Source organism: uncultured Fenollaria sp. (genome assembly GCF_934202865.1).
In the GTDB taxonomy this organism is placed as follows: Bacteria; Bacillota; Clostridia; order Tissierellales; family Peptoniphilaceae; genus Fenollaria.
The window spans coordinates 1-47303 of the sequence record NZ_CAKPYL010000005.1 but is presented as its reverse complement, the minus strand read 5'-3'; the positions used below and the strand labels follow the sequence as shown (position 1 = coordinate 47303).

The following is a 47303-nucleotide window of genomic DNA, read 5'->3' as shown; positions in this document are numbered from 1 at the left end:
CTATTGCTTCATTGATACTTGCTGTTGCAAAAATAGCATTATACCGTCTACTATATGTTGCCGCATCATGCTTGGACAAAATAGCTTCTACAATCTTCCTTTTGCTTATCTTTGTATCTGCTTTTGCTGCAATGTGAGTATCATCTGGCTTAAAATAATCAATGTGAAAACGTAAAACGTTGCCATCATCAATCGCATTTGTGATGGTGTAAGAATGAAGTTCTTTTTCAAAGACGTCTTTTGTTGTTTTATAAGAACCAATTGTCCCATCAACTTGTTTATAATTTGAATTTTCTTCAAAAATTGGTGTGCCGGTAAAACCAAACAATTGTGCTTTGGGGAAGAAAGTCTTTATTGCTTCATGATTATCTCCAAATTGTGAACGATGGCATTCATCAAAAATAATCGCCATACGCTTATCTTGAAGCTTTAGTAGCCTTTCTTTAAAAGTTAATTCGCCTTTTTTTCTTTTTTCTTGATTACGCTTACTATCGTCATCAAGTGCAAGTCCAAGTTTTTGAATGGTAGTAACTATCACTTTATCCTTATAATCATCAGATGTGAGACGCTTAACTAAACTTTCTGTATTTGTATTTTTCTTCCACACATCCTTCTTGAAACTTATTAAATTCTATACGAGTCTGTCTATCCAAATCTTTTCTATCCACAACAAACAAGCACTTTTCAATATCTGGATTATCTTTTAAAAGTGTTGATGTCTTAAATGACGTAAGAGTTTTGCCACTACCTGTAGTATGCCAAATATATCCATTGCCTCGATTTTGCTCAATACAATCCACAATGGCTTTCACAGCATAAATCTGATATGGTCGCATAATCAATAATTTTTGCTCACTCACTACCAAAACCATATATTTACTGATAAGTTCTCCAATAGTACACTTAGACAAAAAACAATTCGCAAATTCATATAGATTGGTTATTTTATTATTGTTTTTATCTGCAAATTCATAAATAGGCAAGAATCTCTCATCTGCATTAAATGAAAAATGCTCCTTGCGATTATTGGCAAAATAATAGGTATTAGTTTCATTACTAACAATAAAAAGCTGAATAAAACAAAGTAGAGAATTTGTATATCCATTTCCCGGATCATTTTTATAATTCACTATTTGTTCCATCGCTTTTTTAGGTGTGATTTGTAAAGTCTTTAATTCAATCTGAACTACCGGGATACCATTAATAAGCAAAATAACATCATAATGATGGTTACTATTTTCTGTATTAATACGCAGCTGATTAACTACTTCAAATTCATTTTTGCACCAGTTTTTGAGATTCACAAGAGTATATTGCAAAGGCGTATCATCATCTCTTTTAAAAGTATTTATTTCTCTGAGCTTTTTTGCATTCTCAAAAACATCTGAATTTATTATGCTATCACGTAATCTTATAAATTCAGAATCACTTAATTTTACACGGTTCAATCTTTCAAAATGCTTTCTGAAATTTTCTTCTAATGAAAATTTATCTCTAATATCTTCACGATAAACATATTTTAAATCTGTCAATTTTTTGATAAATTCATTCTCTATTTGTCTTTCATTCTTCATATTTATCATCCCTTTTCCAACTTAATTCATCGCTTCCAATAGCGAAATCAAAGCCTGGTCTAAATCTTTTTTTTTGCAAAGATCAATCAAGGCATATCTTGCTATCTGGTTAGGTTTAGATTTATTATTCTCCCAACGATTTACCGAACTAAATCCAACATGTAATTCTCTGGCTAGTCCTTCTTGCGATAATTTTAACTCTGAACGAATGGTCTTAATTATTTCAGAAAGTTCCATATCAATCTTCTCCTTAAAAATTTTTATACTACATTTATATGTCATATATTATATCATAAGCTATAGCGTTTGGAAATATCATTCAATATGATTCCACTTTATAAATCAATTTCTTTTGGATTTTTTCTATTATTTCTTGCAGTCTCTTTTGTTGTAACCTTATCCCTAGCCTTTTCTCTATTGAGGGTTTTAATAATTGATTCTTTTTCCTTTTTAACTTTATCACTACCAAGATACTCATTCATATTATTTTCAGATGCTCAAATTCATCATATTGTGGTGCTAATGAATTATATTTCTTGATTATCTCCTCCTGTTTAGCTTGTAATTCTTTAGAATGCTCATTTAATTTCCTGAAAAGATTTTTACTTAATTTTGTCTTTAACTCTCCTACTACAACATGTCTCAAATATGGAAATTGCTTAAGAAAAATATCTATTTCTTCATAAGACTTCTGATAAGCTTCTACATCTTTTCGATTCATCATCATATAAATTTTATCGTAGGGATTTTTACGATATCCTTCATAATGTTTTCTTTTGCTCATACAGATTTGAATTTGCTTTACCACTTCATTTATCCTTTTTTGCTCCCATGACAGCCTATCAAACTCTCGCTTCAACTCATTCTTTTTGATTGATATTCGATTAATACCACGCTCCAATTCTTTCATTGAATTAAATCCTTTGTTCCTGATTTCAACAAGCGAAGAAGCTGTCGTTTTAAGATTGTGTCTTGTTGCCCACTGCTCATAGCCTTTGCTTGACCTTGCTTTTTCGCTGTTCTTAATATCAATGATATTCCCAATTTCTTTGTCTTTATTTCGGATTCTATTTTTGGTTTTTTCTTCAGTATAATTCGCTCCAATGGTCTTCGCTCTGCTAATCTCTGCTGCACTACATGTAAATAAGAATTATTTGAAAGAACCTGATTATCCATATACCGAACATGATTTAATGCGATTTTTGTTTAAGCTTGATGACAGTATTGAAGTAAAAATACGTCCTGTTATTCTAAATGATGAAGATCCCGAATACACTACCACAGGCATCTATTTCGGTAGTGAAGCTATTTTGAAAATACGAAACATGCTTGAAGATTGGCAGAAAATGAAGCAGAAATATGAAAATAACGAAATCACTAAAGAAGCATTGCAGAATTGGAAAGCCAACTACCCTGACAGTCTAAAAAAAGATTACATTCCTTTTGAAGAAAGCAATGTAAAATTCTATAGAAGCGGTATCGGAACAAAAGTTCCACCGGATATAAAATAAGCACAGAAAAAGCACATAGCTGAAAGATTTTTAGGTCTTAAAGTTATGGGCTTTAACAATATCTATATTATTTTTGTGCAGATAATCAATTCAATAGATAATTACATATTTTCGCAACAGCAATCCCGTTTATAACAAAATTACATATAAAATGTGCTGTCATTGTAACATATACGTTTTTGGTTTTAATGTAGGAAATGCTCAACGGCAGAGCCCATATCATGCATAAGAAAATTCCCCAAATTGTAAATGTATGCTCTAAAGCATATGCAAACATGCTAAACAATGTTGTAAAAATTAAAATTTCCCCATTCTTAAAAGATGTAAGGTTTTTTCTATAAAACACTTCCTCTACGATTGGTGGCAATATTATTGTAGAACCTGCAAATAGAATAAGTTTTAACCAATTATCCGCTTTTAAATTAATCATTCCCGTACTAAGATATGGGAACATATTTTCTAAGATATTTGTAAATACGAAAGAAAGACAAAAGAATAATATCGTCAACATCACATGCTTCCAAAAAGCATTTCCTCCCTTAATGGCATTCAACCATTCTTGAATAGAAAAATCTTTTCTTAACCAAAAATAAATTGCTAATACTACATAAAACAGAAAATTGATGTATATATAATATCCCTGAAATAGCAAGCACGCTAATACAAACAGTACCTCAGCAATAATTGGAAAGATATTTAATTTGATATATTTATTGTCCATACGCTCGTCCCAATTCACCATTCACTATTTCCACAAAAGCCTCCCACCAAAATGATGTAAGGCTATCTAAACTATTGACCTAAATTCAACAACTCCCTTTCAGACCTGCTTTTGCCCCTTTTTAGTATCAAAACAGTATCATTCAGGAGTTTTTTGCTACTGCAAATCGCTAAAACCAACTGTTTTCAATGGTTTTACAACAGAAACATATTTGTTACTCTATTCCCACTCGATTGTTCCTGGTGGCTTCGACGTAATATCATACACCACTCTATTAATTCCTTTTACTTCATTAATTATTCTATTCGAGATCTTCGCAAGTATATCCATATCTATTGGATAAAACTCTGCTGTCATGCCGTCGGTACTTGTTACGGCTCTTAGGGCACACACATAATCGTATGTTCTTTCGTCGCCCATAACGCCAACTGTTTTAATGTCTGGTAGCGCAGCAAAGGCTTGCCAAATCTTTCTATATAAACCATTTTTCTTTAGCTCGTCTATATAGATGGCGTCTGCTTCACGAAGTATTTCTAGTTTTTGCTCTGTGATCTCGCCTATGACTCTGATGGCAAGGCCTGGTCCTGGGAACGGATGTCTATAGATAAGGTCTTCATCTAATCCTAATTCAAGTCCTATGGCTCTTACTTCGTCTTTGAATAGCTCTCTTAGTGGCTCTATCAGTCCTTCGAAGCCTATATCGTCTGGTAAGCCGCCTACATTGTGGTGACTCTTTATAACTGCTGAGCCGTTTGTACCTGATTCAACTACGTCTGGATATATAGTTCCTTGAACAAGGTACTCGATTTTGCCAAGCTTCTTTGCTTCTTCTTCAAAGACTCTGATGAATTCTTCGCCTATAATCTTTCTCTTCTTTTCTGGCTCTGACACGCCATTAAGCTTATCCATGTATCTCTTTTGAGCGTTAACTCTGATGAAGTTCATCTTGAATCTATTCTTAAATATCTCTTCGACTTGATCGCCTTCATCTTTTCTAAGTAGACCGTGGTCAACGAAGATGCAAGTTAGATTGTCGCCTATTGCCTTATGCATAAGAGCTGCAGCAACTGATGAGTCGACGCCGCCTGATAGTGCTAGTAAGGCCTTTTTATCGCCAACTTTTTCTCTAATCTCTTTAACTTTGTTTTCAATGAAATTTTCGCTCGTCCAATCGCCCTTAAGACCTGTAATGTCATAAAGGAAGTTTCTAATCATCTTGTCGCCGTCGATTGAGTGCTTTACTTCTGGGTGGAATTGCACTGCGTAAATCTTTTTTTCTTCATTTTCCATCGCTGCGATAGGGCAATTGTCTGTCGATGCGATGCACTTAAAACCTTCTGGCAATTTGGATATGTAGTCAGTGTGACTCATCCAAACTTGGCCGCTCGGAGAGCCCTTAAATAGCTTTGACTCTTCGTAGTGGCAGATGGTCTTGCCATATTCCCTATTCTTCTCAGAGCCTTTCTTTACCTCACCGCCCAATAGATGTGCTGTTAATTGAGCCCCATAACAAATACCTAGTATAGGTATGCCTAGCTCAAAGATCTCCTTCGATATCGATGGTGAATCATCAAGGTAGGCTGAGTTTGGTCCGCCTGTAAAGATTATTGCCTTAGGGTCTTTTGCTTTTATTTCTTCTATGCTTTTAGTATAAGGAATTATTTCCGAGTAAATATTATTTTCTCTTACACGTCTCGCGATCAATTGCTTATACTGTCCGCCGAAATCTATTACTAAGACTAAATCGTGTTTCATTTAATCACCTCTTGTAATAATTATATCACAAGTTTATTTTTAATGCTATAAATTTCACAGACTTTATCAAAATACTTACAATTTTGTTAAAATCGTTATGCCTCTATACTAAAGTGGTATAATATAGACAAAGGAGATGATATTATGTTTAAAAAGATGAACATGATTGCAATGGCACTCGCCATCGTTATGGTTTTGTGCGCATTGCCAGTAAATTCATTAGCAGAAACAAAAAATCTAAACAAGGTAGACGACAAAACAATGGAAAAATTAGTTTTAAAAGCAAAAGAAGTATTTAATATCAAAGATGTTTATGACAATTTTGAAGTGAATAGTTCTAGTGACGATGGCTACGGCACTATATACAATTTATCATGGACTAAAAAGGACGGCTCAAGTGATGTAAACGTGAGCATATCAAAGGACATGCACATCACTAACTACAATACTTATGATAACAAAAAGTATGAAACACTTAAGCCAAAGTACTCGTATGAAGCTTTGAAAAAATATGCCACTGAGATGATTAAAAGAATCGACCCTATCAATAGCAAGAGCCTTAAGCTAAACGAAAAAACTTATCAAAACATTAGTGGCGACAACGCATATACTTTTAACTTTGATAGATATGTAAACGATAGACGCGTTATTGGTGACGGCGCTTCCATTACCATAAGCTATGTTGATAAGAGCGTGCAAAGCTACTCACTAAACTATAGCCATGGCTTTGACTTTTCAAAAACAGCTGAGTTTGATGCACTTAAGAGCAATTTAACTATGGATGAGGCTATAAATATTTGCAAGGACAATGAATATCTAAAGCCTATGATTAAATTTGTAATCAATGATAAGAAGGAGCCAAGGCTTACATTTAAGACTATATATAGCAACGAGCTAAATGCAAATTACTATGTTAATTCGACTACAAAGAAATATGAGCGCTACGACTACCCTGTCTTTTTAAATAATTATATGACTAAGGACGCCGCTGCTGAAGGGGCTATGGATGGTCTTAGCGAGTACGAAGTTAAGGGCATTGACAAGATTAAGGGCATCAAGTCTAAGGACGAAGCTGTCAAAAAAGCAAAGACTTATGTTAAGGACGCTAGCAATACTAAGGTGACTTTATCCAGTCTAAATCAAGACTACATCTCTAAGGACTACGTCTACCACATCAATTTAGAGAGTGGCAAAGATAAGAAAAAGACTTACTATAATATCTCATTTGATGCGAAGGATTTAACACTATTAAAATTTAGCAGCTACAATAATTTTGACAATGGCGATAGTGAGAAAAAAGATCTAAGCTCTGATGAATTAAAAAAGATTGCTATTGACTATATCAAGAAGAATGCTTCAGACATTGATGAAAAGGATTTAAAATTCATAAGTGCTGAAAATAATTCTATATACTTTGTAAGAGTGATGGATGGCTACTATGTTCCAGAAAACTCCATTAGCCTAGGCGTTTCAAGGGATACAAAAGAAGTAAATGACTACTCAAGAGCTTGGTACAGAAAGCCTATGAGCTATGAAAAGGCAAAGATATCAGCAGACGAAGCTTATAATCTAGTTAAAAAAGAAATTCAATACGAAGAAGCTTATCAATATATTAGAGATAAATCTGATCCAGCTAAGTCAAAAGTCGTTTTAAGCTATATGCCAAAGAATACTAGGATCGAGATTGACGCTATAACAGGAAAACTTACAAATAATGCAGATGAGTTTAGAAATTACTCCGACATTGATAAATCAAAATACAAAGACAAGGTGACTCTACTAAAGCAAATGGGCTACTCATATCTTGAAGACGAGATAATGCCAAATAAAAACTTAAAGCAAAAAGACTTTATGACTTTTATTTATAGATATGGCTCAAGAAATAATGATATAGATGAGACTATAGATAACGCTTATCAAAGAGCTATAAGAGATGGCGTCATCAAAGAAAATGAAGTGAATAAAGATAAAGAAATCACAAATATTGATTTAGCAAAATACATTGTAAGGCTAAAAGGCATGGAAGAGCTTGTTGGCAAGGACATATTTAAGCCAGTCAACACTAAGGCAAAACTTACAAAGGAAGAAAATTCTTATCTTGCCATAGCCAAGGCTCTTGGATATGTTAATGGTAAGGCCATTGACAAGAACGCTAAGATCAATAGAGATGAGTTCATAAATATAATTTATAATTACATTTTTAAGTAAAGATGCAAAAAGAAAATGCTTACAGCGATTGCTGTAAGCATTTTTTATATATAAGCTATTAGTCTTCAAGTAGATAAGCTAGTGCTAGCTTAAATGTTGCGTCAACTGCTTCCTTATGTGTTCTTTCAAAGCTGTGTGATGCGTCAACACCTGGTCCTATAAGTGCGGCTCTAACGTTCCAGCCAGCTCTTAAAACAGCTGACGCGTCTGAACCGTAGTATGGGTAGATGTCTATAGCGTATGGTATATCATTCTTTCTAGCAAGTTTGATTAATTTTTCGCTCATCATCTTGTCATATGGTCCTGAAGAGTCCTTTACACAAACAGTGCATTTGAATTCTGATGATGTTTGTCCAGTGCCTGGCGCTGCCATATCAACAGAGATGAATTCAACTGTCTTTTCAGGTAGACCAGCTGTTGATCCGTGACCAAGCTCTTCATAGTTTGAGATGAAGAAGTTTGTTGTGTGTTTTGGCTTAATATTATTTTCTTTTAAATATTTTACTAGTCCAACAAGAACAGCAACGCATGCCTTGTCATCAAGGTGTCTTGATTTAATAAAGCCTGATGGTGTAACCCATGTGCCTGGATATAGATAAACGTAGTCACCAACATTGATACCAAGCTTTTCAACATCTTCTCTTGATGAAACTTTTTCGTCAATTCTTATTTCCATTGAGTCTTCGTCTCTCTTTGTCTCGTCAGCCTTTGCGCCATAAACGTGAGTTGAAGAAACATTTGTAAGTATAGTTCCTGTGTATTCGCCGTCATCAATAGTTGAGATAACGCATTCGCATCCTTCAATAACGTTCCATGGGTAGCCGCCTAATTTAGTAAGTTTAAGTCTGCCATTACCAGTGATGTCCTTAACCATGCAGCCAAGTGTATCAACGTGAGCTGATAAAGTCACTTGCTCTTCGTCATCTTCGCCTTCTACTGTTACATAGAAGCCGTTCTTTGCATTTTTATGAGCCTTTAAGCCGTACTTAGCGAATTCTTCTTCAACTAAGTTAAGTGCCTTAATAGTATCTCCTGTTGGTGATGGTGTCTTTAGTAGCTTCACCATAAATTCTACCATGTAGTCTAAATCGTGTTTTACGTCCATTTTTATTCCTCCCTTAATAAATAATCTATTGCTAATTTGTATGAATCAAAGCCAAAGCCTGAAATAACGCCATCACAAGCTGCTGCTGTGACAGAATTTTTTCTAAATTCGTCGCGTGCAAATATATTTGTTAAGTGCACTTCGACTTTTTTTATCTTAATGGCCTTTAGCGCGTCGTATATGGCGTAGCTGTAGTGCGAGTAAGCAGCCGGATTGATGATAAGGCCACTATAATCTCCGTCAATTAACTCTTGAAGCTTGTCAATGATGGCTCCTTCACTATTTGACTGAAACTCATCTAAGCCAATGCCTTTGCCATTCGCATAAGACTTTAATTCATCCACTAAATTATTATAAGATAAATCGCCATAAATTTCAAGCTCTCTCTTGCCAAGTATATTGATATTCGGTCCGTTGACCACAAGTATCTTCTTCATTTAATCACTCCTTGTACCTTTAAACGCCTTTTGAGCTCCTTGCACATCAAAAAAACTGATTTGTCCGCCTTCATCGTCATGTCCGCGTACTTTTCGAATAGCGGCGCCCTCTCTTCGTAAAGCTTTCTCATTGGGTCGCCCTCAGCTCTTAGTAAGGGCCTCCTCGATGTATCGAGATTTGTCTTCAAAAACTCAAGCGGCCTCTTTAGATAAATGACGTAGCCATTGCTTTTTAGATGCGCCATATTTTCTTCGCGCATAACCGTTCCGCCGCCAGTCGCTATAATCCTTTTATCGAGTCTACTTACTCTTTCGCAAACCTTTGTCTCTCTGCGCCTAAACTCTTCTTCGCCATATTTTTGAAAAATTTCATTTATGCTCATGCCTGCCTCTTTCTCGATCAGCCTATCCGTGTCAATGGCCTTGTAGCCGATCTTGCGGGCGAGCTCGTAGGCGATAGTCGTCTTGCCGCTGTTTGGCATGCCTATGATAATGATGTTCATGCGCTCACCAGCATATCGTAGATAGCAAGAGCCGAGTAGCACTTCATAATTGTATAGACGCGTGGAACGACTGAGGCGTCATGCCTACCACTTATCTTTATCTCAGCGTTTTCCATAGTCTTCATGTTTATGGTCTTGAACTCACGAGCGATTGAGGCGATAGGCTTAAACACAGCACTTAGCACTATGTCAGCGCCATTTGATATGCCGCCAATGATGCCGCCATTATTATTTTCTAAAAATTTTACTTTGCCACTATCTACCCTCAACTCGTCAGCTACTTCACTTCCTAAGCTTTGAGCAAAGCCATATCCATGACCAAAGGAAACTGATTTTACAGATGGAATCAAATACATGTATCTTGCCAGCTCCCCATCAAGCGGGGCAAATGGCGGATCGCCAAGACCTGCCTTGACGCCCTTTATAATTAATTCGACCTCTGCTCCGACGCTATCGTTTTCATTTTTTATTTCATCTAAATACTTTTCGATCTCGTCGTCTCTGTACTTATACATATGATATTTCTTCGATAAAAATTCTTCGCCGCCCTCTTCGTCAAGCATAGCGCCTAAGCGTTTTAGATGCGTTTCAAAAGTGATTCCTTCCTTTTCTAGCTCTTTTAATATTATCGCAGCCGCCGCACAAACTGGCGCTGTTAAACGAGCTGATAATATACCTGAGCCGCGATAGTCATTAAAGCCCTTGTACTTAATAAAGGCTGGGTAATCAGCCTGCGACGGCCTTGCTAAATCTTTTCTAGCTTCATAAGAAGAGCTATCTACGTCAGCATTTTTCATAAGTATAGTAAGCGCGGCTCCTGTAGTGAAGCCATTAAAGACGCCAGAGATGATTTCGTAATCATCCTTCTCTCTTCTAGCGCTCGAGGCAGCCGTACTTGGTCTTCTTTCTGCGAGAATTTTATCAATGTAGTCTCTATTGACCTCTATGCCGCTAGCTAAACCATCAAGCGTCGCTGTCATAAATTTTCCGTGCGATTCACCTGAAAGAGTCAGCCTTATTCTATTTCCAATTGTCGATGACATTGACCTCGCCCCCTAAACTTATATAATCTTCAAAAAACTTCGGATATGACTTATTCACGCACTCGTAGCCACTTAAGAAGATGTCTTGATCAAGCCTTGTCGCAAGTATCGCAATCATCATGGCTATCCTATGGTCATTATACGCGTCAAACTTGTTCGTGTACATGATGATGTCCTCAAGCGGATTCACGATGAGTTTATCGTCAATAAATGTAATTTTGGCGCCAATCTTTTTTAGCTCATTGATTATGGCCTGAACCCTATTTGACTCCTTATACATCAGTCTCTTTACCGAAGTGAAAGTAGTTTTATGCTTTCTAAATAGTGCAGCCATCGCAAGTATCGGCACTGCGTCTGGGCTATTCTTCATATCGATGATGAGGTCCTGAGTTTGATCGTAGCTTAATAAAGTATCTTTAACCATCTTATCAGCTTGTATACTCGTATCAAGCATGTCCATAATGTCAATATCTGAGCCTAAGTAGTTTGCTGCATAATAATTAGCTGCGTTTGAGTAATCTCTTTCAATAATATATTCGCCAGCGGATTTAAATTCTTGTCCGCCTTTTATCTTAAATTCATTTTCACTCGCATCGATCTCGACGCCAAAGTCATTAAGGCAGTTAATTGTCATGTCTATGTATGAGCGCGAGGATAAATCGCAGTCAAGAACTATACGCGAGTCAAAGTTCATGCGCGCAAGCTTAAATAAGAGTGATGAAACGAATTGGCTCGAGATGTCTTCTGAGATTATGTATTCATCCTTAACTAGGTCTCCCTTTATGCTTATGGACTTGTTCTTGTCATTGATGCGGTACTTAATACCATTGTCATCAAAGATCTTAAAGGCGGGATCATTTGGCCTTTCAAATAGCTTATCGCCCATGTATATCTCGTGCAAATTGCCATCAAGTATATTAAATAATATGAAGCGAAGCGTTGTGCCAGAGGCTTCGATGCGCACTCTGTCTGGGCTTTTCTTATTTTCGCGCGGCTTAACAAGGACGTCGCCACTATCCAAAAGATCAAAATCAGCGAAGCTTATTAGGCTAAGCATGGTGTCTTTGATGTCTTCAGATAGATCAAAGCCTTTGATAATCGTGTTTTCGGCAGCAAAAGAACTTGCAAAGATATATCTGTGCAAGTAGCTTTTTGAGTGATTTACATAAACCGGCCCCATTAATTTAGAGTTTTTTATTCTTAATATGCTCATTATAAAGCTCTACTACCTTTCTCTCGTCCACCCTTTTGATGATGGCCCCTCTATTTGCAAGAAAAACAAAATTAATTTCGTCCGCCATCATCTTTTTATCACTCTTAAGTGATTCTATCTCATAATTTATTTCTTCACTTGGATAATATTTGTGAATTAATTCAAAACTTCTCTTGTAAGTGTCTTCGTCTGTTATATTTAAAATTTTGCCAAGCTCAAGGGCAATCTTCATGCCAATGGCAACGCATTTACCATGTGACAAAGTGTAGTGACTAGCTGCTTCAATCACGTGGCCAAATGTATGACCAAAGTTTAGTGCCATGCGAGCGCCTTTTTCATTTTTGTCTTCAGAGACGAAATGAACTTTCGTGGCAATGGATTTTTCTAAAACTTCTTCAATCGCCGCATCTTTTTTTATTAGATCATAAAGACCATTATCATATATAAGCGCATGCTTAATTACTTCAGCAAATCCTGATATATACTCATCTTTAGGAAGCGTTTCAAGCGCATCTATGGCAATAAAGACTTTGTATGGGTCATAAAAAGTACCCAAGATGTTTTTCTTATCGCAAAAATCGATGCCAGTCTTGGAGCCAATGGCTGCGTCTGTCATAGCAAGTAGGCTTGTTGCGATATTTACGTGCTTTATGCCGCGAAATAGAATCGACGCCGCAAAGCCGCCTATGTCCGTTACTACGCCGCCACCCACATTGATTATAAGTGAGTGCCTATCGAGCTTGTCGGCTGCGTACTCAAGAAGATTTTCCAAAACGCTTAGGCTCTTTGCCTCTTCACCTGCGTCTATCACGTATAGAAAAGCGTCATATTTCTTAAGTATCTCATCGATGAAAGCCCTTTGCTCTCTATAGAGATTTCTATCAGTTAATACAAGGTAGTTCGTAAAATTTTCTTCTAAATCTATTTCACTCGCCTTGTGAATGATTTTTATCTCGTAAGCAAGTCCATCTCTATTCATAAGTCTTGTCCATCGCCTTAAGTATCTTCTTTAAATCGACTAACAAGTCATCAAACTCATCATATGATATGGCTTGTTCCCCATCTGATAGAGCCTCTGTCTTCTTGTCATTTACTTCGACCATAATGCCATCAGCACCAACAGCCGCACTCGCTAGGCTTAGTGGCTTTACTAAGTAATCAAGGCCGCCTGCGTGTGATGGATCAACTATGATTGGTAGATTTGTATACTTCTTAATAATCGGTACACTCGAGATGTCTAGTGTGTTTCTCGTAGCTGTCTCAAAAGTCCTGATACCTCTTTCGCATAAGATGACATCTTCGTTGCCACCCTTTAAAATATATTCAGCCGCTGCAATAAATTCTTTTATCTTATTCGCAAAACCTCTTTTTAATAGTACAGGCTTATTAATCTTGCCAAGCTCTGTTAATAGCGAAAAATTTTGCATATTTCTTGCGCCAACTTGAATTATGTCAACTGCGTCCATAAAATAATCAAGCTCACGCAAATCCATTAGCTCGGAGACAAATTTCACGTCGTAGGCCTTTTTTATCTCTTTGAAATAGTCAAGTGCCTCACGTCCTAAGCCTTGGAAGCTATATGGCGACGTCCTTGGCTTGAAAGCGCCTGCTCTTATAAACTTTATACCGCGAGATGATAAAAATTTTACCTCATCAAGAAGGGACTCGTATGATTCGCACGCGCAAGGACCAGCGATAATAGCAAAGCCCTCGCCAATTTTTTTGCCGCCTATATTTATAATTGTCTTTTCTTTATATTTCTTTGATGATTTTTCTTGTTCAAAGTTCATTTCTATCAGCTCCAGTCCATATTTTAAACGCTTCTTCCGCTTGGCCCATAAACATGCCCCAGCCATTCATAGTGATGAGACCCGCTTCTTTAGCAAGCGCCAAGAATTTTGTCTCTTCGGGGTTATATGTTAGGTCATAAGCAAAACCTGCTCTACTCATCTCAAAGTCTTCCTTTGATAATGGGCTCTCATCAAGCCTACCTGCCATGCCAAGACCAGTCGCGTTTATGATGACATCTTGATCCATGCCGTAGCCATAAGGATATATCTCGATATCGTCTTCGAAGTTCTTTAGCTTGTAATGCGCTTCGACCTCGTCACGCGTGTAAACAGTTATCTGAAAGATATTTAGCTTAGTAAGAGCATAAATAATGCTGCGAGCCGCTCCGCCAGTACCTAAAACAGCGTAGGAGTATCTCTCATACTTTGGTATTAGGCTCGCGATGTCCTTCATAAAGCCGATGTAATCAGTATTGTGTAGGCTCATCTTGCCACTCGCAAGGCTTGCTGTATTGGCTGCTCCTAAAATTTTCACCGCTTCACTCACTTCATCCGCGTATTTTAAAATTTCCTCCTTAAGTGGCGTTGTTATGTTAAAGCCAAGCACTTCGCCAGTCTTTGCTTCATTTACAAAGCTTTCAAGGCCGTCTTTATTCACTTCTCTTTTTTCGTAAATAAGATCAAGCCCACTGCTATTGATAAAGTCCGCCATCACTTCTGGTGACTTTGACTGCTCAATCGGGCTACCTATCACGAATAATTTATTTCTCATAAGTCTTTACCCTTCTAGTCCTTATATAATAATCGATAATCATGTTCGAAAGCTTCTCGCTGTCGTGTCTGGCGTAGTCGCCGTCATCCAAGCAGTCGCCTTCAATGTAATCAATACCTTCTTCTTCTAAAAATTTCTTGTCGTCATAAGTCAAAAATATTTGTTCTTGATACTCTTCTTGATATTTTTTCTTAAGGTCCTCGCTTAAGACCTTATTATTTATGATGATTAAATCAAAAATTTTGTCTGAGTGCTCGAAAATTGCTTCAACGTGATCTTTTACAGACATCTCATCGGTCTCGCCGTGCTGCGTCATTACGTTTTGCACGTAAATCCTCTTCGCTGGTGAAGAAAGGATTGCTTCCGTCACGCCCTCAACAAGCAGATTTGGTATGATTGATGTATATAAGCTGCCTGGGCCTATAAGTATGATGTCCGCCTTGTTTATAGCTGTGATTACACCATCAAGCGGCTCAACGTCCTTCGGACACAATTCAACCCTCTTTATCTTTTTATTGTCTTTAATCGCCTCAGCTGGCAATATGCTCTCGCCAAAGGCCTTGCTCTTGTCATCGTAAGTCGCCTCAATATTGACATCGTTTACGGTGATTGGCATAACAGTTCCCTTGACCCTTAGTATGCTCGATGCCATCTTGACAGCTTCTTCAAAGGAGCCGTATATCTCATTCATCGCGAGCAAAAATAGATTACCGAAGGATTGGCCCTTCAATTCGCCCTTCTCAAAGCGATGTGATAAAAGTGTATTCATCTCAGGCTCAATATCCGACAGCGCTAGAAGACAGTTACGCACATCGCCTGGCGGCAGCATGCCGAAGCTCCTTCTTAAAACTCCGCTTCCCCCGCCATCGTCAGCCATGGTCACTATCGCCGTTATATCTGATGAGTAATTTTTAATACCCTTAAGCAACGTAGATAAACCCGTTCCTCCGCCTATTGCAAGTATCTTAGGGTTTAGGCTCCTGTACTTATTATACATTGCGAGCCTCTTTATACATATCTCTATTTTTCAAAACAGTTAAATTCTTCTTTTCTTTTAAATATTCATATAGCCTTTCAGCCATGTAAACGCTTCTGTGTCTACCGCCTGTGCAGCCCATACCTATAGTCAATTGATTTTTGCCTTCCTTTATATAATTTGGTAGTAAAAAGTCAAGCATATCAACTAATTTTTGGAAAAATTCTTCAGTCGCATCATATTTCTCTAAAAATTCTTTTATCTCTGCGTCAAGTCCTGACAATGGCCTTAGATCATCAAGATAATATGGATTAGGCAAGAAGCGCACATCAAAGACAAGGTCTGCCTCTTCTAAAATGCCGTACTTAAAGCCAAAGCTTTCCACGACTATGGTAAGTTTCTTTCTCGTAATAGTGTTTGAAAGTATCTCGTATAGCTTATCCTTTAGGTCGCTGCTCTTCATTGAGCTTGTATCTATGATGTAGTCGGATTTGTCCTTAAGCTCTTTAAGTATCTCTCTTTCCTTTTGTATGCCATCTTTAAGTGAGCCGTCTTTGCTGAGTGGATGCGGCCTTCTTCTTTCATTGAAACGCTTTATGAGCTCGCTGTCTCTTGCGTCTAAAAATATCAGCTTAAAATCTAAATTCTTTTCTTCAAGCCCATCTATCACAGTGAGCATGTCATTGAAAAACTCCTTGCCCCTTATGTCCATACCAAAGGCTACCTTGTTAATATTTTCGTTCTCACTGTCAATTAGCTCAAAGAATTTTGGCAATAAAACAGGAGGCATATTGTCAATGCAGTAAAATCCGTTATCTTCCATGAAATTCAATAAAGAACTCTTTCCGGCACCACTCATGCCTGTTACTACATATATGTCCATAATATCCTCCTACTCTATATAAATATTCTTGATTCTATTGATATCAATTTGAGCTTCGTCAGCTCTTCTTAATGCTTCTTTTACATCGCCCACGCGCTCTAATTTATGCGCGTCTGATCCAACGTATAAGTCTACGTCAATGTCCTTGATCTTGATTAAGTCCTTAACTGACAGATTCTTATGCGATGAATTTATTTCTAGTGCCACGCCATGTTTCTCACATGCTTTGGCAAGTCTAACAATGTTTACGTCTATCTTGTCGCCCGGATGAGTAATTATCTTTATCGGGTAATTCTCTATCGCCTTGATATATGAGTCAGTAACCCTCTCAATCACTCTTTCGTGCCATTTTTTGAATGGCTTTGATATTTGCGGCAGTATCGATAGTTTCATCTGTTCCTTGAAGTTCTTCGTCTTTATGCCGTAATGAAAGCCCATAAGCACTATGTCTAGGTATTTCATTACGTCCTCGTCAAGATCCACGGTTCCGTCAAAGTCTAGCAAATTCGCTTCGACACCCATGAGTATCTTAAGTCCCTTGTCATTATACTCTTCGTTTAGCTTGTCAATCCTTTCTCTAAGAACTGGCAAATTGCTTCTCTTTATGCCGAACATGTAATGAGCTAGGCCGTGATCTGTGATTGCAAGCTCCTTAAGGCCCATAAGATACGCTTTTTTTGCACTCTCCTCAGGTGTTTGTGTGGCGTGCCTACCAAGGTTGCCTTTTGTTCCTGATGAGAATATCGTATGTGTATGGTAGTCGCCATATAATCTAATTTTATTCATTTATAATCCTTATCTCCTCTTCAAGACTTACAGCGAACTTTTCTAGGACTATGGCTTTGACTTTTTCAATAAGTGTGACTACGTCATCAAAACTTGCATTTCCTGTGTTAATTATAAAGCCTGAGTGCTTTTTACTAACCATGGCGCCGCCGACGGATAGTCCCTTTAGTCCAGCGTCTTCAATCAGTTTCGATGCGTAGTAGCCCTCTGGTCTCTTAAATACAGAGCCTGCTGATGGATACTCAAGTGGCTGCTTGTCCTTTCTTCTTTGGGTGTAATCTCTTTGCTCTTCTTCTATATCTTTCTTATCTTTTTTCTCTAATTTAAAGTAGGCGCCTAATATGATGTAGCCCTTCTCTTGAAAAATGCTTCTTCTGTGAGCAAAATTTGCTTCGCTCGCATTAATTTCGGCTATACTATCATCTTTAATATATCTTATCTTAGTCACAACGTCTTTAATCTCGCTGCCATAGGCACCGGCGTTCATATATACAGCTCCGCCAACTGTTCCAGGTATGCCTGATATGGCTTCGAGACCACCTAGACCTAGCTCAAGCGCCTTATTGGCAAGGCTCTTAAGTGAAGCGCCTGCCTCAGCATATAAAGTCACTTCATCTATTTGCTCGATATGAGCAAAGTTTTTATCAAGTACTATGACAGGTCTTTCAATGCCAGCATCGCTGATAAGAAGGTTACTGCCATTGCCAATGATAAGGTAGTCTTCCTTCATCTCGTCAAAGAGCTTCACTAGCTTTAGAATTTCTTCATCGCTCTTCGCTTCGACCAAGACGTGTGCTGGCCCACCTATCTTAAAAGTAGTGTACTTCGATAAGCTTTCGTCCTCTTTAATCGTTTCTATATTTAATCTTTTTATTTCTTCAATTATCTTCTCCATACATTCCTCCAATGTAATTATATCATAAATGAAGATTATTTTCTATATCTATGTACAAAAAAGAAGCCCCATAAGGGACTTCTCCGATAGTAAACAATTTTAGAATATCATCATTGCTACAGTTAATACAATTATTGAGAATATTACTGTGAATATAAGAGGTTTCTTAACCCATTTATACCAAGTACCTAATTCCATCTTAGAAATTTGTATTGCGCCCATAACAACGCCTGATGTTGGTGTTACATAGTTTACAACGCCCTCTGCAGCGCAGAATATTAATATCATAACTTCTGGTGAGTAACCAAGTCTAGCAGCTAGTCCACCCATAACTGGGATAGATAGTGTTGCAAGGCCTGATGTTGATGGGATGAAGAATGATAGTGCGATGTATACGATGTATGCAAATGGTACGAATAAGTAAACTGGTAGGCCTGCTAGAGCTGTTGCTGATCTATCTAGTATAAGTGCGTCGATGTGTGTTTGAGCCATAAGTACAGATGCTGCTCTTGCTACAACGATTACTAATACAACTGATAAGATGTCTTTTGCTCCGTCAACGAATGCGTTAACCAATTCCTTTTCAGATAATCTTCCGATCCAGCCTATAACTATAGACATAAGGAAGAATAATACTGAAATTTCTGGGAAGTACCATTCACCAAGTGCTGTGTCTGTCAAGAATGCTGACCAGCCTTCAAAAGCTGTTACGCCAAAATCTGGCCAAGGAATTAATGATATAATCATAACTATAAAAGTAATTGCGAATATAACTAGAATGAATTTATGTCTACCTGTGTAAACAAGTTCGTCTTCAGTCTTAGTTGTTTTAAATTCTTTGTCCATAACTTCTCTTTCTTGAAGAGATAATATTGTTGAGCCTTTGTCTTTGTGTACTTTGCTAGCGTATCTTAATACGAAGTACATAGCAGTACCTAGAGCAACTGCCCAAAGTATTGCGCCTAGTAGAATTACAGTACCTTTGTTACATTCAACGCCTGCACCGTTAAGTGCGTCCATAGCTACACCAGTAGCAAATGGGTTAACTGTTGAACCAAGTACGCCGGCACCTGCTCCAAGAAGAACAGTTGCTACAGCAACCATAGTATCAAAGCCTGCAGCTACCATCGCAGTAATGATTAGAGGATATAGGGCTACAGTTTCTTCTGCCATACCGTAAGTTGATCCACCTATTGAGAAAAGAATCATAAGTACAGCGATAAGAGCCATTTCTCTACCCTTCATGTTCTTAACTAGTCTGTGAATACCAGCTTCAAGAGCTCCTGTCTTGTTAACAACTGCTAGGAAACCACCGATAACCAATACGAAGATGGCGATATCTATAGCGTCAACAAAGCCGTTGTAGAAACTCATTGTGATGTCTGGAAGTCTAGCTCCTGCTACTTCAGTAACAGCTTCTTCAGCTCCCTTAGGAACTACAGGGGCAAATTGTGCTCCATTAAAAATCCATGATAAGATTGCAACAAATAGTATAATTAGAATAAGAATACTATAAGCACTTAATGAACGTTTCTTTTTTGTTTTTTCCATCATTTTACCTCCTTAATGATTGTTTACTATTGATACTATAATTATACTACAAACCTGCTACTTATGCAACACTTTTTTTGCCTATAGTGATAAATTTATCGTTATCTAATTCGCTTGTTCCTTTTCAAGCTAGCAGCTTCACTAAAAGTACTTAGTATATTATATTAATTATGCTAATGGGTATAAATAATTGTATGGAGGTATGAAAATGAAATTAAATAATATAAAAGCGGCCTTCTTTGATATGGACGGGACGATAGTGAGCTTCACTACTCATAAGATAAGTGAAAGAGATATCGCCGCTATGAATAAGCTAAGAGAAAAAGGGATTATGGTCTTCATCTCATCGGGCCGTGAAAAATCAAATATAATGAAGGTTCTTGACAATACTCTTGAGGTCGATGGCTTTGTCGGCATGAACGGCAACTTAAACGTTATAGGCGAAGAAATTGTTTCAGAGCACTTTATGGAGGAAGAGGACGTTCGCTTCATAGTAGACGCTGCGAATAGGCTTGGCTTTGCCTTATCACTCTTCACTCGCGAAGGCGTTATACTTAATAAAGTGGATGATAAGGTTCACGCGGTTCATGACCACGTCGAAGTGCCTATACCAAGGATTGCCTCACTAGATGAGCTTGATTTAAGTAAGATATATCAAATGAATTCATACACGACTAAGGACTTTGACGAAGAGCATCTAATACCATATATGAAAAACTCTGTCTTTAAGAGATGGAACGATGACTTTGCTGATATCAATAGCATAAAGACATCTAAGCTTGTCGGAATAAATGAAATAATCCATAAGCTTGGTATTGATATTAAAGACACTATAAGCTTTGGCGACAGCGAAAATGATTTAGAGATGATTAAGGGTACAGGTGCCTCAGTTGCTATGGCTAATGCCATGCCTATAATCAAAGAGGCAGCGACTTACATTACCAAGGATTGCGATGAGTCAGGAGCGGCTCACTTTATTGAAAATTACCTCTTATAACTTGATTTTTTCCATGCTTTGTGATAAAATTCAAGAAGAATTTAAAACAAAAGAGGTTTATATATGTCAAATAAAAAAACTGTTATAAAATCACTCGCGATGATATCCGTCTTCACGCTTATCAGCAAGATCATGGGCTTCTTCAGAGAGACAATGATCGCATCGAAGTACGGTGCCAATCTCGAGACTGATATGTATACTGCTGCGACTACCGCAGTTATCTTTTTGATAGGAGCACTTGGTAGTGGCTTAAACACTACGCTTGTGCCGATATTTTCAGAGGTAGAAGAGAAAGAAGGCAAAAGAGGTAAATTAAAATTCATGAACAAAATCATGAACATCATCGGCCTCATCGCCTTAATCCTTTGCGCTTTGTCATACATCTTTGCTCCGCAAATTACTAAGCTTATAGCGAAGGGCTTTACTGGCGAGACGCTTGCCTACACAGCCTACCTAATGAGAATAGGTGTGCCTATCATTTTGTTTTTGTCAATCACATACATTTTCTCGAGCTTTTTGCAATCAGAAAACGTTTTTGGCCCTTATGCCATCATGGGCATACCGTACAATCTAGTATTCATCATCTTCCTAATCTTCTTTGCGAGAAGAGGCAATATCGATCTATTGATGTTCGTTAGCGTTATAGCTGCGTCCATGCAATTTTTGATTCAGCTCCCTGCTGTTAAGCACAAAAGATACAGATATTCACCCGATCTTGACTTCAAAGACCCTTATGTAGCGAAGATGTTTAAGCTTATCGTACCTATACTTATAGGCTCGAGCGCATATCAAATCAACTTAGTTGTAGACAAAACACTAGCCTCAGAGCTAGTTAGTGGATCAATCTCGGTACTAAACTATTCGTCCAAGATATATCTTATGATTATATCTGTCTTTGTTATGGCACTAACAACTGTAATCTTCCCAAAACTATCGTCATCAATGATTAGAAACGAAAGTCAAGAGATCAGAAGCATAATCAGTGAAAGTGTCGATATCGTCGCACTTATCACGCTTCCAGCAACTTTTGCAATAGTTTTTTTAAGCTATCCGATAGTTGAGATACTTTTCCAAAGAAATATGTTTAACGAAACAGCCACACTGATGACCTCAGGTGCGCTAACATTCTACATCTTAGGACTTTTCTTTGCCTCATTAAGAATGATATTCGAAAAAGTGTTCTACTCGATGCAAAAGACTAAAGTACCGATGATCAATGGACTTATAGCTGTCGCAGTAAACATCGCCTTTGACATAATACTAGTTAAGTTTATGCAGCACAAAGGCCTTGCCCTAGCTACATCGATCTCATCATTAGTTTCAGCAATCACACTATATATCTCGCTTAAGAAAGTTTATCCAGATATTGAGATCAAAGACAATCTAATTTCACTTATAAAGATACTAGCAGCCTCCATCATCATGGCACTAGCAATGTATTTACTATTTACTCTCGGCGTAAAAGTTTTGGGAGAAAAGAAAATAATCAAATTTTTAATGATGGCTATATCAGGCGTCATCGCCTTAGTCATCTACGTAATATCACTTAAGGCGCTAAAGGTTCACGCTTTAGACGCTGTACTAAACTATAAAAGGAGGAATAATGAAAAATAAAGAACTAATAAAACGCTTTTTACCCTACTTTAAAAAATATAGAAAAATTCTCTTCATAGACTTGTTCTGCGCTGTATTAACTACAGTGTGTGAACTAGTCTTTCCTTTATTATTAAGAAGCATAACTAATACGGCTGCACAAGACATTTTACTTTTAACAAATGAGTACATTTTAAAAGTAGCTGGACTTTACTTCGCACTGCGCGTAGTTGAGATAGTTGCTCAATTCTACATGACTAAGGTCGGTCACATCATGGGCGCCTACATCGAAAAAGACATGCGTAGCGATGCCTTTGCCCATTTGCAGCACCTATCAGACAGTTACTACAACAATACTAAGGTCGGTCAAATCATGGCCAGAATCACTCATGACCTCTTCGACGTAACTGAGTTCGCTCACCATTGTCCTGAAGAGTTTTTAATTGCTATATTCAAGATAATTATTTCATTTGCAATTTTAATTAAGATCAATGTTTTATTAACAGTGCTAATGTTTATCATGATACCTATAATGATATATGCGTCAAGCTCATACAACCGCAAGATGCGCCGCGCCTTTAAGGAGCAAAGAGATCACATAGGCGACTTAAACTCAGGACTTGAGGACTCGCTACTTGGCTCAAAAGTAGTTAAGTCCTTTGCGAATGAAGATGTTGAAGTCGAAAAATTTGAAAAAGATAACGATAAATTCCTTGAGATTAAAAAGAAGAGATACACATATATGGCGGGCTTTGGCACTGTAAATAGAATCTTCGATGCCATCATGTATACTATGATAATTACTTTGGGCGGCTTTTTAATGCAGGCTGGGAAAATATCAGCTGGTGACATGATTGCCTATGTATTATTCGCAACAAGCCTACTCACAACTATAAAAAGAATAGTCGATTTCATGGAGAACTTCAATGCCGGCATGACTGGCATAGAGCGCTTCATCGAGATTATGGATACAGACGTCGATATCTTTGACAAAGAAGACGCCATCGAGCTAAAAGATGTCAAGGGCAAAATCGAGTTTAAGGACGTGAGCTTCACTTACCCTGACGACAAAAACAAAGTTCTTTCTAATGTCAATCTAGTGGTTAATGAGGGCGACTCCATCGCTATAGTTGGACCATCTGGCTCAGGTAAAACGACTCTAGTTAACTTAATACCTCGCTTCTACGATGTTACAAGCGGAGAGATTTTGATAGATGGCAGAAATATTAAAGACTTCACACTAAAGTCCTTAAGACAAAATATTGGCTCGGTTCAACAAGAAGTCTACCTATTTAGCGGCACTATACTTGATAATATCAAATATGGCAAGATCGATGCAAGCAAAGATGAAATCATCGAGGCAGCTAAACTTGCTGGCGCATATGACTTTATTATGGAACTGAAAGATGGCTTTAACACTTATGTTGGCGAGCGTGGCGTAAAGCTATCTGGCGGTCAAAAGCAAAGGATAGCCATAGCAAGAGTATTTTTAAAGAATCCAAAAGTGCTTATACTTGACGAGGCTACGTCGGCTCTTGATAACACTAGCGAAAGACTTATACAAGAGTCACTTGAAAAGCTTTCGGAGGGTAGAACGACACTTACTATTGCCCATAGGCTCTCAACTATTAAAAACGCAAAAACCATCATCGTTCTAACAGATGACGGCATAAAAGAAACTGGTACGCACGATGAGCTTATGTCGAAGAAAGGCCTTTACTACGAGCTTTATACAGGCTCGCTTCTTGATCTAAAATGATTTAATACATTTGTAACCTCTAATAAGCTAGCTTTATGATATAATAAAGGTAGAATCATAGTAAAGGAGGAAAACATATGAAGAAGAGAATGATAAGCGCCCTATTATTGATATGCATTTTGCTATCAAGCACAGCCATGGCAATGGGTATAGATAAATTAAAAGGTCACTGGGCTGAGAAAAAAATTGAAGATGAATTTATGAAGAAGTACTTTACAGAGCTTGCGAAAGATAATTATGCGAAGTTCGAGCCAAACGCTCCGCTAGAAGCAAAACAATTTGCAAGTGCACTGGAAAAACTATCTAACGAATATGGCGACTTCAAAGTAAGTATATATGGTGACTCCAACTATCTTACAAGAGAATCAATGCTTGACTACATCTTTGACGGTGTGAAGAACATAAAATTCGCTCGTAGCGAAGAAAAAAACATAGACTTCACTGACATTGAAAAGATGGACAAGATTAGAAAAGAAAAGTTAAAATACCTTGTAAATAAAGGCATAGTATATGGCAATGGCGATAAAAAATATGCGCCAGAAAAAAAGCTATCACAAGTAGAAGGAGTTTTAATCGTGCAAAGAATACACAAGATTTTTAAGGATAACGAAGGCGAAAAAACAGCCAAAAACCTATCCTTTGATGTACAAAACATCTCAGAGGGTTTAAGCAACAACGGCGAATCGATCTTCTATAAAAAAGAGGGCGATCAAATCCTAATCACATTCACAATGAAGTTCCCTAACCCAGGATACACAGTTGGCGTAGAAAAAGTACTACTTAAGGATAATAAGATAACGATCTATCCGCAAGTCGTAGCGCCAGGACCAACAACTATAACCCTACAAGTCATAGCATACAAAACAGTTACACTTGCACTAAACGCTGAAGAAACAGGCGACGGACCATTTGATATAAAAGTTATTGGTAATGAAAATAACAATATCGAGATTAACACAAAATAAATAAAATTTTGAGTTATAGCACTTCATCTTTAGTAGATGAGGTGCTTTTTCATGAGAATTTTTAAATTTAAGAAAATATTAAGTCTAATTTAAGAAAAAATTAAGATTTATATATTATAATAGTCTTAAGAAGGGATGATTATATGGATAATAATAAATCCAGAGCATACATAAATAAAAAGAGAAAGCTAAAAAGAAAAAGAAAGAGAAGAAAGACATTTTTCTTCACTTTAATAGTATTAATTATATCTTTCATATTAATTAAAAAAGCTAGACTTAGAAGCAATATAATTGAAAGCGCCAATGACACGCTTAACTATTACTTAGAAAAAACTGGCATAAGCAGTCCGTATAAAGATATTAAGATGGATACGAACGAAAACTATAACGGCGTTGGTCAAGAAAAGATAAGTGGCGAAGGCTATTTCACAAAGTTCACAACAGTGGATGAAAATAAAAAGACTTATACCGAGTATAAGCAAAATGTCGAGCCATGGAAGGACAATGAGTACTGGAGCGGCAATATGGAAGACTACGGCTGTGGCATCACCGCCATGTCCATAGTTTTGTCGGGCTACGGTCAAAGTCTTACGCCAGAAGATCTACGTGAGAAGTACTACCCTCGCCTCGACTACACAAAGCTTTCAAAGGAGCTAAAGAGTTACGGCGTCGACAATACGGACTTTTATTTCGACGCAAAATCTTTATCAAAGGAAAGTTTAACCAGTCATCTTAAAACGAATAGACCCATCATTGTATGTATATGGAATAAACCAGAGGAGAATCGCTTCACAAGTAAGTCGCACTACATGGTTCTACTTGCTGCGACAGATGACGGCAAAGTATACATCTCAAACCCTAACGGCGAAGAAGATAACTACAGAAGCTCGGGTTGGTACGATTTTGACGAGATAAGTCCATACTTAGCCAAAGTTATGTATATCACATCATACTAATAGAAAACACCTTATCATGCACGATAAGGTGTTTTTTGTATTTATTTACTTTTAATTAATTGATACGCCCTTCTCTCGTCACCATTTTTAAGATGAATGATGCCCGTATATACAAAGCCTAATTTATTAAGAAGAGTGCGCATAATATTGTTATCTTCGTGCGTATCGATGCGAATGTTGGCTGTATTAGCAAAAGCAAAATCTATTGCGTCCTTAAGTAAGTTTCTTCCCTTGCCAAGGCTAGCAATTCTATGAATGACAGCGTATGGCTCATCATTAAGCCACGCGCCTTGAATTTCTTTATAAGTCTCTTCACCAGAAAAGCTAAGCATAAAGACACCATATATCTCATCATCGCATGCTACATATAGCTCGCCTCTTGCTATATCATCTAAAAGTGTTTCTTCGTCAGGGTACTTGTCACTCCACTGGTGCATGTTTCCATCCGCACGCATCTTAGCCTTTGCCGCCTCATATATCGGCATGATGCTAATAATATCTTCTTTATTTGCTCTTCTAATCATTAGACCACCTCTATGCACAAAAAAAGCAGCCAAACGGCTGCTTTTCTAAGTTTATTTAAATTACTTTAATGTAACCTTTGCTCCAACTTCTTCAAGTTTCTTCTTCATTTCGTCAGCTTCTGCCTTTGGTGCAGCTTCTTTGATTGTCTTAGGAGCTCCGTCAACTAAGTCCTTAGCGTCCTTTAAGCCTAAGCCAGTGATTTCTCTAACTACTTTGATAACTTTGATCTTTTCAGCGCCAGCTTCTTCAAGAACTACATCGAAATCTGATTTTTCTTCTGCTGCTGGAGCTGCTCCGCCTGCTGCTGGAGCTGCTGCAACTGCTACTGGAGCTGCTGCTGATACTCCGAATTCTTCTTCTAGTGCTTTAACTAGTTCTGATAATTCTAGAACTGTAAGTGATTTTACTTCTTCAATTAAACTTGTAACTTTTTCTGACATTATAAATACCTCCAAAAAATTTTTTATTTATGCTTCTGCTGCTTTCTTTTCAGCAATTTGGTTAAGAGCTACAACTAAGCCCTTCATAGTTCCATTTAATACATTTGCAAAGCCTTGGATTGGTCCATTTAAGCCGCCAAGTACTTTTGCGATAAGAACTTCCTTCGATGGTAGTTCTGATAATTGTTTTAATTGATTTACATCAAATATGTCTTTATCAACTAAACCGATTTTGATTTCAAGTTTGTCATTTTCTTTAGCAAACTTATAAGCTACTTTTGCAGCTGAACTTGGATCGTCGTATGCAAATGCAACAGCATTTGTTCCTTCCAAGTACTCATCTAAGCCTTCAACGCCGAATTCGTGTAGAGCAAATCTAAGCATAGTGTTTTTGTAAACTTTATACTCAACATTGCTTTCTCTGCATTGCTTTCTTAAATCAGTAACATCTGCAACGTTTAATCCTTTATAGTCCATAAGAACTATGGATTCTGATTTTTCAAGTTTTTCTTTAATTTCTTGAACAACTTGTTTCTTTTGTTCTAAAACATGTTCTTTCACTATTTCACCTCCACTGGAAAAATAGGAACCTTAGCTAATTGCTAATCCCGTTTATAATCTATGTCAATAAAAAACCCTCTTATAGACATAAGGGGGTTGATACTGGCTTATCATATCCTCGGTAGGTAATTAAGCTTTACGCACCTACTGTCTACGGTTTATATATTCCTATTAAATTAACTCTGTTAACTAGTTTATTATATCAAAAGTTTTCTGAAAAGTCAATACTTTATTCAGTAATTTTTGAGCTATTTACTTTTACTCCAGGACCCATAGTCGAAGTAAGTGTAACAGATCTTAAATACTTTCCTTTTGCTGCAGCTGGTTTTGCTTTGATTATAGCTGACATGATAGCATTAAAGTTTTCTTGAAGCTTTTCTTGGCCAAATGATACTTTACCTATTGGGCAGTGAATGATGTTTGCTTTGTCCAAACGATATTCAACTTTACCTGCTTTAATATCTTTGATAGCCTTTTCTAGTTCAAATGTAACTGTTCCTGACTTAGGGTTTGGCATTAAGCCCTTAGGACCTAGAACCTTACCTAGTCTACCGATAAGTCCCATAGTATCTGGTGTAGCAACGATTACGTCGAAATCAAACCAGTTTTCTTTTTGGATCTTTTCAACCATGTCTTCTGCTCCAACATAGTCTGCGCCAGCTTGTTTAGCTTCTTCTTGTTTGTCTGCCTTAGCGATAACTAAAACTTTTTTAGTCTTACCTGTACCGTGTGGTAGAACTACTGCGCCTCTAACTTGTTGGTCAGCATATCTTGAGTCAACACCTAATCTGCAGTGTAGTTCAACAGTTTCGTCAAATTTTGCCTTAGCTGTCTTAATAACAACGCCTATGGCTTCATCTGATTCGAAGTATTCATTTTTATCGAATTCTTTTAAACTGTCTTGGTATTTTTTACCTCTTTTTGCCATTTTCTAACCTCCTTGTGGTAATAACGAATTTTCTCCCACCTAATAAGTAGAATTATTCTTCTACTTCGACGCCCATACTTCTTGCAGTTCCAGCAACCATGCTCATAGCTGCTTCTACACTTGCTGCATTTAAGTCTGGCATCTTCATTTCTGCGATCTCCTTAACTTGATCTTTTGTAAGCTTAGCTACTTTCTTCTTGTTTGGTTCGCCTGAACCGCTTTGAATGTTAAGAGCTTTCTTGATCAATACTGGAGCTGGTGGTGTCTTTGTGATAAAAGTAAATGATCTGTCTTGATATACAGTTAAAACAACTGGTATGATTAGACCTACTTTATCTTGAGTCTTAGCATTGAACTCCTTTGTAAATTGCATAATATTTACGCCGTGTGGTCCAAGTGCAGTTCCTACCGGTGGTGCAGGTGTAGCTTTTCCAGCCGGTATTTGAAGTTTGACAATTGCGCTAACTTTTTTTGCCATATTCGCACCTCCTCGATTTTTGTGCTTTACGCACTTTTATATATTATCTTTTATGATAATAGCTATTTTGTGATAGGGCTTACTTGATAGTATTCAAACTCTACAAGTGTGTCCCTACCAAACATATTAACAGAACACTTTATAGTGCCAGCGTCTTCATTAACTGTGTCAACTATCGCTTCGAAGCCCTTGAATGGTCCGTCTGTAACGGCTAGGTGATCTCCGTGCTTGTAGTTAACGTCCTTCTTAGTATCATCTATGATGGACTTAGTGTGAACGCCTAAGTTATAAAGCTCTTTCTCTGTCAATGGTATAGGCTTTGATTGTGGTCCAACAAAACCTGTTACTCCTCTGGTATTTCTAACTAGATACCATGATTTATCGTTGATAATCATCTTGACTAGCACGTAGCTGGGGAATATCTTTCTGGATTTGATTTTTTTGACGCCATCCTTTTTTTCTACGTATTCTTCTGTAGGCACTTCAACTTTAAAAATACCGTCAGCTGTGCCACGATTAACTATCATCTTTTCAATTGTAGCTTTTACCTTATTTTCATATCCTGAATACGTATGGATTACATACCATTTGGCATCGGCTTCTCTATCTGATAAATCGATAGAATTCGCCTTGTTTTCATTTAAATCTAAATCGCTCATTACTATTTAATAATTTGTTTAAATATAGCGCCAATTCCCAAGTCGATAAGGTATACTAATGCAGCTACAGCCACACTAATTCCAATTACAACTAATGTGTAATTAACTAAATCTTTCTTGCTAGGCCAAATAACTTTTCTCATTTCAGCTTTAACGCCTTTTAAGAAATTACTTGTTTTACCTTTCTTTTCTACTTCTGCCATGTTATCAACTCCTAAAAATTATTTTGTTTCTTTATGTGCTGTGTGCTTCTTGCAGAACTTACAGTACTTTTGAAGTTCAATTCTTTCAGTAGTGTTCTTCTTATTCTTCTTAGTTGTGTAATTTCTTTGATTGCATTCTGTGCAAGCTAATACGACCTTTTCTCTCATTTATAAACACCTCCTACTCATATAATACTCTAAAAAGTATTATACAACTACCTATATATATTATCGTAGTTTCGTCAATTTGTCAAGCTTTTTTTAAATTATTTTGATATAAAATTTATTTTCTTTCCTTATTATATATAATTCTTTTTAATTTGTTTTATTTTATAAATCTAAATCCTTTAATTTTTCTAGTTCTGCTTCATCGATGCCGGATATTTTCATGTTGTTAATCATATTGATTTTCTTAGAAATTCTTTTTTGTGTTCGCTTAGAATTTTCTATCTCTATAGCGAGCTCTCTTGAGCTAAGTCTCGAGGCGCCTCTTTGAAAAATTAGGCTTTGCTCGGCAAGGTCACTTGTAGCGACTCTTATCCTATAGCCATAAGTCATATTGGCCACTTCCCTCTCAATATATGAATCGGCTGTGATATTTTCTTTAGTAAAAACTATCTCAAGGCCCTTCACTATTTTCTTTTCGCCTTGATTGCCTTTGATCAAGTGACCATCGTAGACAAGTATGATGCGCTCTTTATTGTAGCGCATATACTCTTCCAAGATGTTCTCCAGCTCATCACGAGCGGCCTCTAGCGACTCTTCCTTTCTATCTCTCAAATGCTCCCATGAGTTGATGACGTTGTAGCCGTCAACGTAGAGTATTTGCCTAAGCCTTTTCTTTTTCATCCTTCTGTCTTAAAATTTCATACATGGCAATGGCTGCCGCATTTGATGCGTTTAATGAGTTTGTCTTGCCAAACATTGGTAGGCTGATTATAGCGTCGCAGTTCTTTTTAACAAGATCCGATAAACCTTTGCCTTCTGATCCAACCACTAAAGCTACCGGGCCTAATAGATTTGCCTTTGTGTATTTTTGGCCATCCATGTCAAGTCCGTATATCCATACGTTTCTTTCTTTAAGCTCTTTTATCGTTTGATTAAGGTTAGTAACGTTGACAACAATCATGTTATCAACCGCTCCTGCTGAAGCCTTATAAACTGTTTCGTTAACCATAGCGGATCTTCTCTTTGGTATGATAACCGCGTGAACGCCAGCGCACTCAGCTGTTCTGATGATTGCGCCTAGGTTATGAGTATCTTCAATGCCATCCAAAATTACAAAGAAGGGATCCTCGCCCTTTTCTTCGGCAAGCTTAAAGCCATCTTCAATAGTTTTATATTCAAAACCCGCTGTGAATGCGACAACGCCTTGATGTACCTCGCCCTTTGATAAGGAGTCAAGCTTTTCTCTCTCAACTCTTTGTACTATGATGCCGTGTTCATTCGCAAGGCTTAGAATTCTGCCGATTGAGCCCTTTAACTCGCCCTTTTGCACATATAATTTGTCGATGGCCCTGCCATTCTTCAAAAGTTCCATAACGGGATTTCTTCCGTATATATATTGTTCTTCCAATTTAATCCTCCAAACATAGTTTAACTAGATCCAGTAGTCTAGTGTATTCTTTCTTCAAAAATAGATATGCAATGAGAGCTTCAAAGCCTGTTGACACCTTATATGCACTGTTGTCTGTGTTCTTCGGCGCTTTATGTGACTTATGGTTTCTGGCTCTTTTAAAAACATAAAGTTCGTCCTCTGTTAGCTCATCCTTAATCTTCTCAAATGCATCTCTTTGCGCATAAGCACTTACATACTTTGTCGATAGCTTTTGCAGCTCGTGCGCCTTTAGCGGCTCTTTCGCGATGTAATATCTAACGAAGAGCTCGTAGACAGCATCGCCAATGTAGGCAAGCCTTATTGGACTCATCTCATTAATTTCAGCATCACTGTAGTCAATACCGAAAAGCTCGGTTATATCTAGATCCTTTCCCATCTTTGTCCGTCTTTGCTATCTATAATCTTTATGCCCATGGCAAGTAAATCGTCCCTAATCTTGTCAGCCTTTGCATAATCTTTATTTGCTCTTGCTTCATTTCTCTCGTCTATCATCTTTTTAATCTTTTCTTCGTCTTCGCCGAGTGATTCTTCTTCACCAGAGTTCATCACTGCTTCACTATCATCAAGGCCAAGAACTTTTAGTAAATCATTTAATTTATCTTCTATATATTTTGCGCTTTCATAATCATCGTCTTCAAGCTTATTAATTATCTTAACAATATTGAAAATGCATGTAAGTGCATCAGCTGTATTAAAATCGTCGCTCATAGCGGCTATAAAACCAGCTACTTCATTGTCAACGTCTTTGACGATCTCATCTGAAGCTTTTTTGCCTGTATCTTTAATCGCTTCAAGTCTCTTAAGAGCGTTGTGTATCCTCTTAACCGAGTTTTTTGCTCCGTCCATGCCTTCTTTAGTAAAGTTCATTGGCTTTCTATAATGAGTTGACAAGATAAAAAATCTTACCGTATCCTTATCATAATCGTCAAGCAAATCCTTAAGCAAAATGAAATTGCCTAGTGATTTACTCATCTTTTTGCCATCAACATTGACCATACCATTGTGTAGCCAATACTTTGCGAATGGCTTTCCTGTTAGAGCCTCACTTTGTTGAATTTCATTCTCATGGTGAGGAAACTCTAAATCGCTGCCGCCAGCGTGTATATCAAGCGTATCTCCTAAGATTGCCCTACTCATAGCAGAGCACTCAATGTGCCAGCCAGGTCTACCGTCGGACCATGGTGATGCCCAGTGTGGTTCATTTGGTTTCGCCTTCTTCCAAAGAGCAAAGTCCAGTGGGTTTTTCTTCTTTTCATTTATATCAACTCTTAAACCTGAGATAAGGTCGTCGATGTTCTTCTTAGAAAGTTTTCCGTAGTCCTTCGCCTTAGTAGTGTCAAAGTAAACATCGCCATCTGACTCGTATGCAGCACCCTTATCAACAAGCGCCTTAACAAAGTCTATGATCTCGTCCATATGTTCAGTCGCTCTTGGATTTATATTGTCATAGTCATAAATGCCAAGCCTGCCTGCAACATCTTTGAAGCGCTCAATATACTTTTCAGCCACTTCGTTTGAAGTGATACCGCTTTCGTTCGCTTTATTAATTATCTTATCGTCTACGTCAGTGAAGTTAAAAACGTACTTTACGTCGTAGCCCATGAATATCAAAAATCTTCTAACTGTATCAAATACAACTAAAGGTCTGGCATTGCCTACATGTATGTCATTATAAACAGTAGGACCACAACAATAAAAGTTCACCTTAGTATCGTTTATTGGTTTGAAATCTTCTACTAATCCACTTAGTGTGTTGTGTAATTTAATCATAATTGCCTCCTTATATAATAATATAGATATTTTATCATAAATATGGCTTTTAGTCAATGGATTTAAGCGTGTAAAGCGCCTTAATCTAAGTGCTTTAAATAAATTATTTTTATTTATGTGAAAATGTTTTTGCACATAAAAAGAGCTGTGAAATAAATCACAACTCTTGACACAATTTAAACTTTATTATTAATTTTTCTCTCTATACACTTTGCTTAATAAGTATCTCTCCTTGCCAATGGTCTTCTTGCCATACTCAATCGCGCCTGTCGGACACTTCGCGATGCATGATGCGCAGTGAGTGCACTCGCCGTTCCAAACTGGGTAGCCGTCCTTGTAAGTAATGTTATTTAAAACGCAATTCTTAGCACAAAGGCCGCACTTGATGCACTTATCTGTATAGTAAAATTTCTTGTCGCTCACTATGAACTTAAAGAAAACCTTATTAACAAGGCTCGACTGAACTTTTCCAGCAAAGCCGCTCTTCACTTCAGCAAATGCTTTTCTCTCTTTGATAATGGCCGCTGCCTCATCAATCTTTGCCTTTGCTTCATCAATTAACTTTCTATTGTGCTCGTCGGAGTCAAGATTGAATAGCATCAAATAATTTTCTGGCATCTTTATGCCATAAAGGCCTTTAAAATTTAGTCCAAGCTTTTTAGTATTTTCTCTAATGTATTTCTCTGCGTTTCCACATGAGTCGCCATAGTTTAAAATTACGTAGATCTCTTTCGATCCAGTAAAAGTGCAGCCCAATAAGTACTCCGACAAAAATCTTGGCACACGCCAGCTATATGTTGGCGCAACTAAGACGAATGGCTTTTCTGAGTGAAAGACGCCCTTCTTGCCGCTCTTTATGTAAGTGAATAAATCAAGCGCTTCATCAGCCAAATCCTCGGCTAGTTTCTTCGCTATGTATTCACTATTACCTGTTCCTGAAAAATAAAGTATCATATCTACTCCTTATCTTTATAAAACATTTTATTCTCTTACTAATAAGGCTAGGGATTCGGCGTGGCTTGTCTTAGGGAAGTTATCAAATACTTCCACTAGCTTTATCTTGTAGCCTGCCTCAATAAATTCTTTCAAGTCGTTTACATGCGTTTTTGGGTTACATGAGACGTAAATTATCTTTTCCGCCTTATAATCGATTAGCTTCTTTAAGGCTTTTGGATGAACTCCTTCACGCGGTGGGTCTATGACGATGGCGTCTGGTCTTTCCTCTACCTCGTCTATAACTTTTAAAACGTCTCCATTAATTGCTTCTACGTTAGCTATGCCATTTAACTCGCATGTTTGGCGTGCCTTTCTCGATGCTTCTTCGACTATTTCTATCGAATAAACTTTTTTTGCCTTCTTCGCAAGTATCTGTGCTATTGTCCCTGTGCCTGAGTATAAGTCAAATAGCACGTTCATTTGCTCTTCTGCTAGTAGCTCTTGAATGCGGCTATACATTCTCTCAGCTGCTCTTGAATTAGTTTGGAAGAATGAGAATGGTCCTATCTTGAACTTTAGTCCAAGAAGCTCTTCGTCTATATCTTCTTTGCCATAAACAAGAATTAATTCATCTGCTTGAACCACGTCTGATACGCCGTCATTTTTTGTATGGTAAATAGATTTTACTTCACCATCCAAATTTAGCTCAAGAAGTATTTTTACAAAGTCATCTTGTACTTCATAGTCTGATGTCGTTACTAAGTTGATAAGGATCTCTTTAGTGAAATAGGCTTTTCTGATAACTAGGTGCCTTAGAGCGCCCTCATGAAGCTTCTTATGGTAATAAGTGATGCCCTTTGCCTTAAAGTACTCAAGTACCGCTACTCTGATTTTTGTAAAATCGTCATCTACTATATTGCAATCGTCTGTCTCAACTACTTCGTAAAAGCGTTTCTTCTTGTGTAGGCCAAGGCTTAAGGTCCTTGCCTCATCGCCTCTATCGGAAAAAGTATACTCCATCTTATTTCTATAGCCTTCTATTTCTAGTGATGGATGAAAAAGCATTTCTCCATCAAAGACCTCACTATACAATTTTGCGAGCATATCCTTTTTTATCTTAGTCTCGTCCTCATAATGAAGTGTCTGATAAAGGCAGCCGCCGCAGTCCTTATAGTGAGCGCATGGAGTGCCGTTTTCAAGTGGACTATCTTCAAGTCTTTCTATTACGTCGCAATAATAAACGCCATGCTTCTTTCTCTTCGTCCTTATACGAAGCTTGCGTCCTATAATTTCGTTCTTCACTATATATTTTTTATCTTCATAAAAAGCAAAAGCAAGGTTTGGATACTCTTGCTCTTGCATAATTAAATCTAATTCTTCTCTTTTATTTCTCAAGTTCTTTCACCATAAAATCTATAAGTTTCTTTGCTGGGTCGTCCTTATAATTTTGCTCTAAGCTTCTAAGGATATTGCCCCTAACATCTTCGTTGTTCATAAAGGTATTAAGCGCTTCGACCTCGCGATAAATCTTTGATGAAGCAAGTATAAGCTGATGATTTGTTAAAAATTCAACGTTTCTTGCCTCTTGTCCTTGAATTGGATCGACAACTATCATCGGTAAGCCTTTTGCGATGCACTCACTCGTAGTAAGTCCGCCCGGCTTTGTAATAATGATGTCCGCTGCACTATAGTACTCTTCGATATTTGATACGAAGCCCACTATCTTTATAGGATGCTTTAAAGACATCTTCTCAATCTTCTTAAGAAGTGTCTTTCTCTTTCCTAAAAAGACTACTACTTGAAAATCGTTTGGCAGCTTATCTATCCTCTTAAGTGCCTTGTCGACTCTTACGTGACTCATCGAGCCGCTCATCAGTAAAACTGTTTCTTTGTTCTCATCAAGGCCAAGTTTCCTTCTCATCTCTTTTTTGTCAAGATGATCGAAAAATTTCTTGTGTATAGGAATGCCAAAGTGAAGAGCCTTTCTTAGTGGTATCTCTTTCCTTTGCATTTGTATCTCAAGATCTTCATGTGGCGTAACTAAGTAATCAAGCCCAATACTGTCCTCCCAGAATGGATGTACAGTAAAGTCAGTTATGATGCCTACTGTCAGTCCATTGTAAAAACCATCTTCAACGATATCGCTTAGAAGGTTACCTGCAAAAACATGTGTAGCTATGATGGCATCAGGCTGAAATTCGTCAATGAACTTCTTTATCTCTACAGAAAGCATCTTTTGCGCTATCTTACGCGGCTGAGCACCGCTTGAGTCCTGTATCTTTTTATCTGCTGAATCATAGCTTGCTCCATAAAGGCTTGGGAAATAGTTTATGCTCATATTGTAAAAACCATTGGCAAAGTCTTTAAGCCAATCACCATTGATCTGGCAAATATCTACGACATGGCTTTCTATGCCGCGGCTTTTAAGCTCATTATCTAAACTTCTTGCTACTGAGTTATGTCCCTCACCTGCAGTAGCTGTCAAAATAATAGTTTTCAAATCATTCTCCTTAATCTATATACCTAACATAATTCTTGCTACGGCAAAGTAAACAAGAAGTGATGTTGCGTCTACTATAGTGGTGATTAGTGGCGACGCCATGATGGCTGGGTCAAGTTTAATCTTCTTCGCGCCAATAGGAAGAAGTCCGCCAACTAATTTAGCTAGCATAACTGTAAACATAACTGAAATGGATACAGTGATGGCTATCTTTGGATCTTGGTCTGGATGAAGTAGTCTTATGCGTCCAAAGTTTACTAGTGATAAGGCTAAGCCCACTAGTATTGATACTTGAAACTCTTTCCAAAGTACTTTAAATGCGTCTTTTGGCTCTATCTCGCCAACTGCTAGTCCACGAATTACAAGTGTTGCACTTTGGCTACCTGCGTTTCCGCCAGTATCCATTAGCATAGGAATGAAGATTAATAGTGCCGGTATCGCTGCTATATAGTCTTCGAAGCGTTGTAGAATTGATCCAGTTAGTGTAGCTGATATCATTAAGAATAGTAGCCACGCTATCCTGTGTTTTGCTAGCGTAAAGGCTGGTGTGTCTAAGTACTCTTCTTCGGATGGACTTAAGGCAGCCATCTTTTGGAAGTCTTCTGTTGCTTCTTGTTCGATGATATCGATAACGTCGTCAACTGTGATGATACCGACGATTCTTTCTTCGTTATCAACAACGGGTACGGCAACGAAGTCATACTTTTGTATTACGCCTGCGACTACTTCTTGGTCTTCGTAGACATTGACATAAACAACATCTCTGTTCATTATGTCTCCGATAACTGTGTCGTCATCCGCAATTACTAAGTCTCTTAGTGATACTATTCCTTCTAGCTTTCTATTTGCGTCTATTACATAAATAGTATAGATTGTTTCTCTTTGTAGGCCGACTTTTTTAAGTCTTTCCATGGCCTCTTTAACTGTTAGTGTCTTCTTAACCGAGCAGTACTCGATGGTCATTATGCTTCCAGCTGAATCCTCTGGATAGTTTAGAAATTGGTTTATTAACTTTCTTTCACTCGGACTAGACTTTTCAAGTATCTTATCGACAATGTTAGCTGGCATCTCTTCAAGCATGTCAATCTTATCATCGAAGAAGATCTCTTTAAGGATGTACTCAACATCCGCATCAGTACTTGTCGCTATGATGTCTTGTTGCTGCTCGCTATCGAAGTATGTAAATACATCTACAGCTTGATCTTTAGGAAGGAGTCTGAAGATAACTGTTGCATCAGTTACCTCCAACTCGTCCAAAATTTCTGCTACATCGGCGGCATTCATATTAGATAGCTTTTGAATCAGGGCTTTCGGCTTCTTTCCTTTGTATAAGTCTAATATTTCAATTTTGTCTTCTTCGAGCTCTACTTCTCTTCTGTCGTTGTCCATGATGAATACCTCCTTTTATAGTATTTTTAAAAATTAATTATAGATTTGATCAGCTGTAAAGCCGTTTCCTAATCTAATGTAGAATCTTAATAGTTCTTCTAGTGCATATGCTGGAACTGGTCCAACTAGTTCTGATGACTTAACTGTAACGCCATAGCTTTCTGCTTCGCTCTTGATAGTTTCAAAAACTCTATGAATAGGTGTCATTTCATAATTAACTAAGTTCATAGATACTTGAGTGCATTTTTGATCTTCGATTGGTAGAGCAATAGCTCTTACAGCTGTGTATCCACCAGTCTTTGCTCTAACTGATCTCATAACAGCTTTAGCGATATCCATATCTTCAGTATTTAGATAAACGTTGAACGCGATCAATGGGAATCTAGTTCCTGTAACAGTTGCACCGCTCTTAGCGTTGAACTTTCTTTCGCCTTCGTCTGGAGTCCAGTTTTCAGCGTCTTGTAGTCTTTCTTCAAGGCTTTCATATTCGCCTTTTCTTAGCTTAACTAGTGATTTTCTATCTTCTCTAGTAGCTGAGTCTTCATAGTAAAATACTGGAACGCCCTTTGAGCCAACATATTTACCAAAAGCGTGAACTACTTCGTTCATTTCATCAGTTGTCATGTCCTTAACAGGCACCCAAGCTGCAACGTCAACAGCACCTTGTCTAGGGTGTGAGCCGTGTTGAGTAGTCATGTCGATTCTTTCAAATGCAACGTCAACAAGTCTCTTAGCTGCTTCTAGAGTGTCTTCAACACTTCCTTTGAATGTGAATACACTTCTGTTGTGGTCTGAGTCATAGTTAAGGTCAACCATAGTAACCTTGTTGTCCTTAAGAACTGCTGCCTTAATTTCTTCAATCGTGTCAATATTTCTACCTTCAGAAACATTGATTTCTGCCATAATAGTTTTCATATTTACCTCCTAATACAAAACATTTGCGTATACTTTTATCTCGCTATCAGTAAAAAATCTAAAGTCCGCACCATCTTCATTAAGTCTGTATGCGATCTTGACGTCTTCACCTAGCAAGCACTGCTTTTGATACTTTATCTTTAAATCTTTAATTCTCTTATCTGTTAATTTTGATACTTCTTCAACGTAGACCCCGTTGTTGACATGCTTGTAGCCGTCGATATAGTCCTTCTTAATCACAAAGTCAGTGATATTATCACTGCCATCGTAATAGGCGTCGCCAATATTTTCTTCATCGAAAAGCTTAGTTAAATCCTCTCCGAAATTATCTGCCCTAACTGGTCTTAAGGTCTTTTTATCAACGTAGATAACTTCAACAGTCCCCTTGAATAGCATCAAATCATTTGCTTTGACAATGAATTGTCTATAAGAAAAAAATCTATCTACCTTAGTAGGCGTTGTATATATAGAAATATTTTCATAATCGGCATCATAGAAAGCATCAGTAAAATGCATATTCCACCTATATATCATCCAAGCTACTTTATCGTCGCTGTAGCCATGCTTATATAGCTGCTCAAAACAAGAGTCTCCCAGCAAGAGAAATAGCTTTCTTATATCTTTCTCCATAAATGGAGCATCTTTTCTATATATTTCCATATTATCTCCTTATGTAAAGCCCTTATAAAAGGGCTCTTAATTACGCATTTAAAGCTGCCATCAAGTGTTCTAGGTCTAGGCCGTGTACTTGGCATGCTTCTTCAATTGATTCCATTTGGCTAGAAGGGCAACCAACGCATCCCATACCGTGTTCCATAAGGATGTATGCTGCCTCTGGCTTTTCTCTTAATAGATCACCTATTAACATATCTTTTGTTATTTCCATAATATCACCTCTCTTTGTATATACCCAAATTGGCTTAAATTATTTATTATTTATTTTCTAATTTATCAGCAACTTCATCTGCAATTTGACGAAGCACCATGTAATCATCTTTGCTTGGAGCACTCTTTGTTTCAACTGTAGTCTCGATTATATCCATAGCTGATGAGTCTCTAAACTCCTTTAGTGCCTTAAGCGCGCCGCCTGACCAGCTGTATGAGCCGAAGACAGCAACTACTCTGTTTTGTAATTTATTCATCTTAAGAACATTAACCAGGTCATTCATAAGTGGGAATAAGTCGTTATTGTATGTGCACGAGCCAAGTATAAGAGCTTTGTACTCCCAAATTTCGTTTAGGATGTAGGACTTGTGAGTCTTTGACACGTCGAACATCTTTATGTTCTTAACGCCTCTTTCAGCAAGTCTTCTTGCTATAGCCTCAGCCATCATCTCAGTGTTGCCATACATTGTTCCATAAACAATAACTGCACCGTCCTCAGTCTCTTGCTTAGACCATTTGTCGTAGCATTCGATAATCTTGTTTGGATTTTCTCTCCAAACTGGTCCATGAACAGGGCAAACCATGTTTATCTTAAGTCCTTCAAGCTTCTTAAGTGCAGCTTGAACTTGTTTTGAGAACTTTCCTACTATGTTAGAATAGTAGCGTCTTGTCTCAGATTTATACATATCCCAATTCATTTCGTCGTCAAAGATAGTTCCGTCAAGCGCACCAAAGCCACCGAATGCGTCCTGTGAGAATAGTATGCCAGACTTTTCTTCGTAGCTAACCATTGATTCTGGCCAATGCACCATAGGTGTCTTGACAAATTTAAGTGATACTTCGCCCAAGTCAAGAGTATCGAAGTCATCAACAAGGACCAAATTGTCCTTAACATCGTAGAAGTTTTCAAGAAGCTCAAATGTTTTCTTGTTGCCTACTAGTTTAACATTTGGATATAGATCAATAATCGTTTCAATCGCACCAGAGTGGTCTGGCTCCATGTGATGAATAACTAAGTAGTCAAGGTCTCTTCCCTCAAGCACTTCCTTTAGTTTTGTCACAAAGTCATCCACCTTTGTTATCTTTACTGTGTCAAGTAAGGCAGTCTTTGTTGACTTGATTACATAAGAGTTGTATGAAACGCCTCTTTCAAGTGGCCATTGATTTTCAAATAGTTGAGTTTGTCTGTCATTAACTCCGATGTAATACAAAAAATCATTTATCTTTACTGATAACGTGTTCATTAATATCACCCCAATTCATTATATAATAAAGGAAAGAATATTTCAAGCACTTTATAGTCAATATACTTGAAAAAACTATGGCTTCGTTATATAATATTGATATGAATTTTAAAAGAAATGTTGTGATTAAATGAATAAAGTATTAGGTATCATAGGTGGGCTTGGTCCAGCTGCTTCGGTTTACTTTCAAAATCTACTTGTCAATATGACTAAAGCCGATCAAGATCAAGAACACTTAGATTACATCGTAATGAGCAGAGCATCAACTCCAGATAGAACGCTTTTCCTAACTGGCAAAAGCGATAGGAGTCCTCTGCCTTACTTAATTGAAGACGCAAAGAAGCTTCAAGCTGCCGGCGCAAACGTCATTTGCATGGTGTGCAACACAAGTCATTACTTCTTCGATGAGGTCGCTTCGTCAGTTGACGCGCGCTTTGTTAATATGCTTGAAGAGTCAGTTAAGCTTGCCATAAGTAAGGGCAAAAAGTGCATCGGCCTTATGACTACAACTGGCACTATGAAGACCGAGCTCTATCCTAAGACATGTGAAGAGCATGGCATAGACTACGTTGTCTTAGATGATGCTTGGCAAGAAAAAATTATGGAAATAATCTATGGCGAGATAAAAGCCGGCAAAGAATGCGATATAGAACTCTTTCACTCCATCATCGATGAGTACAAAAGGCACGGCTGTGACTGCGTCCTTCTTGGCTGCACAGAGCTTTCAACCATATATATAGACAAGGGCTTCGACAAGGACTTCTTCATAGACTCATCGACCGCTCTTGCAAAAAAATGCCTTGAACTATGCGGAAAAGATATTAAAGAAGGATACTAATATGTTAGTAAAAGATATTATAAATGGACTTGAAATAAGTAATGAAACTACTGATATAGGCGGCGTAGAGATTGATGACATCGTCTACAATAGTAAGTACTCGCGCAAAGGCACTATCTTCGTTGCGCTTAGAGGCGCTCTTAGCGATGGCCACAAATACATTAAGGACGCTTATGATAAAGGTGTTCGCGTCTTTGTAGTGGAGGACGATAGCGCTGCCCACGTTTATGGCAATGCCGCTTTTATAAAAGTCACTGACACAAGAAAGGCACTTGCCATCATCTCAAGAAACTTTTTTAATAAGCCTGATGAAGATATTAAGATGATTGCAATCACTGGCACTAAGGGCAAAACTACTACAGCTAACATCATATACGAAGCGCTTAAAAAGATGGGCGCAAGGCCTGGCATCATCGGCACTAATGGTGTTTTTTACGCAGACAAAGAGGAAGCTGTTGATAATACTACGCCTGAGAGCTACGAAGTATACAGAATACTGAATAATATGCGTGAAGCGAAAATCACTCACTGCGTTTTAGAGGCTTCGTCCATTGGCCTTAAGATGAAAAGATTATTTGGCATCACTTTTGATATAGGCGTCTTTACAAATATTTCGCACGACCACATAGGCGGCATCGAGCACCCAGACTTTGATGATTATTTTAAGAGCAAGATGCTTTTAAAGGACGTTTCGAAAAAATTTATATATAATAAAGACGATGCTAAGCTAAAAGAAGCCATTCAAAATTCGATTAGCTTCTCTATTGATGAAGCTAGTGATTATAAAGCCGAAAATATAATCGTGTCTGACGATATATTTAAGATACAAAGTGATTTTGATATTAATGGCAAAAGATTTGAGGTAAAGAGCATATCCTACTACGATATATATAATTACCTAGCTGCCATCAGCGTGATGAAGGAGCTTGGATACGCGTGGGACGAAATCATTAGCGCGGTTAAAAATATATCTATACGCGGCCGCTTTGAAGAGATTAATGTCAATGATAGGCTCTACATTATTGACTACGCTCACAATTACATCTCTTTAAAGTCAATTCTTGAGACTGTGAATAAATTTAAGAAGAATAGAATTATAACTGTATTTGGCTCTGTCGGCGGAAGGAGCGAGAAAAGGCGTGAGGAGCTTGCTGAAGTAAGTGACGCGCTCGCTGACATAAGCATAGTTACTTCTGACAATCCAAACTTTGAAGAACCGATGAAAATCTGTAATGAAATCGCTTCCTTTATCAAAGGACATCACTATACTGAGCCTGATAGAGCTAAGGCGATTGACTTGAGTTACGAAATTTCTGAGATAGGCGACATCATTGTCGTAGCTGGTAAGGGTCACGAAACTTATCAGCTAATTAAGGGCGAAAAGGTCCACTACTCTGACAAGGAGTGCATTTTGAAAATAAAGGAGGCGCATGATGCATAAGTTTAAACGAAGCATAATCACCATACTTATAGCGCTGATGCTATGCACAAATCTAAGCTTTGCAAAGGATTTAGAAGTAAAAGATACGAGAGCATATATACTCTACAACGTTGAAACTGACTCCATCATAGCGAGCTCTGCGAATATTAATGAAAGCGTACCCATAGCCTCTGTATCAAAGCTTATGACTTTTTACATAGCTTTAAATAAACTAAAGAGCGGCGAAATTCATGAGAGTGACGAAATTGAGATAAAAAGTGAAGACTGCTACCCTACTGGAAACAGATTAGGTATCAAACCTGGTGAAAGATATACGCTTAAGAGAATGCTTGAGATAATGATGACAAACTCGTGTAATGACGTTACCGCAGCCATCGCAAGACACATAGCTGGAAGTGAAGCAGCTTTTGTAACTATGATGAATGAAAAGGCAAAGGAGCTTGGCTACAACGGCGCAGTATTTTATAATGCACATGGCCTACCTCGCCTGCCTGACCTTAAGCAAAACTCGATGTGCGCGAAGGACGTTTTAGATTTATCAAAGAGGATAATCAAAGAACATCCAAACTATATTGACTACACGATAACAGTAGCGATTGATTACCCTGAGAAGAATTATCACGAAGAAAACACTAATCCGATTTTTGGTCGCGAGGGCGTTACTGGACTTAAGACAGGAACAACAAGAGCCGCAGGCAACTGCTTTGTAGCGACTTTCCACACAAGTGGTGACGGCGTTAAAACCGAAGACAACGAATTTATCTTTGTAATGCTTGGAGCCAAAACTAAAGAGCTTCGCATAAAAAACTCTGCTTATGTATATGAATACGCCTTAGATAATTATTCGAAAAAGATACTTCTTTCGAAAAAGTCTAGTAAAATCGCTAAATATGGCCTTGATGATTACAAAGAAGAAATGCTCGAGATAGAACCAAAAGAGGACTTCGTTCGCTCACTTAACAATGGCATCAACACCGAAACAAAATTTATTATGGACGCAGACCTTGATTATAGTCACGTCAAAGAAGGCGACGTGATTGGCGAATATAAAGTCTACATCGATGGCGAAGAAGTCTTCAAAACAGATGCCATCGCTATGAACAGCTTAACAAAGAAGACCATCTTCGATAGAATATATGAGTTCTTTATGAATGTGTGGAGCTTTGAAAAACTAAGTACAGCTGAATAATATTTGTATAAAGATAGATTAAGGTAGCTAGCAAATTGCTGGCTACCTTTTTGTGCAAAACTATTTTTTATCTTTTAATTTTTCATTCATTAACTTTGCCACCTTTTTATATTTCATGTATTGCGCATACCATAATAAAAGTGCAATTCCAACAGGTACTATAAGCATCTTAAGTATCTCACCTAGTCCGTAGCCTTCTTGTATAAAGCCGAACTTAAGAAAAACTAGTATCATTATCCCTACCCCTGTGCACATATATATGATTGACTTAAGCGCTATGCTCATAGATTTAAGATCATATATAAGCGATGGTATGCCGTATCCAAGACCTATTAATAATGTTGCAATCATCGCCTTAGTAAAGCCATATGATCCAAGATTAAGCACCCCGCCTGAGCCTTGCTCTTTGCCTATAAGGCCAAAGACTGTAAAAAATAAGGATACTGATATAGCATATAACGTAGACTTAATTAATTTTTTAAATTTCATAATAACACCTCATATTCCTAAATAATTTTTCAAATCGGATATATAATTTCTCGTTACATAATCTTTCAATGAGTTTTCAAGAAAGACTGTTAAGCTTCCACTAAAACCAGCTTCAACTCGTTTTAGCTTGTCCGCATTGATGATGACCTGCTTTGATATACGTATAAAACTTTTTGGTAGCCTATCTTCAAAGCTCTTTAAGCTATCCTTAGATAAGTATCTATCACTTTCAAGATATATCGCTAGTCCCTCTGCCTCCACTCTTAAGAGATAAATCTCCTCTGGCTTAATTATGATTTTGCCATCATCCTTTTTTACGATGATGGGTTTACTGGCACTATCTAATAATGCTACTAGTCTCTTGACTTCGTCAGTGACTTTATCAGTTCGAATAAGTATCTCTGGCTCTTTGTATTCGTTTGAGAGCTCTATATTAACTTTCATACTATATCCTCCTTTCTTGTCTTAATTATACTATAGGTTTACTAATATAAATTTGTTTTTAACTTAAGATGCATTTAATCTCATATAAGAGGCAAAAGAAAAGCCCCGAATTGATTCAGAGCTTAGTCTATAAACTTTTAATAGTCAAAGTATAGTACTCCCTTCTAATTAATTACAATAAACTAATAACATATCACTACATACTTAATAAATAATAATTTAACTTTCTTTAATCAAAATTATATTAATACCCATGCCTATTAATGATCCTATAAAATTTAATATTATATCGTCCACATCGAAAAATCCAATTTTGAATAATAATTGTATGCACTCAATTGAAAATATTACAGATAAGCAAATTGCTAAAGTCTTAAATACATTTTTACTGTTCTTATTCGAAACAAAAAATCCTAAGGGTATAAAGACTAGAATGTTAGCAATAATGTTTTTAAAAGCATAAGGCTCTGTAATATTTCTTAGGTATGGAGATATGCTTCTAAATGGAATTAAGTTTATATTTCTTAAACCATCTTTTTCATTTTCAATTATGCTATTATGTAAGAATATGATTCTTTCAAAACTGCCATCGAATTTTAAAACGACAAAGAGAATCAAAAAAGCAATATAGATATAAAATAATATTTTTATTAATTTTTTATTTTTCATTTCTTAGGCTCCTAATATTTTAAAGGGGAAAGAAAATCTCTTCCCCCTTTAATCATATTCTTAAAAATTATTTATTTTCAAAGTTTTGTGTTACCTTTGCATCTTTTAAGTCTATCATACCATTGTCATACAAGTGGCATGCGCAGAAGTGTTCAGGTTTTAACTCCTTAAGTTCAGGTTCAACTTTGTGGCAGATGTCCATAGCATATCTACATCTGTTAACAAATTTACATCCTGGTGGAGTGTTGATTGGTGAAGGCACTTCTCCTTCAAGCTTGATTCTGTTCTTTGCTGATCCTGCATGTGGGTCTGGTACTGGTATAGCACTCATCAAAGCTTGTGTATATGGGTGAAGTGATGCTTCATAAATTTGTGAACTTTCTGCAAGTTCAACGATTGATCCAAGGTACATTACTGCGATTCTGTCAGAAATGTGCTTAACCATGGATAAGTCGTGTGAGATAAACATGTATGTTAAGCCAAGTTCGTCTTGAAGCTTGTTTAGTAGGTTAACGATTTGCGCTTGAATAGATACGTCTAGAGCTGAGATAGGTTCGTCGCAGACAATGAATGATGGTTCTACGGCAAGTGATCTTGCTATACCAACTCTTTGTCTTTGTCCACCTGAAAGCTCATGTGGGTATCTAAGAGCGTGCTCCTTGTTTAGACCTACCTTGTCAAGTAATTCATTTATCTTAGCTTGTCTTTCTTCATGACTATAGTTGAAGTGAACATCCATACCTTCAGCAATGATGTCACCAACTGTGATTCTTGGGTCAAGTGATGCATATGGGTCTTGGAAGATGTATTGAGCATTCTTCTTGAAGTCAATAGCTTCCTTACCTCTAAGTGAGTGAATATCTTTACCGTTAAATAAAGCTTCACCCTTAGTAGCTTTATACATACCAAGAACTGTTCTACCACAAGTTGTCTTGCCGCAACCAGATTCACCTACAACGCCGAATGTTTCCCCCTTGTAGATGTCAAAGCTAACATTATCAACAGCTTTAAGAGTTTTACCCTTGCCAACATTGAAGTGTTTACTTAAATTTTTAACTTCTATAAGTTTTTCAGTAAATTTAGCCATTAATATGCTCCTCCTCTCATTGCATCCCAGTCAATATCTCCAGCTAATTCATGTTCTAGCCAGCACCAGTTGTGGTGTGTTGGAGAAAGCTCAGTCTTAGGA

General features: G+C 37.5%; 52 protein-coding genes, 1 pseudogene and 1 other annotated feature. Of the genes and pseudogenes, 10 read left to right on the top strand and 43 right to left on the bottom strand.

What is annotated here, in order from left to right:
- The 4 genes and pseudogenes from Q0E71_RS01385 to Q0E71_RS01370 all read right to left on the bottom strand — a co-directional run.
- Positions 1-1574: pseudogene (locus Q0E71_RS01385) on the bottom strand (type I restriction endonuclease subunit R); the annotation flags it as partial.
- Positions 1575-1595: 21 nt separating this feature from the next.
- Positions 1596-1811: a DNA-binding transcriptional regulator gene (locus Q0E71_RS01380; protein ID WP_294795180.1), complete on the bottom strand. Its 216-nt coding sequence runs from the start codon at positions 1809-1811 to the stop codon at positions 1596-1598.
- Positions 1812-1909: 98 nt separating this feature from the next.
- On the bottom strand, positions 1910-2056 hold the full coding sequence (locus Q0E71_RS01375; RefSeq protein WP_294795177.1) for a hypothetical protein: 147 nt from the start codon (positions 2054-2056) through the stop codon (positions 1910-1912).
- Complete coding sequence (locus tag Q0E71_RS01370; RefSeq protein WP_294795175.1) at positions 2053-2484, bottom strand: hypothetical protein; 432 nt, start codon at positions 2482-2484, stop codon at positions 2053-2055. Before Q0E71_RS01370 ends, Q0E71_RS01375 begins: the two co-directional genes overlap by 4 nt.
- A 244-nt stretch (positions 2485-2728) precedes the next feature.
- Here Q0E71_RS01370 and Q0E71_RS01365 point away from each other — a divergent pair, with 244 nt between their 5' ends.
- Positions 2729-3085 (top strand): hypothetical protein, encoded by a 357-nt coding sequence (locus Q0E71_RS01365; RefSeq protein ID WP_294795172.1) that lies wholly within the window; start codon positions 2729-2731, stop codon positions 3083-3085.
- 85 nt (positions 3086-3170) lie between these two features.
- Here the strand turns inward: Q0E71_RS01365 and Q0E71_RS01360 are convergent, their stop codons facing one another.
- Both Q0E71_RS01360 and guaA read right to left on the bottom strand, forming a co-directional pair.
- Positions 3171-3806, bottom strand: a complete 636-nt coding sequence (locus Q0E71_RS01360; protein ID WP_294795170.1) for a CPBP family intramembrane glutamic endopeptidase — start codon at positions 3804-3806, stop codon at positions 3171-3173.
- A gap of 219 nt (positions 3807-4025) precedes the next feature.
- Positions 4026-5561 carry a glutamine-hydrolyzing GMP synthase gene (gene guaA, locus Q0E71_RS01355; RefSeq protein WP_294795169.1) on the bottom strand — a complete coding sequence of 512 codons (1536 nt, stop codon included), beginning with the start codon at positions 5559-5561 and terminating at the stop codon, positions 4026-4028.
- A gap of 144 nt (positions 5562-5705) precedes the next feature.
- Here guaA and Q0E71_RS01350 point away from each other — a divergent pair, with 144 nt between their 5' ends.
- Positions 5706-7769: a YcdB/YcdC domain-containing protein gene (locus tag Q0E71_RS01350; protein ID WP_294795166.1), complete on the top strand. Its 2064-nt coding sequence runs from the start codon at positions 5706-5708 to the stop codon at positions 7767-7769.
- A 58-nt stretch (positions 7770-7827) separates the two neighbouring features.
- Here Q0E71_RS01350 and Q0E71_RS01345 read toward each other — a convergent pair whose 3' ends face one another.
- The 13 genes from Q0E71_RS01345 to Q0E71_RS01285 form a co-directional block, all read right to left on the bottom strand.
- Complete coding sequence (locus Q0E71_RS01345) at positions 7828-8874, bottom strand: M42 family metallopeptidase (RefSeq protein WP_294795163.1); 1047 nt, start codon at positions 8872-8874, stop codon at positions 7828-7830.
- A gap of 2 nt (positions 8875-8876) precedes the next feature.
- Entirely contained in the window at positions 8877-9311 is a 435-nt protein-coding gene (gene aroQ, locus Q0E71_RS01340; protein ID WP_294795161.1) for a type II 3-dehydroquinate dehydratase, read from the bottom strand.
- The gene (locus Q0E71_RS01335) at positions 9308-9814 is read right to left on the bottom strand and encodes a shikimate kinase (protein WP_294795157.1); all 507 of its coding nucleotides are present in this window, start codon (positions 9812-9814) and stop codon (positions 9308-9310) included. Before Q0E71_RS01335 ends, aroQ begins: the two co-directional genes overlap by 4 nt.
- Entirely contained in the window at positions 9811-10857 is a 1047-nt protein-coding gene (gene aroC, locus Q0E71_RS01330; protein ID WP_294795155.1) for a chorismate synthase, read from the bottom strand. The genes Q0E71_RS01335 and aroC overlap by 4 nt, the downstream gene beginning before the upstream one ends.
- On the bottom strand, positions 10835-12070 hold the full coding sequence (locus tag Q0E71_RS01325; protein WP_294795152.1) for a 3-phosphoshikimate 1-carboxyvinyltransferase: 1236 nt from the start codon (positions 12068-12070) through the stop codon (positions 10835-10837). The genes aroC and Q0E71_RS01325 overlap by 23 nt, the downstream gene beginning before the upstream one ends.
- Positions 12042-13049, bottom strand: a complete 1008-nt coding sequence (locus Q0E71_RS01320) for a 3-dehydroquinate synthase family protein (RefSeq protein WP_294795149.1) — start codon at positions 13047-13049, stop codon at positions 12042-12044. Before Q0E71_RS01320 ends, Q0E71_RS01325 begins: the two co-directional genes overlap by 29 nt.
- A complete protein-coding gene (gene aroF / locus Q0E71_RS01315) occupies positions 13042-13860 on the bottom strand; it encodes a 3-deoxy-7-phosphoheptulonate synthase (protein ID WP_294795145.1) in 819 nt (272 codons plus the stop codon). Before aroF ends, Q0E71_RS01320 begins: the two co-directional genes overlap by 8 nt.
- Positions 13850-14632, bottom strand: a complete 783-nt coding sequence (locus Q0E71_RS01310) for a shikimate dehydrogenase (RefSeq protein WP_294795142.1) — start codon at positions 14630-14632, stop codon at positions 13850-13852. Before Q0E71_RS01310 ends, aroF begins: the two co-directional genes overlap by 11 nt.
- Positions 14622-15629: a gluconeogenesis factor YvcK family protein gene (gene yvcK, locus Q0E71_RS01305; protein WP_294795139.1), complete on the bottom strand. Its 1008-nt coding sequence runs from the start codon at positions 15627-15629 to the stop codon at positions 14622-14624. The genes Q0E71_RS01310 and yvcK overlap by 11 nt, the downstream gene beginning before the upstream one ends.
- Positions 15622-16491: an RNase adapter RapZ gene (rapZ, locus tag Q0E71_RS01300; protein ID WP_294795135.1), complete on the bottom strand. Its 870-nt coding sequence runs from the start codon at positions 16489-16491 to the stop codon at positions 15622-15624. Before rapZ ends, yvcK begins: the two co-directional genes overlap by 8 nt.
- A 9-nt stretch (positions 16492-16500) precedes the next feature.
- Positions 16501-17277: a PHP domain-containing protein gene (locus Q0E71_RS01295; RefSeq protein ID WP_294795133.1), complete on the bottom strand. Its 777-nt coding sequence runs from the start codon at positions 17275-17277 to the stop codon at positions 16501-16503.
- Complete coding sequence (gene murB, locus Q0E71_RS01290; protein ID WP_294795129.1) at positions 17270-18172, bottom strand: UDP-N-acetylmuramate dehydrogenase; 903 nt, start codon at positions 18170-18172, stop codon at positions 17270-17272. The genes Q0E71_RS01295 and murB overlap by 8 nt, the downstream gene beginning before the upstream one ends.
- Positions 18173-18271: 99 nt before the next feature.
- Positions 18272-19723, bottom strand: coding sequence for a YfcC family protein (locus Q0E71_RS01285; protein WP_294795127.1), 1452 nt, complete (start codon positions 19721-19723; stop codon positions 18272-18274).
- Between the two features lie 208 nt (positions 19724-19931).
- Between Q0E71_RS01285 and Q0E71_RS01280 the strand changes: the two genes are divergently transcribed.
- The 5 genes from Q0E71_RS01280 (at position 19932) to Q0E71_RS01260 (ending at position 25993) form a co-directional block, all read left to right on the top strand.
- On the top strand, positions 19932-20720 hold the full coding sequence (locus Q0E71_RS01280; RefSeq protein WP_294795126.1) for a Cof-type HAD-IIB family hydrolase: 789 nt from the start codon (positions 19932-19934) through the stop codon (positions 20718-20720).
- A 63-nt stretch (positions 20721-20783) separates the two neighbouring features.
- Entirely contained in the window at positions 20784-22334 is a 1551-nt protein-coding gene (murJ, locus tag Q0E71_RS01275) for a murein biosynthesis integral membrane protein MurJ (protein WP_294795124.1), read from the top strand.
- On the top strand, positions 22324-24072 hold the full coding sequence (locus tag Q0E71_RS01270; RefSeq protein ID WP_294795122.1) for an ABC transporter ATP-binding protein: 1749 nt from the start codon (positions 22324-22326) through the stop codon (positions 24070-24072). Before murJ ends, Q0E71_RS01270 begins: the two co-directional genes overlap by 11 nt.
- Positions 24073-24149: 77 nt before the next feature.
- Positions 24150-25037: an S-layer homology domain-containing protein gene (locus tag Q0E71_RS01265; protein ID WP_294795120.1), complete on the top strand. Its 888-nt coding sequence runs from the start codon at positions 24150-24152 to the stop codon at positions 25035-25037.
- A 143-nt stretch (positions 25038-25180) separates the two neighbouring features.
- On the top strand, positions 25181-25993 hold the full coding sequence (locus Q0E71_RS01260; protein WP_294795118.1) for a C39 family peptidase: 813 nt from the start codon (positions 25181-25183) through the stop codon (positions 25991-25993).
- A 41-nt stretch (positions 25994-26034) separates the two neighbouring features.
- Here Q0E71_RS01260 and Q0E71_RS01255 read toward each other — a convergent pair whose 3' ends face one another.
- The 20 genes from Q0E71_RS01255 to Q0E71_RS01160 all read right to left on the bottom strand — a co-directional run bounded on the left by Q0E71_RS01255 (position 26035) and on the right by Q0E71_RS01160 (position 41044).
- A complete protein-coding gene (locus tag Q0E71_RS01255; RefSeq protein WP_294795116.1) occupies positions 26035-26517 on the bottom strand; it encodes a GNAT family N-acetyltransferase in 483 nt (160 codons plus the stop codon).
- A 60-nt stretch (positions 26518-26577) separates the two neighbouring features.
- Entirely contained in the window at positions 26578-26961 is a 384-nt protein-coding gene (gene rplL, locus Q0E71_RS01250) for a 50S ribosomal protein L7/L12 (protein WP_294795184.1), read from the bottom strand.
- A 24-nt stretch (positions 26962-26985) separates the two neighbouring features.
- Complete coding sequence (gene rplJ, locus Q0E71_RS01245; protein ID WP_058260022.1) at positions 26986-27519, bottom strand: 50S ribosomal protein L10; 534 nt, start codon at positions 27517-27519, stop codon at positions 26986-26988.
- 59 nt (positions 27520-27578) lie between these two features.
- Positions 27579-27694: a sequence feature (ribosomal protein L10 leader region), on the bottom strand.
- A 54-nt stretch (positions 27695-27748) separates the two neighbouring features.
- Positions 27749-28447: a 50S ribosomal protein L1 gene (rplA, locus tag Q0E71_RS01240; protein WP_294795111.1), complete on the bottom strand. Its 699-nt coding sequence runs from the start codon at positions 28445-28447 to the stop codon at positions 27749-27751.
- A gap of 52 nt (positions 28448-28499) precedes the next feature.
- A complete protein-coding gene (gene rplK / locus Q0E71_RS01235; protein ID WP_019213924.1) occupies positions 28500-28925 on the bottom strand; it encodes a 50S ribosomal protein L11 in 426 nt (141 codons plus the stop codon).
- 62 nt (positions 28926-28987) lie between these two features.
- Entirely contained in the window at positions 28988-29584 is a 597-nt protein-coding gene (nusG, locus tag Q0E71_RS01230; RefSeq protein WP_242854189.1) for a transcription termination/antitermination protein NusG, read from the bottom strand.
- Positions 29585-29586: 2 nt separating this feature from the next.
- The gene (gene secE, locus Q0E71_RS01225; protein WP_294795104.1) at positions 29587-29787 is read right to left on the bottom strand and encodes a preprotein translocase subunit SecE; all 201 of its coding nucleotides are present in this window, start codon (positions 29785-29787) and stop codon (positions 29587-29589) included.
- Between the two features lie 18 nt (positions 29788-29805).
- The gene (gene rpmG / locus Q0E71_RS01220; RefSeq protein WP_019213927.1) at positions 29806-29955 is read right to left on the bottom strand and encodes a 50S ribosomal protein L33; all 150 of its coding nucleotides are present in this window, start codon (positions 29953-29955) and stop codon (positions 29806-29808) included.
- Positions 29956-30117: 162 nt separating this feature from the next.
- Positions 30118-30636 carry an NYN domain-containing protein gene (locus Q0E71_RS01215; protein WP_294795098.1) on the bottom strand — a complete coding sequence of 173 codons (519 nt, stop codon included), beginning with the start codon at positions 30634-30636 and terminating at the stop codon, positions 30118-30120.
- Complete coding sequence (gene rlmB / locus Q0E71_RS01210; RefSeq protein ID WP_294795095.1) at positions 30617-31363, bottom strand: 23S rRNA (guanosine(2251)-2'-O)-methyltransferase RlmB; 747 nt, start codon at positions 31361-31363, stop codon at positions 30617-30619. The genes Q0E71_RS01215 and rlmB overlap by 20 nt, the downstream gene beginning before the upstream one ends.
- A gap of 1 nt (position 31364) precedes the next feature.
- Positions 31365-31781, bottom strand: coding sequence for a Mini-ribonuclease 3 (locus tag Q0E71_RS01205; protein WP_294795092.1), 417 nt, complete (start codon positions 31779-31781; stop codon positions 31365-31367).
- Positions 31766-33175, bottom strand: coding sequence for a cysteine--tRNA ligase (cysS, locus tag Q0E71_RS01200; protein WP_294795090.1), 1410 nt, complete (start codon positions 33173-33175; stop codon positions 31766-31768). Before cysS ends, Q0E71_RS01205 begins: the two co-directional genes overlap by 16 nt.
- 189 nt (positions 33176-33364) lie before the next feature.
- Positions 33365-34129 carry an EFR1 family ferrodoxin gene (locus tag Q0E71_RS01195; protein ID WP_294795087.1) on the bottom strand — a complete coding sequence of 255 codons (765 nt, stop codon included), beginning with the start codon at positions 34127-34129 and terminating at the stop codon, positions 33365-33367.
- A gap of 27 nt (positions 34130-34156) precedes the next feature.
- A complete protein-coding gene (rlmD, locus tag Q0E71_RS01190) occupies positions 34157-35506 on the bottom strand; it encodes a 23S rRNA (uracil(1939)-C(5))-methyltransferase RlmD (protein WP_294795084.1) in 1350 nt (449 codons plus the stop codon).
- The gene (locus Q0E71_RS01185; RefSeq protein WP_294795081.1) at positions 35496-36611 is read right to left on the bottom strand and encodes a glycosyltransferase; all 1116 of its coding nucleotides are present in this window, start codon (positions 36609-36611) and stop codon (positions 35496-35498) included. Before Q0E71_RS01185 ends, rlmD begins: the two co-directional genes overlap by 11 nt.
- Positions 36612-36626: 15 nt before the next feature.
- A complete protein-coding gene (mgtE, locus tag Q0E71_RS01180) occupies positions 36627-38000 on the bottom strand; it encodes a magnesium transporter (protein WP_294795079.1) in 1374 nt (457 codons plus the stop codon).
- Positions 38001-38033: 33 nt separating this feature from the next.
- Positions 38034-38915, bottom strand: coding sequence for a glutamate formimidoyltransferase (ftcD, locus tag Q0E71_RS01175; RefSeq protein ID WP_294795076.1), 882 nt, complete (start codon positions 38913-38915; stop codon positions 38034-38036).
- 9 nt (positions 38916-38924) lie between these two features.
- Positions 38925-39575 (bottom strand): acyl-ACP thioesterase domain-containing protein, encoded by a 651-nt coding sequence (locus tag Q0E71_RS01170; protein WP_294795071.1) that lies wholly within the window; start codon positions 39573-39575, stop codon positions 38925-38927.
- A gap of 40 nt (positions 39576-39615) precedes the next feature.
- Positions 39616-39801: a DUF1858 domain-containing protein gene (locus Q0E71_RS01165; RefSeq protein WP_294795067.1), complete on the bottom strand. Its 186-nt coding sequence runs from the start codon at positions 39799-39801 to the stop codon at positions 39616-39618.
- A 46-nt stretch (positions 39802-39847) separates the two neighbouring features.
- Complete coding sequence (locus Q0E71_RS01160; RefSeq protein ID WP_294795064.1) at positions 39848-41044, bottom strand: FprA family A-type flavoprotein; 1197 nt, start codon at positions 41042-41044, stop codon at positions 39848-39850.
- Positions 41045-41174: 130 nt separating this feature from the next.
- On the opposite strand from Q0E71_RS01160, the gene Q0E71_RS01155 reads away from it, so the two are divergent.
- Genes Q0E71_RS01155 through Q0E71_RS01145 form a run of 3 tightly spaced genes read left to right on the top strand, consistent with a single transcriptional unit; the run spans position 41175 to position 44512 of the window.
- Complete coding sequence (locus Q0E71_RS01155; RefSeq protein ID WP_294795061.1) at positions 41175-41882, top strand: aspartate/glutamate racemase family protein; 708 nt, start codon at positions 41175-41177, stop codon at positions 41880-41882.
- 1 nt (position 41883) lies between these two features.
- A complete protein-coding gene (locus Q0E71_RS01150; RefSeq protein ID WP_294795058.1) occupies positions 41884-43323 on the top strand; it encodes a UDP-N-acetylmuramoyl-L-alanyl-D-glutamate--2,6-diaminopimelate ligase in 1440 nt (479 codons plus the stop codon).
- Positions 43316-44512, top strand: a complete 1197-nt coding sequence (locus tag Q0E71_RS01145) for a D-alanyl-D-alanine carboxypeptidase family protein (protein WP_294795055.1) — start codon at positions 43316-43318, stop codon at positions 44510-44512. The genes Q0E71_RS01150 and Q0E71_RS01145 overlap by 8 nt, the downstream gene beginning before the upstream one ends.
- A 60-nt stretch (positions 44513-44572) precedes the next feature.
- Here Q0E71_RS01145 and Q0E71_RS01140 read toward each other — a convergent pair whose 3' ends face one another.
- The 4 genes from Q0E71_RS01140 to Q0E71_RS01125 form a co-directional block, all read right to left on the bottom strand.
- Positions 44573-45001 (bottom strand): DUF3021 domain-containing protein, encoded by a 429-nt coding sequence (locus Q0E71_RS01140; RefSeq protein WP_294795053.1) that lies wholly within the window; start codon positions 44999-45001, stop codon positions 44573-44575.
- Between the two features lie 9 nt (positions 45002-45010).
- Entirely contained in the window at positions 45011-45445 is a 435-nt protein-coding gene (locus Q0E71_RS01135) for a LytTR family DNA-binding domain-containing protein (protein ID WP_294795051.1), read from the bottom strand.
- A gap of 219 nt (positions 45446-45664) precedes the next feature.
- On the bottom strand, positions 45665-46114 hold the full coding sequence (locus tag Q0E71_RS01130; protein WP_294795048.1) for a VanZ family protein: 450 nt from the start codon (positions 46112-46114) through the stop codon (positions 45665-45667).
- A gap of 67 nt (positions 46115-46181) precedes the next feature.
- Positions 46182-47201, bottom strand: coding sequence for an ABC transporter ATP-binding protein (locus tag Q0E71_RS01125; protein ID WP_294795045.1), 1020 nt, complete (start codon positions 47199-47201; stop codon positions 46182-46184).
- Between the last annotated feature and the right edge of the window lie 102 nt (positions 47202-47303).

What these genes read in the sequence shown, in the direction of transcription:
- Q0E71_RS01380 (WP_294795180.1), bottom strand. Translation starts at nt 1,811, where the DNA reads ATGGAACTTTCTGAAATAATTAAGACCATTCGTTCAGAGTTAAAATTA.
- Q0E71_RS01375 (WP_294795177.1), bottom strand. Translation starts at nt 2,056, where the DNA reads ATGAATGAGTATCTTGGTAGTGATAAAGTTAAAAAGGAAAAAGAATCA.
- Q0E71_RS01370 (WP_294795175.1), bottom strand. Translation starts at nt 2,484, where the DNA reads ATGAAAGAATTGGAGCGTGGTATTAATCGAATATCAATCAAAAAGAAT.
- Q0E71_RS01360 (WP_294795170.1), bottom strand. Translation starts at nt 3,806, where the DNA reads ATGGACAATAAATATATCAAATTAAATATCTTTCCAATTATTGCTGAG.
- guaA (WP_294795169.1), bottom strand. Translation starts at nt 5,561, where the DNA reads ATGAAACACGATTTAGTCTTAGTAATAGATTTCGGCGGACAGTATAAG.
- Q0E71_RS01350 (WP_294795166.1), top strand. Translation starts at nt 5,706, where the DNA reads ATGTTTAAAAAGATGAACATGATTGCAATGGCACTCGCCATCGTTATG.
- Q0E71_RS01345 (WP_294795163.1), bottom strand. Translation starts at nt 8,874, where the DNA reads ATGGACGTAAAACACGATTTAGACTACATGGTAGAATTTATGGTGAAG.
- aroQ (WP_294795161.1), bottom strand. Translation starts at nt 9,311, where the DNA reads ATGAAGAAGATACTTGTGGTCAACGGACCGAATATCAATATACTTGGC.
- Q0E71_RS01335 (WP_294795157.1), bottom strand. Translation starts at nt 9,814, where the DNA reads ATGAACATCATTATCATAGGCATGCCAAACAGCGGCAAGACGACTATC.
- aroC (WP_294795155.1), bottom strand. Translation starts at nt 10,857, where the DNA reads ATGTCATCGACAATTGGAAATAGAATAAGGCTGACTCTTTCAGGTGAA.
- Q0E71_RS01325 (WP_294795152.1), bottom strand. Translation starts at nt 12,070, where the DNA reads ATGAGCATATTAAGAATAAAAAACTCTAAATTAATGGGGCCGGTTTAT.
- Q0E71_RS01320 (WP_294795149.1), bottom strand. Translation starts at nt 13,049, where the DNA reads ATGAATAGAGATGGACTTGCTTACGAGATAAAAATCATTCACAAGGCG.
- aroF (WP_294795145.1), bottom strand. Translation starts at nt 13,860, where the DNA reads ATGAACTTTGAACAAGAAAAATCATCAAAGAAATATAAAGAAAAGACA.
- Q0E71_RS01310 (WP_294795142.1), bottom strand. Translation starts at nt 14,632, where the DNA reads ATGAGAAATAAATTATTCGTGATAGGTAGCCCGATTGAGCAGTCAAAG.
- yvcK (WP_294795139.1), bottom strand. Translation starts at nt 15,629, where the DNA reads ATGTATAATAAGTACAGGAGCCTAAACCCTAAGATACTTGCAATAGGC.
- rapZ (WP_294795135.1), bottom strand. Translation starts at nt 16,491, where the DNA reads ATGGACATATATGTAGTAACAGGCATGAGTGGTGCCGGAAAGAGTTCT.
- Q0E71_RS01295 (WP_294795133.1), bottom strand. Translation starts at nt 17,277, where the DNA reads ATGAATAAAATTAGATTATATGGCGACTACCATACACATACGATATTC.
- murB (WP_294795129.1), bottom strand. Translation starts at nt 18,172, where the DNA reads ATGGAGAAGATAATTGAAGAAATAAAAAGATTAAATATAGAAACGATT.
- Q0E71_RS01285 (WP_294795127.1), bottom strand. Translation starts at nt 19,723, where the DNA reads ATGGAAAAAACAAAAAAGAAACGTTCATTAAGTGCTTATAGTATTCTT.
- Q0E71_RS01280 (WP_294795126.1), top strand. Translation starts at nt 19,932, where the DNA reads ATGAAATTAAATAATATAAAAGCGGCCTTCTTTGATATGGACGGGACG.
- murJ (WP_294795124.1), top strand. Translation starts at nt 20,784, where the DNA reads ATGTCAAATAAAAAAACTGTTATAAAATCACTCGCGATGATATCCGTC.
- Q0E71_RS01270 (WP_294795122.1), top strand. Translation starts at nt 22,324, where the DNA reads ATGAAAAATAAAGAACTAATAAAACGCTTTTTACCCTACTTTAAAAAA.
- Q0E71_RS01265 (WP_294795120.1), top strand. Translation starts at nt 24,150, where the DNA reads ATGAAGAAGAGAATGATAAGCGCCCTATTATTGATATGCATTTTGCTA.
- Q0E71_RS01260 (WP_294795118.1), top strand. Translation starts at nt 25,181, where the DNA reads ATGGATAATAATAAATCCAGAGCATACATAAATAAAAAGAGAAAGCTA.
- Q0E71_RS01255 (WP_294795116.1), bottom strand. Translation starts at nt 26,517, where the DNA reads ATGATTAGAAGAGCAAATAAAGAAGATATTATTAGCATCATGCCGATA.
- rplA (WP_294795111.1), bottom strand. Translation starts at nt 28,447, where the DNA reads ATGGCAAAAAGAGGTAAAAAATACCAAGACAGTTTAAAAGAATTCGAT.
- rplK (WP_019213924.1), bottom strand. Translation starts at nt 28,925, where the DNA reads ATGGCAAAAAAAGTTAGCGCAATTGTCAAACTTCAAATACCGGCTGGA.
- nusG (WP_242854189.1), bottom strand. Translation starts at nt 29,584, where the DNA reads ATGAGCGATTTAGATTTAAATGAAAACAAGGCGAATTCTATCGATTTA.
- secE (WP_294795104.1), bottom strand. Translation starts at nt 29,787, where the DNA reads ATGGCAGAAGTAGAAAAGAAAGGTAAAACAAGTAATTTCTTAAAAGGC.
- rpmG (WP_019213927.1), bottom strand. Translation starts at nt 29,955, where the DNA reads ATGAGAGAAAAGGTCGTATTAGCTTGCACAGAATGCAATCAAAGAAAT.
- Q0E71_RS01215 (WP_294795098.1), bottom strand. Translation starts at nt 30,636, where the DNA reads ATGAAAAAGAAAAGGCTTAGGCAAATACTCTACGTTGACGGCTACAAC.
- Q0E71_RS01205 (WP_294795092.1), bottom strand. Translation starts at nt 31,781, where the DNA reads ATGGGAAAGGATCTAGATATAACCGAGCTTTTCGGTATTGACTACAGT.
- cysS (WP_294795090.1), bottom strand. Translation starts at nt 33,175, where the DNA reads ATGATTAAATTACACAACACACTAAGTGGATTAGTAGAAGATTTCAAA.
- Q0E71_RS01195 (WP_294795087.1), bottom strand. Translation starts at nt 34,129, where the DNA reads ATGATACTTTATTTTTCAGGAACAGGTAATAGTGAATACATAGCGAAG.
- mgtE (WP_294795079.1), bottom strand. Translation starts at nt 38,000, where the DNA reads ATGGACAACGACAGAAGAGAAGTAGAGCTCGAAGAAGACAAAATTGAA.
- ftcD (WP_294795076.1), bottom strand. Translation starts at nt 38,915, where the DNA reads ATGAAAACTATTATGGCAGAAATCAATGTTTCTGAAGGTAGAAATATT.
- Q0E71_RS01170 (WP_294795071.1), bottom strand. Translation starts at nt 39,575, where the DNA reads ATGGAAATATATAGAAAAGATGCTCCATTTATGGAGAAAGATATAAGA.
- Q0E71_RS01165 (WP_294795067.1), bottom strand. Translation starts at nt 39,801, where the DNA reads ATGGAAATAACAAAAGATATGTTAATAGGTGATCTATTAAGAGAAAAG.
- Q0E71_RS01160 (WP_294795064.1), bottom strand. Translation starts at nt 41,044, where the DNA reads ATGAACACGTTATCAGTAAAGATAAATGATTTTTTGTATTACATCGGA.
- Q0E71_RS01155 (WP_294795061.1), top strand. Translation starts at nt 41,175, where the DNA reads ATGAATAAAGTATTAGGTATCATAGGTGGGCTTGGTCCAGCTGCTTCG.
- Q0E71_RS01150 (WP_294795058.1), top strand. Translation starts at nt 41,884, where the DNA reads ATGTTAGTAAAAGATATTATAAATGGACTTGAAATAAGTAATGAAACT.
- Q0E71_RS01145 (WP_294795055.1), top strand. Translation starts at nt 43,316, where the DNA reads ATGCATAAGTTTAAACGAAGCATAATCACCATACTTATAGCGCTGATG.
- Q0E71_RS01140 (WP_294795053.1), bottom strand. Translation starts at nt 45,001, where the DNA reads ATGAAATTTAAAAAATTAATTAAGTCTACGTTATATGCTATATCAGTA.
- Q0E71_RS01135 (WP_294795051.1), bottom strand. Translation starts at nt 45,445, where the DNA reads ATGAAAGTTAATATAGAGCTCTCAAACGAATACAAAGAGCCAGAGATA.
- Q0E71_RS01130 (WP_294795048.1), bottom strand. Translation starts at nt 46,114, where the DNA reads ATGAAAAATAAAAAATTAATAAAAATATTATTTTATATCTATATTGCT.
- Q0E71_RS01125 (WP_294795045.1), bottom strand. Translation starts at nt 47,201, where the DNA reads ATGGCTAAATTTACTGAAAAACTTATAGAAGTTAAAAATTTAAGTAAA.